52 protein-coding genes and 1 tRNA gene (1 of these 53 only partly in view) are annotated in these 56700 nt (G+C 65.6%); 27 read left to right on the top strand and 26 right to left on the bottom strand.

What is annotated here, in order from left to right; translation table 11 throughout:
- The 4 genes in view from NSE01_RS06450 to NSE01_RS06435 are tightly spaced (at most 24 nt apart) and all read left to right on the top strand, a layout consistent with a single transcriptional unit that may run on beyond the window.
- Nucleotides 1–1991, top strand: partial view of a cyclic nucleotide-binding domain-containing protein gene (locus NSE01_RS06450; RefSeq protein WP_246135078.1) — the 3' portion only. 538 nt of this gene lie to the left of the window's left edge; 1991 of the gene's 2529 nt are visible here — the last part of the coding sequence; the start codon falls outside the window, past its left edge; its stop codon occupies nt 1989–1991.
- A 3-nt stretch (nt 1992–1994) separates the two neighbouring features.
- Nucleotides 1995–2915: a hypothetical protein gene (locus NSE01_RS06445; protein WP_147158819.1), complete on the top strand. Its 921-nt coding sequence runs from the start codon at nt 1995–1997 to the stop codon at nt 2913–2915.
- Between the two features lie 8 nt (nt 2916–2923).
- On the top strand, nt 2924–4807 hold the full coding sequence (locus tag NSE01_RS06440; RefSeq protein ID WP_147158818.1) for a cytochrome c3 family protein: 1884 nt from the start codon (nt 2924–2926) through the stop codon (nt 4805–4807).
- Nucleotides 4808–4831: 24 nt separating this feature from the next.
- Nucleotides 4832–5680 (top strand): phosphodiesterase, encoded by an 849-nt coding sequence (locus NSE01_RS06435; RefSeq protein WP_147158817.1) that lies wholly within the window; start codon nt 4832–4834, stop codon nt 5678–5680.
- A 140-nt stretch (nt 5681–5820) separates the two neighbouring features.
- On the opposite strand, the gene rpoN is transcribed toward NSE01_RS06435, so the two are convergent.
- A complete protein-coding gene (rpoN, locus tag NSE01_RS06430) occupies nt 5821–7353 on the bottom strand; it encodes an RNA polymerase factor sigma-54 (protein WP_147158816.1) in 1533 nt (510 codons plus the stop codon).
- Nucleotides 7354–7397: 44 nt separating this feature from the next.
- On the bottom strand, nt 7398–8165 hold the full coding sequence (gene lptB, locus NSE01_RS06425) for an LPS export ABC transporter ATP-binding protein (protein ID WP_147158815.1): 768 nt from the start codon (nt 8163–8165) through the stop codon (nt 7398–7400).
- 186 nt (nt 8166–8351) lie between these two features.
- On the opposite strand from lptB, the gene NSE01_RS06420 reads away from it, so the two are divergent.
- On the top strand, nt 8352–8735 hold the full coding sequence (locus NSE01_RS06420; RefSeq protein ID WP_246135058.1) for a hypothetical protein: 384 nt from the start codon (nt 8352–8354) through the stop codon (nt 8733–8735).
- A gap of 68 nt (nt 8736–8803) precedes the next feature.
- Nucleotides 8804–10150: a TldD/PmbA family protein gene (locus tag NSE01_RS06415; RefSeq protein ID WP_147158814.1), complete on the top strand. Its 1347-nt coding sequence runs from the start codon at nt 8804–8806 to the stop codon at nt 10148–10150.
- 50 nt (nt 10151–10200) lie between these two features.
- Here the strand turns inward: NSE01_RS06415 and ppa are convergent, their stop codons facing one another.
- The 3 genes from ppa to NSE01_RS06400 all read right to left on the bottom strand — a co-directional run bounded on the left by ppa (nt 10201) and on the right by NSE01_RS06400 (nt 13525).
- Nucleotides 10201–10734, bottom strand: a complete 534-nt coding sequence (ppa, locus tag NSE01_RS06410) for an inorganic diphosphatase (RefSeq protein WP_147158813.1) — start codon at nt 10732–10734, stop codon at nt 10201–10203.
- A 108-nt stretch (nt 10735–10842) separates the two neighbouring features.
- Complete coding sequence (locus tag NSE01_RS06405) at nt 10843–11529, bottom strand: DUF1345 domain-containing protein (RefSeq protein WP_147158812.1); 687 nt, start codon at nt 11527–11529, stop codon at nt 10843–10845.
- Between the two features lies 1 nt (nt 11530).
- A complete protein-coding gene (locus NSE01_RS06400) occupies nt 11531–13525 on the bottom strand; it encodes a M61 family metallopeptidase (RefSeq protein WP_147158811.1) in 1995 nt (664 codons plus the stop codon).
- Nucleotides 13526–13643: 118 nt separating this feature from the next.
- On the opposite strand from NSE01_RS06400, the gene hisS reads away from it, so the two are divergent.
- Nucleotides 13644–14912, top strand: coding sequence for a histidine--tRNA ligase (gene hisS / locus NSE01_RS06395; protein WP_147158810.1), 1269 nt, complete (start codon nt 13644–13646; stop codon nt 14910–14912).
- Between the two features lie 41 nt (nt 14913–14953).
- Here hisS and NSE01_RS06390 read toward each other — a convergent pair whose 3' ends face one another.
- Nucleotides 14954–15334, bottom strand: coding sequence for a GIY-YIG nuclease family protein (locus tag NSE01_RS06390; RefSeq protein ID WP_147158809.1), 381 nt, complete (start codon nt 15332–15334; stop codon nt 14954–14956).
- A 23-nt stretch (nt 15335–15357) separates the two neighbouring features.
- Between NSE01_RS06390 and prfA the strand changes: the two genes are divergently transcribed.
- The 5 genes from prfA (at nt 15358) to metK (ending at nt 21312) form a co-directional block, all read left to right on the top strand.
- Nucleotides 15358–16428 carry a peptide chain release factor 1 gene (prfA, locus tag NSE01_RS06385; protein WP_147158808.1) on the top strand — a complete coding sequence of 357 codons (1071 nt, stop codon included), beginning with the start codon at nt 15358–15360 and terminating at the stop codon, nt 16426–16428.
- Between the two features lie 5 nt (nt 16429–16433).
- Nucleotides 16434–17264, top strand: a complete 831-nt coding sequence (prmC, locus tag NSE01_RS06380) for a peptide chain release factor N(5)-glutamine methyltransferase (protein ID WP_147158807.1) — start codon at nt 16434–16436, stop codon at nt 17262–17264.
- Nucleotides 17265–17549: 285 nt separating this feature from the next.
- A complete protein-coding gene (locus tag NSE01_RS06375) occupies nt 17550–18458 on the top strand; it encodes a DUF4167 domain-containing protein (RefSeq protein ID WP_147158806.1) in 909 nt (302 codons plus the stop codon).
- Between the two features lie 60 nt (nt 18459–18518).
- Nucleotides 18519–20063: an apolipoprotein N-acyltransferase gene (gene lnt / locus NSE01_RS06370; protein WP_147158805.1), complete on the top strand. Its 1545-nt coding sequence runs from the start codon at nt 18519–18521 to the stop codon at nt 20061–20063.
- 43 nt (nt 20064–20106) lie between these two features.
- A complete protein-coding gene (gene metK, locus NSE01_RS06365; RefSeq protein ID WP_147158804.1) occupies nt 20107–21312 on the top strand; it encodes a methionine adenosyltransferase in 1206 nt (401 codons plus the stop codon).
- 84 nt (nt 21313–21396) lie between these two features.
- Here metK and NSE01_RS06360 read toward each other — a convergent pair whose 3' ends face one another.
- Both NSE01_RS06360 and NSE01_RS06355 read right to left on the bottom strand, forming a co-directional pair.
- Nucleotides 21397–22698 (bottom strand): acyl-CoA dehydrogenase family protein, encoded by a 1302-nt coding sequence (locus NSE01_RS06360; protein ID WP_147158803.1) that lies wholly within the window; start codon nt 22696–22698, stop codon nt 21397–21399.
- A complete protein-coding gene (locus NSE01_RS06355; protein ID WP_170233777.1) occupies nt 22695–24044 on the bottom strand; it encodes a phosphotransferase in 1350 nt (449 codons plus the stop codon). The genes NSE01_RS06360 and NSE01_RS06355 overlap by 4 nt, the downstream gene beginning before the upstream one ends.
- 208 nt (nt 24045–24252) lie before the next feature.
- Here NSE01_RS06355 and NSE01_RS06350 point away from each other — a divergent pair, with 208 nt between their 5' ends.
- Complete coding sequence (locus tag NSE01_RS06350) at nt 24253–25230, top strand: serine hydrolase (protein ID WP_147158802.1); 978 nt, start codon at nt 24253–24255, stop codon at nt 25228–25230.
- 162 nt (nt 25231–25392) lie between these two features.
- On the opposite strand, the gene NSE01_RS06345 is transcribed toward NSE01_RS06350, so the two are convergent.
- Nucleotides 25393–25587 carry a hypothetical protein gene (locus tag NSE01_RS06345; protein ID WP_147158801.1) on the bottom strand — a complete coding sequence of 65 codons (195 nt, stop codon included), beginning with the start codon at nt 25585–25587 and terminating at the stop codon, nt 25393–25395.
- Between the two features lie 289 nt (nt 25588–25876).
- Between NSE01_RS06345 and polA the strand changes: the two genes are divergently transcribed.
- Entirely contained in the window at nt 25877–28729 is a 2853-nt protein-coding gene (gene polA, locus NSE01_RS06340) for a DNA polymerase I (RefSeq protein ID WP_147158800.1), read from the top strand.
- Between the two features lie 6 nt (nt 28730–28735).
- On the opposite strand, the gene NSE01_RS06335 is transcribed toward polA, so the two are convergent.
- Entirely contained in the window at nt 28736–29428 is a 693-nt protein-coding gene (locus NSE01_RS06335) for a hypothetical protein (RefSeq protein WP_147158799.1), read from the bottom strand.
- A 156-nt stretch (nt 29429–29584) separates the two neighbouring features.
- On the opposite strand from NSE01_RS06335, the gene NSE01_RS06330 reads away from it, so the two are divergent.
- The gene (locus NSE01_RS06330; RefSeq protein WP_147158798.1) at nt 29585–31093 is read left to right on the top strand and encodes a YifB family Mg chelatase-like AAA ATPase; all 1509 of its coding nucleotides are present in this window, start codon (nt 29585–29587) and stop codon (nt 31091–31093) included.
- 7 nt (nt 31094–31100) lie between these two features.
- On the opposite strand, the gene NSE01_RS06325 is transcribed toward NSE01_RS06330, so the two are convergent.
- The 3 genes from NSE01_RS06325 to NSE01_RS06315 all read right to left on the bottom strand — a co-directional run bounded on the left by NSE01_RS06325 (nt 31101) and on the right by NSE01_RS06315 (nt 35388).
- Nucleotides 31101–31844: a LytR/AlgR family response regulator transcription factor gene (locus tag NSE01_RS06325; protein WP_147158936.1), complete on the bottom strand. Its 744-nt coding sequence runs from the start codon at nt 31842–31844 to the stop codon at nt 31101–31103.
- Nucleotides 31845–31854: 10 nt separating this feature from the next.
- A complete protein-coding gene (locus NSE01_RS21945) occupies nt 31855–33786 on the bottom strand; it encodes a sensor histidine kinase (protein ID WP_371863203.1) in 1932 nt (643 codons plus the stop codon).
- Nucleotides 33787–33873: 87 nt separating this feature from the next.
- Nucleotides 33874–35388 (bottom strand): fumarate hydratase, encoded by a 1515-nt coding sequence (locus tag NSE01_RS06315; RefSeq protein WP_147158934.1) that lies wholly within the window; start codon nt 35386–35388, stop codon nt 33874–33876.
- A 240-nt stretch (nt 35389–35628) separates the two neighbouring features.
- Here NSE01_RS06315 and NSE01_RS06310 point away from each other — a divergent pair, with 240 nt between their 5' ends.
- The 5 genes from NSE01_RS06310 to NSE01_RS06290 all read left to right on the top strand — a co-directional run bounded on the left by NSE01_RS06310 (nt 35629) and on the right by NSE01_RS06290 (nt 39223).
- Nucleotides 35629–36231 (top strand): protein-L-isoaspartate O-methyltransferase family protein, encoded by a 603-nt coding sequence (locus NSE01_RS06310; protein WP_147158797.1) that lies wholly within the window; start codon nt 35629–35631, stop codon nt 36229–36231.
- Nucleotides 36232–36236: 5 nt separating this feature from the next.
- Complete coding sequence (locus NSE01_RS06305; RefSeq protein ID WP_147158796.1) at nt 36237–37703, top strand: TolC family outer membrane protein; 1467 nt, start codon at nt 36237–36239, stop codon at nt 37701–37703.
- 59 nt (nt 37704–37762) lie between these two features.
- Nucleotides 37763–38278 carry a DUF2497 domain-containing protein gene (locus tag NSE01_RS06300; RefSeq protein WP_147158795.1) on the top strand — a complete coding sequence of 172 codons (516 nt, stop codon included), beginning with the start codon at nt 37763–37765 and terminating at the stop codon, nt 38276–38278.
- 154 nt (nt 38279–38432) lie between these two features.
- The gene (locus NSE01_RS06295) at nt 38433–38861 is read left to right on the top strand and encodes an acyl-CoA thioesterase (RefSeq protein ID WP_147158794.1); all 429 of its coding nucleotides are present in this window, start codon (nt 38433–38435) and stop codon (nt 38859–38861) included.
- On the top strand, nt 38858–39223 hold the full coding sequence (locus NSE01_RS06290) for a (2Fe-2S) ferredoxin domain-containing protein (protein ID WP_147158933.1): 366 nt from the start codon (nt 38858–38860) through the stop codon (nt 39221–39223). Before NSE01_RS06295 ends, NSE01_RS06290 begins: the two co-directional genes overlap by 4 nt.
- Before the next feature lie 3 nt (nt 39224–39226).
- Here the strand turns inward: NSE01_RS06290 and NSE01_RS06285 are convergent, their stop codons facing one another.
- Nucleotides 39227–39538 (bottom strand): hypothetical protein, encoded by a 312-nt coding sequence (locus NSE01_RS06285; RefSeq protein ID WP_147158793.1) that lies wholly within the window; start codon nt 39536–39538, stop codon nt 39227–39229.
- Between the two features lie 141 nt (nt 39539–39679).
- Between NSE01_RS06285 and NSE01_RS06280 the strand changes: the two genes are divergently transcribed.
- Genes NSE01_RS06280 through xth form a run of 3 tightly spaced genes read left to right on the top strand, consistent with a single transcriptional unit; the run spans nt 39680 to nt 41283 of the window.
- The gene (locus NSE01_RS06280; protein WP_147158792.1) at nt 39680–40111 is read left to right on the top strand and encodes a CBS domain-containing protein; all 432 of its coding nucleotides are present in this window, start codon (nt 39680–39682) and stop codon (nt 40109–40111) included.
- 36 nt (nt 40112–40147) lie between these two features.
- Entirely contained in the window at nt 40148–40501 is a 354-nt protein-coding gene (locus NSE01_RS06275; protein WP_147158791.1) for a HesB/IscA family protein, read from the top strand.
- Between the two features lie 2 nt (nt 40502–40503).
- A complete protein-coding gene (gene xth / locus NSE01_RS06270; RefSeq protein ID WP_147158932.1) occupies nt 40504–41283 on the top strand; it encodes an exodeoxyribonuclease III in 780 nt (259 codons plus the stop codon).
- Between the two features lie 6 nt (nt 41284–41289).
- Here xth and NSE01_RS06265 read toward each other — a convergent pair whose 3' ends face one another.
- From NSE01_RS06265 to NSE01_RS06210, 12 genes are all read right to left on the bottom strand, one after another.
- Complete coding sequence (locus tag NSE01_RS06265; protein WP_246135057.1) at nt 41290–43134, bottom strand: hypothetical protein; 1845 nt, start codon at nt 43132–43134, stop codon at nt 41290–41292.
- On the bottom strand, nt 43134–43547 hold the full coding sequence (locus NSE01_RS06260) for a GtrA family protein (protein WP_246135056.1): 414 nt from the start codon (nt 43545–43547) through the stop codon (nt 43134–43136). The genes NSE01_RS06265 and NSE01_RS06260 overlap by 1 nt, the downstream gene beginning before the upstream one ends.
- A gap of 50 nt (nt 43548–43597) precedes the next feature.
- Nucleotides 43598–45211: an NAD(P)/FAD-dependent oxidoreductase gene (locus NSE01_RS06255; protein ID WP_147158790.1), complete on the bottom strand. Its 1614-nt coding sequence runs from the start codon at nt 45209–45211 to the stop codon at nt 43598–43600.
- A gap of 102 nt (nt 45212–45313) precedes the next feature.
- Nucleotides 45314–45952 (bottom strand): PilZ domain-containing protein, encoded by a 639-nt coding sequence (locus NSE01_RS06250; RefSeq protein WP_147158789.1) that lies wholly within the window; start codon nt 45950–45952, stop codon nt 45314–45316.
- A gap of 164 nt (nt 45953–46116) precedes the next feature.
- Nucleotides 46117–46995, bottom strand: a complete 879-nt coding sequence (locus tag NSE01_RS06245; RefSeq protein ID WP_147158788.1) for an FAD:protein FMN transferase — start codon at nt 46993–46995, stop codon at nt 46117–46119.
- Between the two features lie 14 nt (nt 46996–47009).
- Nucleotides 47010–48356 carry a DUF3570 domain-containing protein gene (locus NSE01_RS06240; RefSeq protein ID WP_170233776.1) on the bottom strand — a complete coding sequence of 449 codons (1347 nt, stop codon included), beginning with the start codon at nt 48354–48356 and terminating at the stop codon, nt 47010–47012.
- Nucleotides 48347–48577, bottom strand: coding sequence for a DUF4266 domain-containing protein (locus tag NSE01_RS06235; protein ID WP_147158786.1), 231 nt, complete (start codon nt 48575–48577; stop codon nt 48347–48349). Before NSE01_RS06235 ends, NSE01_RS06240 begins: the two co-directional genes overlap by 10 nt.
- 5 nt (nt 48578–48582) lie before the next feature.
- Nucleotides 48583–49056 (bottom strand): TlpA disulfide reductase family protein, encoded by a 474-nt coding sequence (locus NSE01_RS06230; RefSeq protein ID WP_147158785.1) that lies wholly within the window; start codon nt 49054–49056, stop codon nt 48583–48585.
- Between the two features lie 28 nt (nt 49057–49084).
- Nucleotides 49085–49873, bottom strand: coding sequence for a calcium-binding protein (locus NSE01_RS06225; RefSeq protein ID WP_147158784.1), 789 nt, complete (start codon nt 49871–49873; stop codon nt 49085–49087).
- Between the two features lie 149 nt (nt 49874–50022).
- Nucleotides 50023–50107 (bottom strand) — tRNA-Leu (locus NSE01_RS06220).
- A 130-nt stretch (nt 50108–50237) separates the two neighbouring features.
- Nucleotides 50238–50519 carry an integration host factor subunit beta gene (locus NSE01_RS06215; protein ID WP_072384737.1) on the bottom strand — a complete coding sequence of 94 codons (282 nt, stop codon included), beginning with the start codon at nt 50517–50519 and terminating at the stop codon, nt 50238–50240.
- Between the two features lie 179 nt (nt 50520–50698).
- Nucleotides 50699–51061 carry a GntR family transcriptional regulator gene (locus NSE01_RS06210; RefSeq protein WP_147158783.1) on the bottom strand — a complete coding sequence of 121 codons (363 nt, stop codon included), beginning with the start codon at nt 51059–51061 and terminating at the stop codon, nt 50699–50701.
- Between the two features lie 232 nt (nt 51062–51293).
- Here NSE01_RS06210 and NSE01_RS06205 point away from each other — a divergent pair, with 232 nt between their 5' ends.
- The 4 genes from NSE01_RS06205 to NSE01_RS06190 all read left to right on the top strand — a co-directional run bounded on the left by NSE01_RS06205 (nt 51294) and on the right by NSE01_RS06190 (nt 56593).
- On the top strand, nt 51294–53099 hold the full coding sequence (locus NSE01_RS06205; protein ID WP_147158782.1) for a peptide MFS transporter: 1806 nt from the start codon (nt 51294–51296) through the stop codon (nt 53097–53099).
- 77 nt (nt 53100–53176) lie between these two features.
- A complete protein-coding gene (locus NSE01_RS06200; protein ID WP_147158929.1) occupies nt 53177–54508 on the top strand; it encodes an amidohydrolase in 1332 nt (443 codons plus the stop codon).
- Nucleotides 54505–55851 carry an amidohydrolase family protein gene (locus NSE01_RS06195; protein WP_147158781.1) on the top strand — a complete coding sequence of 449 codons (1347 nt, stop codon included), beginning with the start codon at nt 54505–54507 and terminating at the stop codon, nt 55849–55851. Before NSE01_RS06200 ends, NSE01_RS06195 begins: the two co-directional genes overlap by 4 nt.
- Complete coding sequence (locus NSE01_RS06190; protein ID WP_147158780.1) at nt 55751–56593, top strand: NnrU family protein; 843 nt, start codon at nt 55751–55753, stop codon at nt 56591–56593. Before NSE01_RS06195 ends, NSE01_RS06190 begins: the two co-directional genes overlap by 101 nt.
- Nucleotides 56594–56700 lie beyond the last annotated feature (107 nt).

Here is a 56700-nt window from a genome sequence, read left to right as displayed (position 1 = left end):
GGATCGAGAACGCGCGCGGGCTTGCCGAGGACGCGGCGCAGGGCAACGTCGTCACGATCCTCAACCGCTCGCCGAAGTCCGCCAACGTGCGCGAGAGTTTCGCGACCGCCAAGGAACCCAACGCCAAGGCGCTGGTGGAGGACGATGCGGCGGGCAAGCTCACCATTCGCTACGAGACAGAGACGAAGTCGGTCGAACCCGGCTGGATCACGCTGAACACGCGCGACGGCGAGGAGCGGATCCGCTGCGACCGGATCATCGCGCGCATCGGCTCGGCCCCGCCGCGCGGCTTCGTCGAAGGCTGCGGCATCGAATTTGCGTCGAACGACCGCCTCGCCTTCCCGACGCTTTCGCCGCAGTTCGAATCGACCGCGCCGGGCATTTTCGTCATCGGCGCACTGGCGGGCTATCCGCTCATCAAGCACTGCATGAACCAGGGCTACGACGTCATCGAGTTCATCAACGGCAATGCGGACCTCAAGCCGGCGGACGAGCCGCTGCTCGAAGCCAAGTTCGCCGGTCTGCCCGGCAGGCGCAGCGTGGCCGAATGGCTCGAACTGCTGCGCACCAACATCGCCATCCTAAATGGCATGACCACACTGCAGCTGCGCGAGTTCATGCTCGATTCCGATGCTCGATTCTACAAGGCGGGTGAGACGATCTTCGAGAAGAATGATCCCGGCTCTTCACTCTTTGCCATCGCCGATGGCTCGGTTCACGTTCGGATCGATCCGAACGACCCGAGCAAGGTCGTGAGCATCGAGAAGGGTTCGATCTTCGGCGAAGTCGGCCTGATTTCCGGGCGGCGGCGCGGCGCGACTGTTGTGGCGGCGAGCGATTGCATCTGTGTCGAGATCAGCCGCAACGCCGCGCTCAAGCTGCAGAGCCAGGTGCCCAGCGCTCGCCGGACGATCGAGCGCATCTCGACCGAGCGGCAATTGCTGCAGATGTTCGGTTCGGGCCTGACACCGGACGATGTGCGCGAGGTGGTCGAAACCGCCAAGATCATGTCCGTCCGCGCGGGCGATGCGATCATTACCGAAGGCGCGGACGACAAGGACGTGTTCGTCATCCGCGTCGGCTCAATGATCGTGGAGAAGGTCGTCGGCGGAAAGCCGGTGTTCCTCTCCTACCTGCCGGCGGGTTCCTATGTCGGCGAAATGGCGCTGATCGATGGCGGGCAGCGCACCGCCACCGTGCGCGCGGCGATCAAGAGCGAGGTCATCAAGATCGACGGCGAGGCCTTCGCGCGCGTGCTCGCCGCCAAGCCCGCGCTGCTCGAACGCGCACGCAAGGACATGGAAGCGCGGCGCGCGACCAATGCTTTCGTCGAATCGAAGAAGGACGGCTTCTCCGGCGTCGTCGATCTCTATTCGGAGCAGGCCAAGTTCCTCGTTTCGCAGGGCCTTGGCGAGGCCACCGACGTCCTCCTTATCGACGAGCGGCTCTGCGTGGGCTGCGACAACTGCGAGAAGGCCTGCGCCGATAGCCATGACGGGCTTTCAAGGCTGGACCGTGAGGCGGGCAAGAGCTTCGCGCATCTCCACGTGCCTACCTCGTGCCGCCACTGCGAGCACCCGCACTGCATGGCCGATTGCCCGCCCAACGCGATCCACCGCGGGCCGGATGGCGAGGTCTTCATCAACGACACCTGCATCGGCTGCGGCAATTGCCAGCGCAATTGCCCCTATGGCGTGATCCGCATGGACAAGGTGCCGCCCAAGAAGCCGTCGCTGCTCTCATGGCTATTCTTCGGCAGCGGGCCGGGGCCGGGCGAGCCGCCCTACAAGTGGTCGAAGAAAAACACCAAGTACACCGGCGATCCGGTGCAGGACGACAAGCTCGACCGCAAGAAGGCGATCAAGTGCGACATGTGCGCCGGGATCGAAGGCGGGCCAAGCTGCGTGCGAGCCTGCCCGACGGGCGCGGCCATCCGCGTCTCGCCCGACGAGTTCCTGACCGTCGCCCGCCTCGAAAACGAAGGGGCCTGAGCCATGGCGACCACACCCGCCCAAACTCCGGCCCCTGCACCCGCGAAGCGCCGCACCGGCGCAACGCGCGAACGCCAGAGCACGCACGAGGGGTTCCTCGTCCACAAGAACGGCAAGTGGATCAAGATTTCGGCCGCGCTCGCGCTGGCGCTCACCGTGCTCTACATTTTCGTGCCGCTGCCACCGCACCACTTCGGCTCGAGCTGGCTGGGCTACACGCTGGGCACCGTGGGCGCGCTGCTGATCCTCTGGCTTACTGCGCTCGGCATGCGCAAACGCGCGATCACGCCGGGGCGCTGGTCCCTGAAGGCCTGGACGTCCGCGCATGTCTGGCTGGGCGTGCTGCTGATCGTGATCGGCACGCTCCATTCGGGCTTCGCCTTCGGATGGAACGTCCACACGCTCGCCTGGGCGCTGATGATGATCGTGATCATCTCCGGCATCTTCGGCGTCACCGCCTACGCCACCCTGCCCCGCGCGCTCTCTGCCAACCGCTATGACGCGGAAGGCGCGATCACCGAGAAACAGATGGTGGAAGCGTTGCGCTCGCTCGACCGCCAGCTGCATGATGCCGCCCAGCCGCTTGACCGCGAATGCGCGGTGTTGGTTGACCGCAGCCTCGAGCAAGACCCGTTCACCGGCTCGATCATCAACCGCCTCACCGGGCGCTACCCCGGCGATGCCACGCGCGAGGCGGCGAGCGAACTGAGGCGCCTGCGCGCGCACCGGCCGCGCATTGCCGATGATCCTCTGGACAAGGTTGATGCGCTGCTCACCCGCAAGGAAGCCATGCTCGCGCGCTTGCGCCGCCACCTCAGGATCAAGGGCTGGCTGCAAGCCTGGCTCTATGTCCATGTCCCCATGACTTTCGCGCTGATCGCCGCGCTATCCGCGCATATCGTCAGCGTCTTCTTCTACTGGTGAGCGCGCCCATGAGCTTTGTCGTCCGCCAGATCGCGCTCAAGTCCAGCGGGGAGGAGATCGTCCGCCGCACGGTCGTCGAGGAGCCGGTTCTCGTCATCGGCCGCGACGGGTCTTCGGGCATTCACCTGCCCGACCTTGCCGTAGATCCCCGCCACGCGCGGATCAGCGCGCTTGATGCCGATACCCTGCTGATCGAATCGATCGGCGAGCAGCCGTTCACCGTCAATGGCCGCTCGACCACTTCGAGCGAGCTGGAAATCACGACCGGCGCCGAACTCGCCTTCGGCGGCCACCGCATCACGCTGGCGCGCGAGGCGGAAAGCGGCCTCCCCGCTTTCACCGTGCGCCGGGTCGAGGCCGTTTCGGAAAGCGCCGAGGCCATCGACATCGGCAGTGCCTATACGCTGCAGAAGCTGCTGCCGGGCAAGCGGCTCTCCGCATGGGGCTTTGCCGCGCTGATGCTGCTGGCGTTCCTCGCGGTGCCGATCTGGTCTTGGGCGACATACCAACCGCTCGCGCTGCACAAGGATGCGCGGCGGCCTGCCGGCATTCACGGCGACACCGCTTGGTCCTCTGGCACTCTCAGCCTCGCGCACAAGAACCTCAATGGCGATTGCCAGGCCTGCCACGTGAAAGCCTTCGTTGCAGTGCGCGATAATGCCTGCATGACCTGCCACACGCAGGACGCGCACCAACACATCGCCGATGGCGCGCGGCTGCTGAAGGCGCGCGGCGAGCCGACCGGGTTCGCCGGGTTCCAGCGCGCGGTGGCGAGCGCTTTCAACAAACCGGCCGGCAGGTGTGTCGATTGTCACACCGAGCATGAGGGCGCGGGTGCTATGCCTGCCACCCAGCAGCAGTTCTGCACCACCTGCCACGATGGATTGAAGACGCGCTTGCCAGACACGAAGATCGCCGATGCCGCCGATTTCGGGACGGCCCATCCCCAGTTCCGGCCCATGCTCGTGGCCGGGATCGGCGGGGACGGCAAACCCATGTTCCAGCGCGCCGTGTGGCAGGACGGGATGAAGGAAAACACCGGGCTCAAGTTCACCCACGCCCAGCACCTCTCCAAGACCAACGGCATCGCGCAGATGGTGCACCGCCGTCCGGGCGAGTTTGCCGCCAGCGATTCGCTGAGCTGCAAGGACTGCCACCAGACGGACAGCGGCGGGGCGCGGTTCAAGCCGGTCGAGATGGAGAAAGCCTGCCAGTCCTGCCACTCGCTCACCTTCGACGAGATCGGCGGCACGTTCCGCACCTTGCGGCATGGCCAGCCGGAGCAGGTGGTCGCCGATCTGCGCGCGGCGTTCCGGGGCGGGATGCCGCCGCGTCCGACGAGCCTCTCGGGCATGGCGCGGCGCATTCCGGGTGCCGCAGCACAGCAGTCGACGGCAGCGGACTATGCCCGCGCGGTTCATTTCTATCCGATGCAGGCCGACGAGGCGGTGGCGCAGGTCTTCAGCAAGGGCGGCATGTGCTACGATTGCCATACCATCGGGCGGGGTGGCAGCGCTGCGACGGCGGGCTTCACAGTGCAGAAGGTCGCGCAGAACGGGCGCTACTACAACAAGGGCTGGTTCGATCATAAGGACCACCGCAAGTCTGAATGCGTGACTTGCCACATGAAGGCGAACACCTCGAACGATGCCAATGCCGTGCTTGTTCCCGGGATCGACGGCCAAGGCGGATGCCGTTCGTGCCACGTCGGCGAAGGCGGAGCGAAACTTGCCAGTGCGCACGTGAAGGAACCGGTCGCATCCGGCTGCGCGATGTGCCACGAATACCACATGGACAACGGCGCACCGTGGAAGCCGGCCGACAAGCGCAAGGGACCAGCCCTGCTCACTGCAGCATGGGACCGCCCTCGCCATCCGCCCACCCTGCGATAGCGCCGGAAGAACTGGGAACGCCGGATGCTGATCGCGCAGATCACCGATATCCACTTGGGCTTCGAACCCGACAGCCCCGGCGAGTTCAACCGCCAGCGGCTTGACCGGGTGGTGGCGGAGTTGCGGACCATGATTCCGCAGCCCGACATGCTGCTCGCCACCGGAGACCTCATCGACCGCGGGGATCGCGGCAGTTACGAACGATTGAGCGAAGCGCTCTCCGGCCTGCCGTTTCCGGTCTACTACGCGCTCGGCAACCACGACGAGCGCGCCAACTTCGCCGCCGTGTTTCCCGAGGCGCAGTTCAACAGCGGCTTCCTGCAATACGCCATCGAGACGCCGGCCATGCGCCTGCTCGTGCTCGATACCCTTGAGGAAGGCCGCCACGGCGGCGCCTTCTGCGAAGAGCGTGCGGCGTGGCTCACGGCCGAGCTCGATGCCAAGCCGGAGCGCCGGACGCTGATCGTCCAGCACCACCCGCCGATAGAAGTGGGCATCGCCTGGATGAACACCGATCCCGCCGAGCCGTGGACGATGCGGCTGGCGGAATGCCTGCGCGGGCGGACCAATGTGATCGGCCTTGTCTGCGGCCACATCCACCGCGCGGTGACCACGCATTGGGAAGACCTCGTCGTCGCGACCTGCCCCTCGACCGCGCCGCAGGTGGCGCTGGATCTGCGGCCTATCGATCCCGATGTGCCCGACCAGCGCCCGCTGATCGTCGCCGATCCGCCGGCTTATGCGCTGCACTGGTTCAACGGGCGCGAACTCGTCACCCACTGGCAGACCGCCGAGGATCACACCGTGCTCGCCCGCTATGACGCCAACCTGCAGGGCATGATCCAGCACATGCTGGCGGAACGGCCGGGCTGAGGGACGGGCAACCACCAAGGCCCACCCCGACCCGTTCACCCTGAGCTTGTCGAAGGGTGCTGGCGCGACCGTAGTGACCGATGCTTCGACAAGCTCAGCATGAGCGGTTGTGGGGCTATGTGCGGTTCAGGTCCGCGCGACTAACGAACCCCCGCGAGCGCCTTCTGCCGCCTGCGCTGCACCGAACTCCCCAGCCCGATCGCCTCGCGGTATTTCGCCACCGTCCGCCGCGCCAGATCGAAACCGCGCGCCTTCAGCAGGTCGACGAGGGTGTCGTCCGAAAGGACCGCCTTGGGGTCCTCCGCATCGATCAACTGGCGGATTGCCGCCTTCACCGCCTCGGCCGAAACCGCGCCATCGCCGTCCGCAGAGGCCACGCCCGAGGTGAAGAAGTACTTCAGCTCGAATGTCCCCCGCGCGCAGTGGAGGTACTTGTTGGACGTGACGCGGCTCACGGTCGATTCGTGCATCGAGATCGCCTCGGCCACCGTGCGCAGCGTCAGCGGCTTCAGGTGCGCCACGCCGAGCCGGAAGAAGCCTTCCTGCTGCTTCACGATTTCCGCCGCCACCTTGAGGATCGTCTTCTGCCGCTGGTCGAGCGCTTTCAGTAGCCAGTTGGCATCGGCCAACCGCTCGCCGAGCCACGCCTTGGCGTCCTTCGCCACGCAGGCATGGCGCATCTCCACATAATAGCGCCGGTTGACCACGAGGCGCGGCAAGGTCGCTGGATTGAGTGCGATATCCCAGCCCGGCGCGCCGTCATCACCGACCACGGCCTGCACGAGAATATCGGGCACCACCGCCTCGGCCGGACCGCTGCCGAAACGCAGGCCGGGCTTGGGATCATAGCTGCGCAGTTCGCGCAGCATGTCGGCGAAGTCCTCGTCATCGACCTGGCAGAGGCGCTTCAGCCGCGCGATCTCGCCGCGCGCGAGGAGGTCGAAATTGTCGATCAGCCGCGCCATGCAGGGGTCGTAGCGGTCCGCTTCGCGGGCCTGTAGCGCGATGCATTCCGACAGGTTCCGCGCCCCGACGCCCGTGGGATCGAGGGACTGCACAAGAGCAAGCGCGGATTGCATCGCGGCCAGCGGCAGGCCGAGCGCCTCGCGCGCCTCCTCCAGCGTGGTGGTGAGGTAGCCCGCCTCGTCGATGTGGTCGATCAGCCAGCGCGCGGCAAACAGCTGTACCGTGTCCGACGTCACCGCGCCGATCTGGGCATGGAGATGTTCGGCCAGTGTCTCGCTGGCTCCGCCGCGCTCGTTGATGTCAGGCGCTTCGCCCCCGGCGCTGCCGCCCGCGCCGAAATCGCCGAGGCTATCGGTAAAGTCGCTGCGCGCGCCGTCCCCGGTGTCGCGGTCCCGGTCGAGCGCGCTGGCGTCGATATCGAGCGGCCGGTCATCCGCCGCGCGGCCTTCGCTGACGAGCTGGTCCACCGGCGAGGATTCGAGCGTCGTGCGGCGCAGGCCATCCGGCTCGCCCTCGAACGCCGGATCAAGGCCGCCATCGGGCGCAGCTTCGCCCAGCTCGAGCAGCGGGTTGGCATCCAGCGCGTCGCCAATGAACGCCTCGATCTCGAGGTTCGACAACGCCAGCAGCTTGATTGCCTGCTGGAGCTGCGGGGTCATGACGAGGGATTGGCTCTGGCGGAGGTCGAGCCGTGGACCCAGCGCCATGATCCGCTATCCTCCCGTCTCGGGAAGCATCGCGCCCACGGCCATCACAGGGTGAAGCCCTCACCGAGATAGAGCCGCCGCACATTGGGATCGGCAACCAGCGCTTCCGGACTGCCGGCAAACAGCACCTGCCCGCCATAGATGATGCAGGCACGGTCGACGATATCGAGCGTCTCGCGCACGTTGTGATCGGTGATGAGCACGCCGATTCCGCGATTCTTGAGATCGATCACCAAGTGGCGGATGTCGCTGATGGAAAGCGGATCGATGCCCGCAAAGGGTTCGTCGAGCAGGATGATCGACGGATTGGCTGCCAGTGCGCGGGCAATTTCGCAGCGCCGCCGCTCACCGCCGGAAAGCGCCATCGCGGGCGAGGTGCGCAGGCGGGTGAGGCCGAATTCGTCGAGCAGCCGGTCAAGCCCCGCCGCGCGGGTCTCCTTGTCGGGTTCGACCAGTTCGAGCACCGTCATGATGTTCTGCTCGACCGTCATGCCGCGAAAGATCGAGGTTTCCTGCGGAAGATAGCCGAGGCCGAGGATCGCGCGGCGATACATCGGGAGGCGGGTGATATCGACCCCGTCGAGCAGGATGCGGCCCGAATCCGGCCGCACCAGCCCCATGATCGAATAGAAGCAGGTGGTCTTGCCCGCGCCGTTGGGGCCGAGCAGCCCCAGTACTTCACCCTTGCCGACCGACAGCGAGATGTCGGTCAGCACCGCCCGCTTGTCGTAGCTCTTGGCGATCGAGACCACTTCAAGCCCGCCCTGCGCCAGGGCGGCATGATTGGTCGCTGTGGCGGTCGTCTCTTCCATAATCGACTTGGTCCATAGCCCGGTCCGCGGCGCGGGCAAAGCCTGTCTGAGCGCCTTTGGCAGGATTTATGCATGTCTGGCGGCAGGATGCAGCGCGGCACGCCCCGCGTAATATTGCAGCGCTTGAAACATTACCAAATGCGTGTTCTATTCGCCGTGGAGAGGGACAAGACAGGGGCACCACCAATGCGCAAGGGAATTGCCGCGGGTATGGGTAGCGAAGGCAGGGCACTGCCGGGCCATGCGCTCGATTGGCGCAAGCGGATGAGCGACACGGTTGCCTACAGCCTGCTTGTCTACACCAGCCTCCAGATCTTCGTGACCTTGCGCACGCTCGAAGGCTCGGCCGGCTCGATGCTGCCGATGATTGCGCTGGTGGTGCTGGTTGCCGGCGTCATCCCGATGTTCCGCCATTTCGAACGACGCTGGGAAGCGCTGAGCGATCTTGAAGCCTCGGATCCCGCGCTGCGCAGCGATTTCCGCCGCGATCAGCTGGCCACCTGGTCGGTTGCGATTGGGCTGCCGTTCCTGCTCGCCGCAGTGTTCCGGCTGCTCGTTTCGCTGTTCTGATTGCCCACCGCGCCGCGGCGCCTATATGCAGAGCCTGAAGTCTACCCCCTGAAAGGCCTGCTTCCCCGATGCTTTCCCCCAAAGAGGCGCAGGAGCGCTGCCACGCGCTGATCGAACGCGCCCTCAAGGCCGGCGCCGAGGCCGGCGATGCCGTCTACATTGCCGATTCGTCCGAAGCCGTTTCCGTCCGCCTCGGCGCGCTTGAGGATATCGAGCGGTCCGAATCCGAACATATCGGGCTGCGCGTGTTTGTGGGCGGCGCATCAGCCTCGATCGGATCGACCGATCTGGGCGATGGCGCGCTCGACGAACTGGCCAGCCGTGCAGTGGACATGGCGCACGCCGCCCCTGCCGACAAGTTTGCCGGCCTCGCGCCTGCGGAACTGCTGATGCGCAGCGCTCCGCCGGAACTCGATCTTGTCGACGATCACGAGCCCGATCCGCAAACGCTGCGGCGCTGGGCAGAGGAAGCCGAAGATGCAGCCCGCGCCGTACCTGGCGTGACCAACAGCGAAGGCGGCAGCGCCAGCGCAGGGCGCGGCGTCGTTGCGCTCGCCACCAGCCACGGCTTCAGCGGGGCTTATGCCGCTACCAGCCACGGGCGCTCGGCCAGCGTACTTGCCGGCACCGACAGCGGCATGCAGCGCGATTATTCGTGGCGCAGCGCGCGCCACGCGTCCGATCTGCCTTCGCCCGCCGAGATCGGCCGCGAGGCCGGTGAACGCACCGTCGCACGCGTCAATCCGGGCCGGGTGAAGAGCGGGACTTATCCGATCGTATTCGACCCGCGCGTCGGCAGTTCGCTGATCGGCCATCTGCTCGGCGCAATGTCGGGCTCGGCCATCGCCCGCCGCGCCAGCTTCCTGCTGGAGAAGGATGGCGCGCAGATTTTCGAGTCCGCGATCACCATCAGCGAAGACCCGCTGCGCCGGCGCGGCCCCCGCTCGCGTCCGTTCGATGGCGAAGGCCTGCCCACGGGCACGCGCAATCTCGTCGAGAACGGCCGCCTGACCGGTTGGCTGATGGACTCGGCTGCAGCACGCCAGCTCGGCGCGGCACCTACCGGCCATGCCTCACGCGGGGGATCGGGCGCGCCGCACGTGACGGCGGGCAATCTCGTGCTCCAGCCGGGCGCGGTCAGCTGCACCGCCTTGCTCGCGGATATCAAGGACGGCATCTACCTTACCGAACTGATCGGACACGGCGTCAACGGCGTGACCGGCGACTACAGCCGCGGTGCTTCGGGCTTTCGCATCGTGAATGGCGAGATCGCCGGTCCGATTGCCGAGTTCACCGTGGCGGGGAACCTGATCGACATGTTCGCGCGGCTGGTGGCAGCAGACGATCTCGAAACCTGGCGCGGGATCGATGTCCCGACGCTCAGGATCGACGGTCTCAGCGTCGCGGGGGACTGAGCCCCCGCTTCAGGAAACCGCCCCGCTCAAGGTGAGCGGGGTCGGGAAACTTACTTCGCGGCCTGCGCGCGCTCAATCGCTTCGAGCGTGATGCGCTTGGCATCCTCGGCGCCGCCCCATTTGCCAACGCGGACCCACTTCTCGGCTTCGAGATCCTTGTAGTGGGTGAAGAAGTGCTCGATCTGCTGGAGCACGATCTCGGGCAGGTCGCTCTTCTCGGCAACGTCGCGGTAGTAGGGGAAGGTCTTGTCGTCGGGGACGCAGATCAGCTTCTCGTCGCCGCCATGCTCGTCTTCGAGGTTCAGCACGGCAATCGGGCGCACGCGGACAACCGCGCCGGGGACGAAGGGCGAGCGTGCGATCACCAGCGCGTCGAGCGGGTCGCCATCGGGCGAGAGCGTGTGCGGCACGAAGCCGTAGTTCGCGGGATAGCGCATCGGCGTGTGGAGGATGCGGTCCACGAACAGCGCGCCCGAAGCCTTGTCGAACTCGTACTTCACCGGCTCGCCGCCAACGGGCACCTCGATGATCACGTTGAGCGTTTCGGGCGGATTCTCGCCGGTGGGGATCATGTCGATGTTCATGGGACGCTTTCGCTGGGCCGCAGGGGCCGGTGAACCTTGCGCCCGCTCTCTAGCGTCGCCTTTTGTGCGTCGCAACATGAACGTGAGGGCGCGCGGCCTGTCCGGTGGCTAGATTCCGCCAATCCCGTTGATGGTGAAGGCAATCACCCCGATATTGAAAATGAACGCAGCGAACGAATGCGCGGTAACGACGCGGCGAATCGCACGGGAGGAAATCTCTACATCGGACGTCTGGAACGTCATCCCTAGCGTGAGCGAGAAATAGGCGAAGTCGAGGTAGTCGGGATGCCCGCTGCCCGGGAATTCGAGGCCTCCCGCATCTTCACCCGGAACCGCCCCGGCGCGGTAATACTCGTGGGCATAGTGAAGGGCATAGACCACGTTGGCGAACAGCCATGTGCACAGCAGCGTGGCGATCAGGCGCAGCAAGGCTCCGGGTTCGCCATGCTTGGCAGCCGGCAATTCGCCCGCAATCGCTGCCATCACCACCAGCGTGATGAGCGTGCTGACGGCGAGGACCACCGTGCGGTTGGCGTCGTTTTCCTCCGAGTGCCGCCGCATCGTGGCCATGTCGCATTCGCGCAGCAGCGGGAGGAGCGAGAGCAGGAAGCCCGTCACCGCGAAATCGAACCCGACGACCAGCGCATCGGCAAGATCGGCATAACCGGTTATCCAGCCGCGCGCCGCCGAGCCCGCGATCAGCAGCGCAAGGAACAGCACGAAGCGGGCGGGGGCAAAGCGCTGGCCGAACCGTAGTCCGGCCCGGCCTTCGCTGGACCCACCGCCGCTTGTCACCTTACTTCGCAGCCGGCTTCTTGAGTGCCGGAGCGCGCGGCGCCAGCAGCTTGTCGAGCCCGGTGGGCGCCGTGCCCGGAGCAGCGCGCTCCAGCCAGGGCCAGCGCAGACCGTCGTGATACTCGATCCGGATCGGACGGACCACGTCGTCGCGCTTCACGATGAGGTCGATCGGCGCGTTCGTGCCCTTGGCGGCGGTGATCGCGGCCTTGATCGCCTCCTGATCGTAGGTCTTTCCGTTGACCGAGATGACCTGCATCCCCGTCACCAGCCCTGCCTTGAACGCCGGGCTGTCCCAGCGGCTGCCGGTGATCTTGCCGTCATTGTCGATGGCAAGGCCGATCGAATGGTTGAGCGAGATGTACTTCGCCGCCGCCATGCGCGCCTTGTCATACGGATTGGGCTCTTCCTTCCACGCCAGTTTGTAGCCGCCGCGCTCGATCCCGCCGAGCGGCGAGGGCTGGCCCGGGGTCTGGATGCGGGTCTTGATGAAGCCGGCCCAATCATAGGGATAGACGGCGTTGAGCGTCTGGATCACGTCAGGCAGGTCATAGGTCAGCACGCCCCAATCGCCGTCCTTCACGCCGAAGAAGGCCTTGGCGAAGTCGTCCATGCCCTTCTTGCCGCCGGTGCCCTCGCGGATGATCGCTTCCGCCTCGAGCCAGATCAGCGCGCCTTCGGTGTAGTATTCCTCGTTCCGCGCGAGCGAGGAGAACGGCTTGGGCTTGCGGTTGGCGATGATCGGATCGTGCGTGGTATCCTCGACCGAACGCCATTCGCGCCCCGGATACTGGGTGAACGAACCGGCATAGTTGGCGAACTGGCCCAGCACCTGATCCTTGCTCTGCGTGCCCGAGCGCGCGGCGAGGACAAGGCCCCAGAACTGGTTCTGCCCTTCGTAGACCCACAGCAGGTTGTCCTGCATCGGCACGCGGTAGTCCGGCGTCCACAGCTTGGCCGGGCGGCGGAACTTGCCATCCCAGGAATGCGAGAACTCGTGCGCGATCACATTGCGGTCCCAATCGCCCGCAGCCCAGTCCACCAGCGTGCGCGGCTCGTACTGGTTCTCGCTCGAACGATGGTGCTCGAGGCCGATGCCGCCCATCCGGTCGGTCAGCGCGAGCAGCAGGTCGTAGTGATCGAAGTGCTTCGACCCATAGGCCAGCAGCGCCTCATCCACGAGGCTGCGATAGGTCGCAAGGTTCTCGGGCGCGATCTTCAGGAGCTCGGGCTTGTCCGCCACGATATCGAGGTAGACGCCCTTTCCGAGATCGTGGCGATCTGCATAGAGGCCCGCAAAGATCGGCGAATCGACCAGCGTCTCGTAGTCGGTCTCGCTCCAGGTCACGACATTGCCGCTGGCGGACTTGCCATCGAGCGCGGTGAACACCTGCCAGTTTGTCGGGACGGTGACTGTGGGCTTCACCTTGATCTGCCGCACGTAATGCCCCGCAGGATAGAGACTCATCTTCTCCCACTGCAGGTTGAGCATCTCGCGCGTCATCGTGATGCGCCCCTCGCTTTCGCGCAGCGGCGAGGTGTGGATGAACTTCGCCGTCACCTCACTCGCACCGGCGGGGAGGTCGACATGGAAAGCATTCACGTCGACCGGATCGCGCGTCCAGGTCAGCGGCTGGCCATTCACGAAGAAGCGCACGTCGACGAGTTCGGCGAGCGGGCCGTCGGGGCCGTGGTTGCCGGGCAGCCAGCGCGGATAGAGCAGCGTTACCTTGGAAAGCCCCGCAGGCAGCGGGATCGTCTCGGTCACCCGGTAGGCGCCGGTGGTGGTGTCGCTGGCATCGATCGCCAGCTGGATCGTGCCGGGCCAGGGCGTATCTTGCGGATCGGGGATGGTCTGCGCGATCGGCACCGCCATCGGGCGGCTGTTGGACGGCGGCTGAACCTGCGCCCAGAGCGGGCTGGCAGTGGCAAGCAGGGTTGCGGCGAAAGTCAGCAGGGCGACGGGGCGCATCGGGCGCTTCTTGGGAGTGATCATCGGTGCTTCATGGCGTGAAGCGTTCGCGACTGCAACCGACCACCTCTCCGGCCTCTGGGCGTGCAAAGGTGCAGACCCTTTCCCCGCGCCGACATTCCCGCTAATCGCGCGGGCAATCATGAGCAGCGACAAGAACAAGCCCGCCCCCACGACTCCGCAGGCCATCCGCGGCACGCAGGATATCTTCGGCCCCGATGCCGAGGCCTTCGCCTTCGTGGTGGAGACCTTCGAGCGCGTGCGCCGGCTCTACCGCTTCCGCCGCGCCGAAATGCCGGTGTTCGAAAAGACCGCCGTGTTCAGCCGCAGTCTGGGCGAGACGACCGACGTCGTTTCCAAGGAAATGTACAGCTTCGAGGATCGCGGCGGCGAATCGCTGACGCTCCGCCCCGAATTCACCGCCGGCATCGCGCGCGCCTATCTGACGAACGGCTGGCAGCAGCACGCGCCCTTGAAGCTCGCCACCCACGGGCCGCTCTTCCGCTATGAGCGCCCGCAGAAGGGCCGCTACCGCCAGTTCCATCAGATCGACGCCGAAATCATCGGCGCGGGCGAGCCGCAGGCGGATGTCGAACTGCTGGTGATGGCCGACCAGATCCTCAAGGAACTCGGCATTGCGGACGGCGTCACGCTCCAACTCAACACGCTCGGCGATGCCCCCAGCCGCGAAGCATGGCGCGCCGCACTGATCGACTACTTTCGTGCCGTGAAGGGCGAGCTTTCAGAGGACTCGCAGGAGCGCCTCGAAAAGAACCCGCTGCGCATCCTCGACAGCAAGGACCCGCGCGACAAGGTGTTCACCGCGGAAGCGCCGATGATCGACGCATTCCTTTCGGCCGAAGCGCAGGACTTCTTCGCCAAGGTCACCGGCGGGCTGGATGCGGTGGGCGTCGCCTGGACCCGCGCCCCGGCGCTGGTGCGCGGCCTCGACTACTACCGCCACACCGCGTTCGAGTTCGTGACCGACCGGCTCGGCGCACAGGGCACCGTGCTGGGCGGCGGGCGTTATGACGGGCTGATCGAGGCACTGGGCGGGCCGCACACGCCGGCTGTCGGCTGGGCCGCCGGGATCGAGCGGCTGGCGATGCTGGTTGGCGATAAGGGCGAGGCGAAGGCAGACGTCATCGTGGTCGCAGAACATGCCGAGCGGGAGATCGAAGCGGCTGCGTTGGTTGCACATTATCGGCGCTCTGGTTTTTCGGCTGAGGCTTACGTCTCGGGCAGTCCTCGCAAGCGCTATGACCGCGCGCGCAAAGCAGGGGCTGCCGTGCTGATCACCTTGGACCTGCGGGATGGGGACAAGACCCAGAAGCTGGCCGTTCTTGACGAAGGCTTTGCGCGCGAGGTCGAAGCAGTAGATCTGTTTTCGAACGTTCGAGTTATCGTGTGAGCACAGCCTTTGTCCTTTTAGTACGTCACCCTGAACTTGTTTCAGGGTCCATCTCTCCGCACGCGCGGAGCGAGGGGTGGAAAGCCAAGCCCCACCGCAAGGTCGCGCCACTCCGGGTTCACGCCGTTGATCAGATTGATCTTCCACTCTCGGCGCCAGTTCTTGAGCTGTTTCTCGCGGGAAATCGCGCGTTCCATATCGCCGAACATCTCGAAATGGACGAGCCGGTACACGGCGTAGCGCGAGGTGAAGCCGCGCGTCACGCCTTGCCAGTGCTGGCCGAGCCGCTTCATGAGGTTGGAGGTGACGCCGATGTAGGTCGTGCCGTAGTGCCCGCTGGCGAGGATATAGACGCAAGGGTTCTTCTCGGTCGGCATGGCGCAGGGCATGAAGCACGATGGATGCTGAAACAAGTTCAGCATGACAGGGTGTTTGGGGGGGCGCCGTGTCAGTAAGCGACCAGCGCCTTGCCCAGATCGCCGCCCGCTTCGCCGAACTCGAAGCGCGGCTCGCCTCGGGCACGCTTGAAGGCCCGGCGTTTGTGGCCGCGAGCCGCGATTACGCCGAGCTTGAACCGGTCGCCCGCGCTGCTGCGCATGTCAGCACGATGCGGAGCGAGTTGGCGGCACTTTCTGCCAGCAGCGATCCTGATCCCGAGATGCGCGCGCTGGCGGAGGAGGAAATCGCCCACCTCCGCGGCGAACTGCCCGAAGCCGAACGCATGCTCGCCATCGCCATGCTGCCGCGCGATTCCGCCGACAGCCGTCCGGCCATGCTCGAAATCCGCGCCGGTACTGGCGGCGACGAGGCCGCGCTGTTCGCTGCAGACCTCTACCGGATGTATGAGCGCTTCGCCGCCGAACAGGGCTGGCGGGTCGAGATGGTCTCGGCCAACGCGAACGAGATCGGGGGCTTCAAGGAAGTCGTCGCCAACGTCGCGGGCCAAGGCGTGTTCGCTAGGCTCAAGTACGAAAGCGGCGTCCACCGCGTGCAGCGCGTGCCCGTCACCGAAAGCGGCGGGCGCATCCACACCAGCGCCGCCACAGTCGCCGTGCTGCCAGAGCCGGATGAAGTCGATGTCGCGATCGAGGACAAGGACCTCAAGATCGATATCTACCGCGCATCGGGTGCGGGCGGCCAGCATGTGAACACCACGGATTCGGCGGTGCGGATCACGCACCTGCCCTCCGGGATCGTCGTCACCTGCCAGGACGAGCGCAGCCAGCACAAGAACAAGGCCAAGGCGATGCAGGTCCTGCGCGCGCGGCTTTACGAGAAGATGCGCGACGAAGCGCAGGGCGCGGAGGCTGAGGCGCGCAAGGCAATGGTCGGCTCGGGCGACCGCTCGGAACGCATCCGCACCTACAATTTCCCGCAAGGCCGCGTGACCGACCACCGCATCAATCTGACCCTGCACCGCCTGCCCGAAATCCTCGAAGGCCCCGGCCTTGGCGAACTGATCGACGCGCTCGCTGCCGAAGATCAAGTCAAGCGCCTCGCCGCGCTTGATGCCTGAAACGGATGCCTGACATCCGCGCCGCGCTGCGCGAGGCGGCGGAACGGCTCTCCGCCACCAGCGACACCGCGCGGCTCGATGCCGAACTGCTGATGGCCCATGCGCTGGGCGTCACGCGGACGGACGTTCTGCTGGGCCGGGTCGAGGGCGAGGTGCCGGCACCGTTTGAAGCCTTGCTGCAGCGGCGGCTGAACCACGAACCGGTTGCCTACATTCTCGGCACGCAGCCGTTCTACGGCCTCGATCTCGTCGTCAGTCCAGCCGTGCTGATCCCGCGCGGGGATAGCGAAACGGTGATCGAAGCAGCCCGGATAGCCCGCGACGGCCGGCCACCGGCGCGCATTCTCGACCTCGGCACCGGTTCGGGCGCGCTGCTGATCGCGGCGCTTTCGCTGTGGCCCGAAGCGGAGGGGATAGGCCTCGAGCGTTCGGACTCGGCGCGGGAAGTCGCCACCCGCAACGCGAACGCAAATGGCCTCGCGGCGCGTGCCCGGATCATCGCTGGCGACTGGACCCGGCCCGGGTGGACGGAAGCGCTTGGCCGGTTCGACCTGATCCTCGCCAATCCGCCCTATGTGGAAACGGACGCCGATCTGGCCCCTTCGGTGCGCGCGCATGAGCCCGCCGAGGCGCTCTTCGCCGGACCCGATGGCCTCGACGATTACCGCCTGCTGATCCCGGCCATGCCCGGCCTGTTGGCCCCCGGCGGCACCGCTCTGGTCGAGATCGGCGCGGCGCAGGGCGATGCGGTCTCGGCACTCGCACGGGATGCCGGACTTGCCGCCAAGGTCCACTTTGACCTCGCCGGAAGGCCTCGCTGCGTCGAAATGGCGTGATTTGGGTAAACATTTCGCTTGGCAAGGCGGCGGTGCGTCACTAATCAGGGCCGCAGGCAGGGCGACGGATGAAGGCTTCCCGTCCCGGCTTACTCCACCATTTGCATCGATCGCCGGCAAGGCAGGCTGGCAGCGCGCAGATGCTGGACACCGCGAATGGCAGCATTCGTGGTGGAGGATGCGCGGCAGCGGGGTCATGCAGTCTGGACCCAGGAGTTGCGCCACGTCAGGCCCACGTTGAAACGAACGGGGTCAAGGTTGCACCAAAACAGGAAAGTGCCTGACTTGAACAACAATCGTGGGAACAACCGCCGGCGCGGTCGCGGGAACAACAACCGCCCGCAGGGTGGCGGCCAGCAGCTTAACCGGATCGACAGCCGCGCGCGGGGCAATGCCCCCCAGATGCTCGAAAAGTATCGTAAGCTGGCGCAGGACGCGCACCTGAATGGCGATCGTGTCCAGGCCGAATACTATCTGCAGTTTGCGGATCACTACTTCCGCGTCATCGCCGACAGCCGCACGCGGGTCGACGAACAGCGCCAGCGCCCCAATGGCGAGCGCTGGAACGAGGGCGAAGGTGAAGACGACGGCACCGACTTCTCGATGGAAAGCGATTTCCCCGCCTTCGACCGCCCCCAGAGCCGTCGGGAAGAGGGCCGCCGGGAAGAGGGCCGCCGGGAGGAGAGCCGCGAACCGCGTGAGAACCAGCAGCGCGAAGGGCGCGAGCCGCGCGAGAACCGTGAGCCCCGCGACAATCGGGAGCCCCGCGAATACCGCGAACCGCGTGAGCAGCGCGAACCGCGCGAGAACCGCGAAAACCGTGAGCCGCGTGAGAACCAGCGCCCTCGTTTCGAGGCGGCACCCGTGGCAGAGGCCATGGTCCGCGCCGACGAGGGCGAGCCGATCGGCGATACCGGCGAGAATCCGTTCGTCCGCGATAGCCGGGCGCAGCGCGGATTGCGTCCGCGCACCGAGCGTCGTCCGCGCCGCGAGGCCGAAGAGGCTCCTGTCGCCGCGCTTGATCCGATGAGCCTGCCGCCCGCCATCGGCGTGCGCGCCGCGCCTGAACCGGAAGTGGTGGAGGAAACTCCAGCAACCGCAGCGCCTGCCGAAGCAGCCGACGCTGGGGCTCCGGCGCCCAAGCGCCGCGGCCGCCCGCGCAAGAACCCGCTGCCGGAAGCGGCGGAAGGCTGATCGCGGCCAATCGCAGCGCCTGAACGAGGCTGCCGCGTGGAGAAAACGGCAAACCGCTTGATGCCGCTCGCGCTGATTGGCGCGGGCGCGCTGGCGGCGACGGGTTTCCAGCCACTGGGGCTGTGGCCGTTGACGTTGGCTGCGCTGGCCTTCCTGATCGTCAGGATCGAGCAGGCCAGATCACCGCGCCGCGCCGCGCTGGCGGGCTGGCTGTTCGGCCTCGGCTTGTTCACGCTTGGCAACAACTGGATCGCGACGGCGTTCACCTATCAAGCGGCGATGCCCGCCTGGCTGGGGTGGATCGCGGTGGTGCTGCTGGCCATATACCTCGCGATCTATCCCGCGCTGGCCGCATTCCTGGCGGCGTGGCTGGCGCGGCGCTTCAGGGCGGCGTTGCTCCCGGCCTTTGCCGGCTTATGGATCGTCACGGAATATCTGCGCGCCACGTTGTTTACCGGCTTTGCGTGGAACCCGCTCGCGATGGTCGCGCTTGGCGGTTTCGGCAGACCAGGCCTTGCCGCCATCGCGGCGTGGACAGGCACCTACGCGCTCTCAGGCATCGTGGTGCTGCTCGCCGGTTTGTGGCTGCTGGCTTGGCACACGGCACGGGCAGGCCGATTGCACGCGGCGGCGATGACGGCAGCGCTCCCCGTCGCGCTCATTCTCCTGCCGTGGCATGGCAGAGGCGGGGAGGGTAAGCTCGCCTACACACTCGTCCAGCCCAACATCGGGCAGGATACGATCAATGATCCGAGCCTTTACGAAGGCCAGTTCCAGGGCATTGCGCGCCTGTCGCTCCCGCGCGCGCCGGGGTCGCCGCGGATCGTGCTGTGGCCCGAGGGCGGGCTGCCCGATTATCTGCGCTCCGGCTATCCGCAGTTCTTCTACAACGCCACGACCTATGCGGCGGATCCTGACCTCGCCCGCGCACGCATCGGGCGGGTCATCGGGCCCGGCAGCCTGCTGCTGACCGGCGCGACCGATCTCATCGTCGAGCACGGTGACGTGACTGCCGCGCGCAATGTGGTCACAGCGCTAGGCGCTGACGGCACGATCCGCGGCAGTTACGCCAAGGCCCACCTCGTGCCCTACGGCGAATATCTGCCAATGCGCGCGTGGCTTGCGCCGCTGGGCCTCTCGCGGCTGGTTTCGGGCAGCCTCGATTTCCTGCCGGGGCCGGGTCCGCAAACACTCGACATGGGCGTGCACGGCAAGGCCGGGGTGCAGATCTGCTACGAGATCATCTTCTCCGGCGAAGTAGCCGACCGCACACATCGGCCAGACTATATCTTCAATCCCTCGAACGATGGCTGGTTCGGCGCATGGGGGCCGCCTCAGCATCTTGCGCAGGCCCGCATGCGCGCGATCGAGGAAGGCCTGCCCGTGCTGCGCGCCACCACCACCGGAATCAGCGCAGTGATCGATGCCGATGGCGTTGTCCAGCAGTTCGTCCCGCGCCTCACCGCCGGGCGTCTCGATGGGTTGGTGCCCCCGGCCCATGCGCCGAGCCTGTTTGCCAGGCTGGGCAACCGGCTCGCCTTCGCCTGGGCGCTCCTGCTGCTGGGCGCGTCGCTCGTGGTTGCAAGGCGGCGCGGAGGTCGCTAGGGAAGTGACATAAAGAATTCTTTATATCATACAGGAAAGCCTCATGCGCACCGATTACCTGTTCACGTCCGAAAGCGTTTCCGAAGGCCACCCGGACAAGGTTGCCGATCAGATCAGCGACGGGATCGTGGACCTGTTCCTCTCGAAGGACCCCGAAGCGCGCATCGCCTGCGAGACGCTGACGACGACGCAACTGGTTGTGCTGGCAGGTGAAATCCGCTGCAAGGGTGTCTACGAGAACGACGAGTGGGCACCTGGCGCCAAGGAAGAGATCGAAGCGACCGTCCGCAACACCGTGAAGCGCATCGGGTATGAGCAGGCGGGCTTCCACTGGGAAACCTTCCGCTTCGAGAACAACCTCCACGGCCAGTCCGCGCACATTGCGCAAGGCGTCGATGCGGCGGACAACAAGGATGAAGGCGCCGGCGATCAGGGCATCATGTTCGGTTACGCCACCGACGAGACGCCCGACCTGATGCCGGCGACGCTCTACTACAGCCACAAGATCCTCGAGCGCATGGCCGCCGACCGCCATTCGGGCGCGGCGCCGTTCCTCGAGCCCGACGCCAAGAGCCAGGTCACGCTGCGCTACGAGGGCTCGCTCCCCGTCGCCGCAACTGCCGTGGTCGTCTCGACCCAGCATGCGCCGGGCTATGACGAGGGTGAGAAGGAAGCAGAACTTCACGCCTACGTGAAGCGCGTGGTTGCCGAGGTGATCCCGCCCGTGCTGCTGCGCGAGACCAAGTACTACATCAACCCGACCGGTTCATTCGAGATCGGCGGGCCCGACGGCGACGCGGGCCTCACTGGCCGCAAGATCATCGTCGATACGTACGGCGGTGCAGCCCCTCACGGCGGCGGCGCATTCTCGGGCAAGGATCCGACCAAGGTCGACCGCTCGGCAGCCTACATCACGCGCTACCTCGCCAAGAACGTGGTCGCCGCCGGCCTCGCCACGCGCTGCACGATCCAGATTGCCTATGCGATCGGCGTGTCGGAGCCGCTGTCGCTCTATGTCGATACGCACGATACCGGCACTGTCGGTGACGACAAGATCGAGCAGGCGATCCTCGCAATCACCCGTCTTGGCGGCCTGACCCCGCGCGCGATCCGCACGCACCTCGGCCTCAACAAGCCGATCTACCAGCCGACCGCGGCCTATGGCCACTTCGGCCGCAAGGCGGATGGTGATTTCTTCCCGTGGGAACGCCTCGACCTCGTCGACGATCTCAAGGCCGCGTTTGCCTGAACGAAAAAGGGTCCGGGCGCCGTTGCACCCGGACCCCTGAAATACGGAAGGCGCGAGGAGCTTTAGCCCCTCGCGCCTTTCCTTTTACCCGAACATCCCCTTCCTCGGCCCCAGATAGCCGAACAGGTACGCACCCACCTTGCGCATCTGGATTTCCTCCGCGCCTTCGGTGATGCGGTACCGGCGGTGGTGGCGGTAGATGTGCTCGAAAGGCTTGTGGCGCGAATAGCCGATGCCGCCGTGGACCTGCATGGCGCGGTCCGCCGCTTCGCAGACCAACCGGTTCGCCCAGTAATTGCACATCGAGACCTTGTCCGACAGCTCGCGCTCGATGCGCTTGTGGCCGCCTTCCTCGGCTTCGAGCCGGTCCATTTCCCACGCCGTCTTGCGGATCAGCAGGCGCAGCATTTCACACTGGGTGGCAAGCTCCACCAACGGGAACTGGATCGCCTGGTTGCGCGCCAGTTCCTCGCCGAACGGCTTGCGTTCGCGCGCATAGCGCACCGATTCCTCGATGCAGAACGTCGCAGCGCCGAGCGATGACGCCGCCTGCCGGATGCGGTTCTGATGGACGAAGCTCTGCGCGATGGCGAGGCCGCCGCCTTCCGGCCCGAGCATCGCGCTTTCCGGCACCCACACGTTGGTGAGCGAAAGACGCGGGTGATCCGTCGGCATGTTGAAGGTCCACAGGTATTCCTCGATCACCAAGCCCGGCGAGGGATTGGGCACGAGGAGGCAGGTGATCCCGCGTGCATCACCCGGCTCGCCCGCGGTGCGCGCGAAGACGGCGCAGTGGCTAGCGATGTGCATGCCAGTAATCCACATCTTCTCGCCGTCAATCCGCCAGCCCGGAACGCCGTCGCGTGTTTCGCGCACCGCGCGGGTTTCCATGTGCGTCGCGTCCGAGCCGTGGCGCGCTTCGGTCAGGCCGAAGGAGACGCGGCGGGTGCGCGCGAAACCGCCGAGGATGAATTCCTCCTGCTGTTCGGGCGTGCCGAAGTGCTCGAACATGTTCACGAACGGGAAGTTGCCGACGATCGAATGCTCGTTCTGCAGATCGTTGTGGAGGCCAAGGCCCTTCTGCGTGAAGTGATCGCGGATCACCGCCATCCAGAGGTTCTTGCCATCCTTGCCGCCGTACTTCTTCGGCGCGGAGAAGCGCCAGTGCCCGGCGGCATCGGCACGGCGGGTGGCCTCGATCAGCAGCGCTTCCCAGTCGTGGCGCGGCAGGCCCTGATCCTCGAAATTGGTGCGCGCCCATTCGCGGCGGTGGTCGAAGAAGCGGATGTTGTCATCCGCCTGTTCGAGCGGCTTGATCTCGGCATCGATGAAGGCGTCGAGCTCGGCGAGATAGTCGACAAGTTCCTGCGGCAGATCGAAGTTCATGTGGTGCTCTCCCAAATTCGGCGCGCTTCGGCGAGCGCAGGATATTTCGGCATGTCGGCGGCCAGCGTATCGAGCACGCGGCGGCGCAGGTTGGCGAGAAGGCCCGGCTCGGCCAGTGTGGTGCGGCCCGTCAAGATCGTCTCGCACAGCGCCTTGTCATGCGGGTTCGGGCGGCCCGCGAGTTCGCGGCGGACAATACCGAGCGCGTTTTGCGCAACGGCGAGTTCGAAGCGCTCACGCCCGGCGGCCATGTGCGGCTTGACGGTGGCCGCGAGCCATTCGGACACGGCAGTGAGGATTTCGGCAGCGCTCGGCTCACCCTCGGCGGTGGGCGGCGGCGAAACGGAGGGCGGAAGCGGGCGGCCACGTTCCGCCTCGGGCGCTTCGGTTTCGAGCAGCAGCAGCAGGTCGAGGTCCTGCTCAGCCGCGCGCCGCGCCACGACGACGCGTTCGAGCGAGCGATCCGCACCGCTGCGCCAGCCCTTGCCCATCGAAAGCGCGGAAAGCGCCCACCATACCGTGCGGTAGATAAGCCAGAAGCGGAAGCGGGCGGGATCGAATGCCACGCCGCCCGCCGCTTCGTAGGCGCGGGCAAGATCGTCGATCTGCCCGAGGCCGAAACCGCGCTTGTCGAGCCGGCCGAAGCGCCAGACGGTCATGCAGCCGAAGGCGAGGTCTTCGTGCGGATCACCGAGATGTGCGAGTTCCCAATCGAGCACGGCCGACAAGTGGCCGTTCTCCACCATCACGTTGCCGATGCGCAGATCACCGTGGAGCACCGTGGGCGCCGCCGGTGCTGGCAAGTTGGCGCGCAACCACGCGAGGCCAAGCGCGATCGGAGGCCGATCACCGCCCGCCTCCGCGAACTGCGCGGCGAGGGCCTCCACCCCGGCGGCGGGTTCGAGCACCGGGAGGAAGGGTAGCGCGGCGGGATCGAGCGCATGAACCTTGGCCATCGCAGCGGCAATTTCTTCGAGTAGCGCGGGCGGGGACGAAAGCGCGTTCTCGGGATCGGGCGAGCCCGGCACGCAGCGCATGATGAAACCGAGACCGATATCGTCTGCCGGTGTCAGCTCGGCCACCACTTCGGGCGCGGGAACGCCGCCTGCCTGCGCGCAGCGGATCACGGCGGCTTCCCTCGCCATGTCGAGCGCGCGGCCAGCCACCCATTCGGCTGAGGGCGCACGGCGCAGCACGAAGGGTTCCCCGCCGATCTCGAATCGCCAGCTCTGCATGTTGGCGCCGCCGGAAAGGCGCAGCAATCCGGTCGCCGGACCGGTCCAGCCGGCACGCGCCATCACCCGCTGAAGGCCATCGGCCAGAGCTTGTTGGGACTCTGCCGTCATCCGCTCCTCTCGCCCGCTCTGCATCGGGCTATTCGCTTTGCGCTTGGTTGCACCACTATCATTAATCGCGCGGTTAATGTCTAGCGTCCGGTTTGGCGCGCCAGTCCGCGCGGAACGTGCGACCACCTGCGAGAACAGTGCTTGCCGGGGAATCACAACAGGTTACGGTGCTAATTAATCCTAAACGGGTTGTCGGCTAAGGGGGATCATGGCTTCCGGCTTCAAGACGATGAGCAAATGGGCCGCGGTTGCGCTGTGGTGCGCCGCGCCGCTTGCGCTCGTGTCCACCCCGGCCGCGGCGCGCCCCGGCACCAGCCTTCAGTCCGCACGCGATGCGGCGATCGAGAGCCAGGTCTCTGCGATCGTGGCGCAAGGGCGCGGCCGCATCGGCGTTGCGGCTGTCGATCTCGATGGCGGCGGCCAGATCATGATCAACGGCGATATGCCGTTTCCGATGGCGAGCACGGCCAAGATTGCCGTTGCCGCCACCTATCTTTCCGGCGTGGAGCAGGGCCGCCTGCGGCTCGACCAGCAGTTCCCGATGATGATGCCGGTGGCCGAATCCGCTGAAGCGCGGGGGTCCGTTGCCGCCGTGCGTCCAGGCGTGGTGATGACAGCGCAGAGCCTGATGGAGCGTTCCATCACGCGCAGCGACAACCACGCAACCGATGGTCTGATTGCGGCGGTCGGCGGGATCGGCGCGGTGAACACGTGGCTCAGCCGTACCGGCATCAGCGGCCAGCACCTCGATCACACAATGGCAACGCTGGTGCGCGATGATGGCCGGGTCAATCCGGCCACGACGATCGACACGCGCACAAGCAGCACACCGCGCGCGATGGTCCAGTTGCTGGCGGCGATTGACCGGGGCAACGCCCTCAGCCCGGAAAGCCGTGCGGTGCTGCTCGATACGATGACCCGCACCAGCACCGGCAGGAACCGTATCCGCAGCGGGCTGCCCGAAGGAGTGGTCTTCGCACACAAGACAGGGACGCTTTCAGGCGTGACCGACGATGTGGGTATCGTTCGTCTGCCCGATGGCCGGCATCTTGCCATCGCGATTTTCGTGACTGGTCCGGAAGGCCATACGGCCCACGCCGGCATGATCGCGCAGATCGCGCGCGTGCTCTACGACGGCTACAGTCAGGCCCCGCTGCCAAGCAGCTTCGAGACCGCGCGCCGCTGATTTCCCGACAAGCTGACTAACCGCCGCGTCTTTAGCGCGTCGCCCTTCGCCGTGCGCGGCATCCGTGCCGAGACAGCAAAAAGCAGGATAGCCAAAAGAGAAGGGGCGCGATCACCGAAGTGACCACGCCCCTCTATCTCTATCAAACCCTTGCGGGGTTGATTACATCTTGGCGGCTTCGCTCGAAGCGTCAGCAGCCGGAGCCGAAGCGTCTTCCGACGGAGCAGCCGAAGCGTCCATGGCGGCGTCAGTCGATTCCATAGCGGCTTCGGTGGCGGGGGCTTCAGGAGCCTTTTCCGAGCAACCGGCGAGAGCGAAGGCAGTGCCGGCGACAGCGGCGAGGAGGAGCTTGCGCATGCGTTACAATCCCTGGATTGAAGTGGATCGCGCCGGGCCCGCAGCCCGCCGCAAAGCCTACTCTGGCGGTAGACTTCTCGCCCCAATTAATCGGCAATTCACCTGCTTGCAAGTCTTAGGAGCAGCAAAGCCGTCACAGAGAGCTTAAATTTTTGAAATATAACATTTTTTGCAGGGGCACAACGAGCCGCAAGAGTGGATTTGGGCACAATGAATCGCCCCGGCATTGCTGCAGCGCCATAACATCGGGTGCTTTCGCTGGCGGGGCCTAGGCGCTACCACAGCACGCATGGATACTTCCGCAGACGTCACCGCACCGCTCGATTCAGCCCCGCGTCACCTCTATCTGATCGACGGTTCGGCCTATATCTTCCGCGCCTATCATCGCCTGCCGCCGCTCACCAATCCGGCGGGCGTGCCGGTCGGTGCGGTCTATGGCTACACCACGATGTTGTGGAAGCTGGCCGAAGATCTGCACAAGGCCGATGGACCGACCCACCTCGCGGTGATCCTCGACAAGGGCTCGATCACCTTCCGCAACGATCTCTATGAACATTACAAGGCGAACCGTCCGCCGCCACCCGAAGATCTCGTGCCGCAGTTTCCGCTGATACGCGATGCCACGCGCGCCTTCAGCCTGCCGTGCATCGAGGAAGCGGGGCTGGAGGCGGACGACCTAATCGCCTCTTACGCACTTGCTGCGGCGGAGCGCGGCTGGAACGTCACCATCGTCTCGTCGGACAAGGATCTGATGCAGCTTGTCGGCCGTCCGCATGACGGTGGCGGCTATATCGACATGCTCGATACGATGAAGAACCAGCGGATCGACCTTCCTGAAGTGATGGAAAAGTTCGGCGTCGAACCCGAGCGCGTGGGCGATGTGCTCGCGCTGATGGGCGATGCAGTGGACAACGTGCCCGGCATTCGCGGCATCGGGCCAAAGACGGCGACCAAGCTGATCCAGGAGCATGGCACTCTGGAAGGCGCGCTCGCCGCCGCCCCCGCCATGAAGCCCGGAAAGCTGCGTGACAGCCTGATCGAGCAAGCCGAGATGGCGCGGCTTTCGCGCCAGCTTGTGGCGCTCAAGGACGATTGCCCGCTGCCGCTGCCGCTCGATTCGTTCGAACTGACCGCGATCCCGCCTGAACCACTCGCCGCGTTCCTTGCCGAACACGGCTTCACCAGCCTGCTCCGCAAGCTGGGAACTGCACCGGCGGAAGCACCCGCTGCGGGCGGGGTGTCGGCCTCGGCCCCGGTCGGTGCAGCGGAAACGCGCCAGAGCCTGCCCGAGTGGCCGGCGATCGATACGGGCGGTTACCGCTGCCTGCAAACGCTGGACGATATCGCAGCTTGGGTCGCCCGCGCACAGGCCGCGCGCCTCGTGGCGGTCGATACCGAAACCAGCGCGCTCGATGCGATGCAGGCGGATCTCGTCGGCGTCAGCCTCGCGCTCGGGCCGGGCGATGCCTGCTACATCCCGCTCGGCCATCGCGGCAGCGACATGTTTGCCGAAGCACCGGTGCAGGCCCCGCGCGAGGCCGCGCTGGCGCTCCTGAAGCCGCTGCTGGAAAGCGACGCGGTCCTCAAGATCGGGCAGAACATCAAGTACGATCTCAACGTGCTCGCCCGCTACGGGATCATGGTTTCACCGATAGACGATACGATGGTGATGAGCTTCTGCCTCGATGCGGGCCGCAGCGAAGCGGGGGTGGGCGGCCACGGCATGGACGAACTGGCCAAGCGCCTGCTGGGCCACACCACGATTGCCTTCAAGGACGTATGCGGCACCGGCAAGAAGGCGATCTCGTTCGCCGAAGTGCCGCTGGCGGACGCGACACGCTATGCCGCAGAGGACGCCGAAGTGACGTGGCGGCTCCACCGCCTGCTCAGCCCCCGCCTTGCCGAAGAAGGGGGCACGCGCATCTATGAACGCGTAGATCGGCCGCTGGTGCCGGTGGTCGCGAGCATGGAGAGGCACGGTATCCGCGTCGACCGGGAGCGGCTCGCGGGCTTGTCTGCACAGTTCGCCGAGACCATCGCGGGCCTCGAAACGGTGATCCACGAAAAGGCTGGCCAACCTTTCACCATCGGCAGCCCCAAGCAATTGGGCGAGATCCTGTTCGACAAGCTCGGTTACAAGGGCGGCAAGAAAGGCAAGACCGGGCAGTACTCGACCGACCAGTCGGTGCTCGAAGGCCTTGCCGCGCAAGGGGCGGAAGTCGCGACGCTGGTGCTCGAATGGCGCCAGCTTTCAAAGCTCAAGTCGACCTATACCGATGCGCTGCAAGCCGCGATCAACCCCGCGACGGGCCGTGTTCACACCAGCTACAGCCTTGTCGGCGCGCAGACTGGGCGGCTTTCTTCCAATGATCCCAACCTGCAGAACATCCCGATCCGCACCGAAATCGGCCGCCAGATCCGCGAGGCTTTCGTGGCCGAACCCGGCAACGTGCTGCTGGCGGCAGACTACAGCCAGATCGAACTGCGCCTCGCCGCGCATATGGCCGATGTCCCCGCGCTCAGGGAAGCCTTCGCTGCGGGCGAGGACATCCACGCACGCACCGCGCGGGAACTGTTCGGCACGGTCGACCGCGACACCCGCGGGCGGGCCAAGACGATCAACTTCGCCATCCTCTACGGCATCAGCCGCTGGGGTCTTGCCGGCCGTCTCGGGGTGAGCGCCGACGAAGCGCAGGCGATGATCGACCGCTATTTCGAGCGCTTCCCGGGCATCCAGCGCTATATCCACGAGACGCTGGAGAACGTTCGGGCGCAGGGCTATTCGGAGACGCTGTTCGGCCGCAAGACGTGGTTCCCGCGCATCAACTCGAAGAATCAGGCAGAGCGACAGGGCAGCGAGCGCGCCGCGATCAATGCGCCGATTCAGGGCACCAGCGCTGATATCATCAAGCGCGCGATGGCGCGGATGAACCCCGCCCTTGCCGCGGCCGGGCTCGGCCATGTGCGGATGCTGCTGCAGGTGCACGACGAACTGGTGTTCGAACTGCCCGAAGGCGATGTCGCCGCCGCCCGCGCTGTGATCGAAGCGGTAATGGCAGGCGCGGCAGAGCCGGCGATACAGCTCACGGTGCCGCTAGGCGTTGAGATCGGGACCGGCCCAAGCTGGGGCGCGGCGCACTAGGGCGCGCTACTCGACCTTCACGAACGGCCTGATATCCTTGGTGTGCAGCCAGAGCATCTGCTCGTTGGGCACCGAATTGGTCAGCGCATAGAGCTGCTCGGCATCGTCTTCGCTGAGGCCCATTTCGCGGTAGTAATCGAGGTAGGTCTTGTTCGGGCCGGCATCGGGGGCGAAGTCGTCGGGCTGGTGGCCGTCCTCGTCCTTCCATGCATGGACGCCGAATTCGGCATCGGGCGCAGCGTGGCGGACTGTGCCGGCGAGGAAGATCTCGAACCCGCCCGAGCGCACCGAACCGCCGGATGGCACATCGGTGCCGATGCCATGGCGGCGGATCAGCCTTCCCAGCGTGAGATTGGCACCGTCGTCAGAAGTGCCGGGGCAATCGACCAGTTCGAGCATGCGAATGCCCGGATGGGCCTGAAGCATTTCGCGAAACTCGGAGGGAGAATTGTCGTCGATTTCGCCAACCAGCGCGGCATGCGCGCTGTCCACTACGGCAAAGGGGCCGAATCGCGGCAGTCCTGCAATCGCTTTGGCGATCCGTTGGCTGCGCGGCTCTTCAACCACGGCGCGGGTGGTGGTCACCTCCGTCCAGGTGGTGCCGTGCGAATCGACCCAGGTACGCGTTGCCGACTGCTGCGCGGCAACGGGTGCTGCGGCGGCAATGCTCATCAGCAAGGCGCAGGCGAGTCGGGTCATGGAACTCGTATACTCTGCCCTTGCTTGCCGATTTTCCAGCAAAACGCGGTAAACTACGCTTAAGACCTTTTGGCTCCGATTTGGCGAGACCACGGTCCTGCCCCTATCCGCCACCCGTGCCCGTCCTTAGTCTGGCCCGCTGAGTTAGGGGTCGGTATGGTCGCGCTGGTATCCACGGTTGCCTATCTGGGGCTGGAGGCGCGTGCTGTCGAAGTACAGTGCCAGATTGCGCCCGGCCTGCCCGCGTTCCGGGTCGTCGGCCTGCCGGACAAGGCCGTGGGCGAGAGCCGCGAGCGCGTGCATTCCGCCCTCGCCGCGCTGGGCCTGGCGCTGCCGCCAAAGCGGATCACGGTCAACCTCTCCCCGGCGGACTTGCCCAAGGAAGGCTCGCACTATGATCTTCCCATCGCGCTCGCGCTGCTGGCGGCAATGGGCGTGGTCGATCTCGAGGCGATCGCCGATTTTGTCGCGGTGGGCGAACTGGCGCTCGATGGCCGTGTGATCGCGAGCCCCGGAGTGCTGCTCGCCGCGCTCCATGCCAGCGGCATCGAGAAGGGCCTGATCTGCCCCGCAGCCCAAGGTGCGGAAGCGCGTTGGGCGAGCGGGGTGGAAATCGTCGCGGCGCCCGATCTCATCAGCCTGCTCAACCACCTCAAGGGCACGCTGCGCCTCCCCGTGCCAGAGCCGGGCGAGGTCGATGCGCCGGAGCGGCGTGCCGACCTCAGGCAGGTCAAAGGGCAGGAAACGGCCAAGCGGGCGCTGGAGATCGCAGCCGCCGGCGGGCACAACCTGCTGATGATCGGGCCGCCCGGTGCCGGCAAATCGCTGATGGCTTCGTGCCTGCCCGGGATCCTGCCAGAACTGACCCCATCGGAAGCGCTGGAAGCTTCGCTGGTCGCATCGGTTGCGGGGCTGCTGGAGGAAGGCCGCATCAGCCGCGCGCGGCCGTTCCGCACGCCGCACCATTCCGCATCGATGGCAGCGCTGACGGGTGGCGGGCTGAAAGTGCGGCCCGGCGAGGTCAGCCTCGCCCACCTCGGCGTGCTGTTCCTCGATGAACTGCCCGAATTCCAGCGCGCCGTGCTCGATTCGCTGCGCCAGCCGCTGGAGACGGGGGAAGTCACCGTCGCCCGCGCCAATGCGCACGTGACCTTTCCTGCGCGGGTGCAACTGATCGCCGCAATGAACCCCTGCCGCTGCGGCTACCTTGGCGATCCGGCGCTCGGATGCAGCCGCGCGCCGCGCTGTGCGGGGGACTACCAGTCCAAGGTCTCCGGTCCGCTGCTTGACCGCATCGACCTCCATGTCGAAGTCGATCCCGTCTCTGCCGCAGACCTTGCCCTGCCGCCCCCAGCAGAAGGATCGGACGCCGTCGCCGCGCGGGTGGCGGCGGCGCGGCGGGTGCAGACAGCACGGCTTGAAGGCAGCGGGCGGCGCACCAATGCCGAACTCGAAGGCGATTTACTGGAGCGCTTCGCGACGCCGGACGAACCCGGACGCAAGCTTCTGGCGCAAGCAGCCGAAGCCATGCGCCTCTCTGCGCGCAGCTATACCCGTATGCTGCGCGTGGCGCGGACCATTGCGGATCTGGCGGGGGCCGAGACCATCGGCCGCGTCCATGTGGCCGAGGCGCTGAGCTATCGGCGGATTGCGCCGAGAGCCTGACGAGGGCCTAGCGCCCCGCCATCGCCTTCGCCTTGGCGAGGTAGGTCCGCCCGATCCGCAGCAATTCGCCATCAACCAGCTGCGCCGACCACACGCCCAGCCCATCATGCTTGAGCCCGGCAATCCGATCCCGCCGCACGATTGTGGAACGGTGGAGGCGAATGAAGCGTTCGGGATCGAGCCTGTCTTCGAGGCGCTGGATGGTGTGGAGCAACAGGTAGCTCCGCCCTCCCCCATCCTTCTGGCCGACATGGAGGCGCACATAGTCACGCTCGGCGTCGATTCGGTCGATATCACCCGCCGCGATGCGGATCAGTTCGCTGCGGTGGGGGACCCAGAACTCCTCGATCCACGGGCTTTCAACTGGCTCCGCCTCTACCGGCGGCACAGTGTCGCGGCGAGCCAGAGCCCGGTCTACAGCGCGTTCGAGGCGGTCCTGCGCGACGGGCTTGAGGACATAGTCCACTGCGTCACAATCGAAGGCTTCCACCGCGAAGTGATCGTGCGCGGTCACGAAGATAACCGCCGGTCGCGGCGAGATACGCGCAAGGCCGCGCGCGACGCCGAGGCCATCGACTTCGGGCATCGTCATGTCGAGCAGCACGAGTTCGGGCGAAAGCGCCTCGCACAGCCGCAGCGCCGCAGCACCGTCGCTGGCGGTGCCGACGACATGCAGCGCCGGTATGCGGGCGCAGAGGATCTGCATGCGCTCCACCGCAAGCGGTTCATCATCGACGATCAAAGTACGCATCATCCCACCTTCATTCGCAACCCGACCGTACCAGCGGGATCGTCAGCACCGTGGCATAGCCGCCCGCAGGAAGCGCCCCGCTTTCCACCCGCGCCTCATCGCCGAAACGTGCAGCGAGGCGGTTGCGCACGTTTTCGAGGCCGATCCCGGTGCTGCCGCTCGCGCCGCCCTTGCCGGGGCCATCATCGGTAACGGTCAGCACCAGCTTTCCGCCGGCTTCCTGCGCCGCGATCCGGATGGTGACGGGGCGGATGCTGGCAGAAACGCCGTACTTGATCGAGTTCTCGACCAGCGGCTGCAGGATCATGCCCGGCACGCAGGCGTTTTCAAGTCCTTGCGGGACATCGAACTCGCAGACCAGCCGCTCCGGAAAGCGCACCGCCTCGATCTCCAGATAGTGACGCTGAAGCGCGATCTCGTCGACCAGCGGCACGTCCGAAGTGGGATCACCGGCGAGGCTGTGGCGGTAGAAGCTGGAGATCGTCTGGATCATCTTCTCCGCCTGCTCGGTGCGGCCGACCATCACGAGCGCGGACAGCGAATTCAGCGTGTTGAACAGGAAGTGCGGATTGACCTGATAGCGCAAGCTGCGCAGCTCGGCCGCCTTGGCCGCGCGCTTGTATTCGCCCTCTCGCCGTTCGGAAGCGCGCGCCATCTCCGCATTGCCGAGCGCGATGTAGAGACCGGCCCAGGCGATCAGCAGGAAATAGCGACCGAGCGCAACATCGGTGAGCTGCTTCCACAGGCCTTCGTCTTCAATCATCTTGCTGATGATCGCGGTGTGGATCTGAGTGTCACCATCGGTTGCGGCTGGCGCAGGGGCAGGCGCGGCGCTTGCCGTGGGCGACGGTGACGGCGCCGGAACGGGCGCAGACTTCGCCGCCGGACGCGCCGCGGCATGCTGCACCGGGCGAGGTTTGGCGGGCCGTGCCTTGTGGACCTTGGCGCTATGCGCACGCACTTCCTTGACCGCGTCACCGACTGGGCCAGCGGGCGCGGCAGGCACGTCCTTTTCGGATACGAGGCCGGCATCGGCAAGGCTGCGCAAAACGTTCCAGCGCACCGCATCAATATTGGCGAGCCGCGCTTGTGCAGCGGAAAGGCGTTCTGCACTGGCCCGGTCCATCTCGCGCTGCGCCTGTGCGACTTCACGCTGAGCCTGGGCGAGCTCGGCTGCAATTTCGTCGGCCTGATCGGCGTCAGTGGGGATTCGGCGATCGCCCACGCGTACTTCCGCGGTGCCGTCGCTGCGGCGGATGATGGACACGCCGCCGGGTGCCGTAATCACCGCTGCTTCGTTGCCGGGATCGCTGCTTTCCTGATCGTCGCCAGGGTCCGGGGGAGGCGGCGCAAATTTCGCACCGCGCGGCGGGGCTGGCGGCGCAGGCGGTGCGGGTGGTTCGGGCGCCGGCGGAGGCATCGGGATCGCCTGAGGCGGATCTGCGACGTCGATGAGCACATTGCCCGACACATCATGGCGCACGCGCACCGAGGGCAGCGGGGTATCGGACGGCAAGACCCCCGGCATCGAACCCTGCCGGGCGCGGATTGCGCGGGCAGCCGCTTCGGCTTGCGCCTGCGCTGCCTTGGCCTCGCGCTCGATCATTTTCTTCTCGACCGGGGCAAAGCACTGCTGGTTGATCGCGGCGAGCGCCAGTGCGGCGGGAAGCATGATGACCAGCGCCGCGCCGATCCGCGCGCCGTTGCTGCGGCCATCGAAGCGTCGCAGCACGGGCCACGCGAGCAGCGTGACGGCAATGCCAGCGAGGGTGACGACCGCGCGGCGCCACAGCAGCTCATTGAACTCGCCGATATCGACGACGATCCCGCGCAAGGTAATCAGCAGGAAGTACGTCAGCCACAGCGCCGCCGCAGACAGCAGCACGGCCCGCGCGGGAACGTGCGGTCGTTCAGCAGCAGTATCGACGGGAAGCGTGGCCATTCTACCGCTTCTACCTCCGACCGCCCGGCAATAGCCAGCCGGGCGGTCGAGGCGAGTCAGCGGTTCGTCGGAGCGGCGTCATCCGGATCAGGCCGGCAGCAGCCCCTCATCGGCGATCTTCTTTTTCCACACGAGCGGGGCAAGCTGATGGACATTCTGCCCGCTCGAATCGACCGCGACCGTCACCGGCATGTCCTCGACGGTGAATTCGTAGATCGCCTCCATGCCGAGATCGGCAAAGCCGACGACCTTGGACTGCTTGATCGCCCGCGAAACGAGATAGGCTGCGCCGCCGACCGCCATGAGATAGGCCGATTTGTGCTTTGCGATCGATTCGGTCGCCGCCGGGCCGCGCTCCGCCTTGCCGACCGAGGCGAGCAGGCCGAGGTTCAGCATGGTGTCGGAGAACTTGTCCATGCGCGTGGCGGTGGTCGGGCCGGCCGGGCCGACGACTTCCTCGCGCACCGGATCGACCGGGCCGACGTAGTAGATCACGCGGCCCTTGAAATTGACGGGCAGTTCCTCGCCCTTCGCCAGCATGTCGGCAATGCGCTTGTGCGCGGCATCGCGGCCCGTCAGCATCTTGCCGTTGAGGAGCAGGCGGTCGCCCTGCTTCCAGCTCTGCACCTCTTCCGCCGTCAGCGTATCGAGGTTGACGCGCTTGGCCGCCGCATCGGGCGTCCAGTGCACATCGGGCCATTCATCGAGCTTGGGCGCCTCGAGGAAGGCCGGGCCCGAACCATCCAGCGTGAAATGCGCGTGGCGCGTGGCGGCGCAATTGGGGATCATCGCAACGGGCTTGCCCGCCGCATGGCAGGGCGCGTCCATGATCTTCACATCGAGAATCGTCGAAAGCCCGCCAAGGCCCTGCGCGCCAATGCCGAGCGCGTTCACCTTGTCGAAGATTTCGATGCGCAGCGCCTCGATATCGTTCTGAGGCCCGCGCTGCTTGAGCTGCGCCATGTCGATCGGTTCCATCAGGGCCTGCTTGGCGAGCAGCATGCAGTGCTCCGCCGTGCCGCCGATGCCGATGCCGAGCATGCCCGGCGGGCACCAGCCTGCGCCCATCTGCGGGAGCATCTCGATCACCCAATCGACGATCGAATCGCTGGGATTCATCATCTTGAACTTGGACTTGTTCTCGCTGCCGCCGCCCTTGGCCGCCACATCGACCGAGACCTTGTTGCCCTTCACCATCTCGACATGAAGGACGCAGGGAGTGTTGTCGCGCGTGTTGCGGCGGGTGAAGGCGGGGTCCGCCAGCACCGAAGCGCGCAGCTTGTTTTCGGGATCGAGGTAGGCCCGGCGCACGCCTTCATCGACGACGTCCTGCAGGCTCTTGTCGCTTTCAAGGCGGCAGTCCTGGCCCCACTTGATGAAGACGTTGACGATGCCGGTGTCCTGGCAGATCGGGCGGTGCCCTTCGGCGCACATGCGGCTGTTCGTCAGGATCTGCGCGATCGCGTCCTTCGCGGCCGGGCCGACTTCGGCCTTGTAGGCCTCACCCAGCGCGCGGATGTAGTCCATCGGGTGGAAGTAGCTGATGTATTGCAGCGCATCGGCCACGCTTTCGATGAGGTCTTCCTCGCGGATCGTTGTCATCGTCGGTGTCATCCCTGGCATGGCTGCTTCCTTCCGCTGGGTTTGCGTCCCGCGCTTGCGCGGGGGCAATCGATGAACCGCCGTTTAGCCATCGACCAGCGTCATGCAAAGCGCTTGGCGCGCCGGGGACGATATTCTAAGGGCTTGGTTGGATTTGGCCGCAGAGCAAGGTGCGGCCCTTGGTCTGGATTGCTGCGGCCCCACCGGTCACGCCATCCGGCCCCGCAAGTGAGGGAATTCATGACGATAGTGGAAGAGCGCGCGAACGTGGCAGAGTCCGGCAGCGAGGCACGCCGCGCGATGATCGACAGCCAGCTGCGCGTGAGCGGCGTCAACGATCCGGCCATTCTCGCCGCGTTCATGGCCGTCCCGCGTGAGGATTTCGTCCCCGAAGCACGCCGCGCGGTCGCTTATGCCGATCGCGCCGTGGCGCTGGGCGAAGGCGCAGTGCTCTCGCCCGCGCTGACCTACGGACAGATGCTGACCGCAGCCGAACCGACCGCAGACGACAGCGTGCTCGTGATCGGCAATCCGGGCGGCTATCTTGCCGCCCTTTCGGAAAAGCTGGCCGGCAAGGTCACGCTGGTTGCGGCGACGGGTGACTGGGCCAATGCGGGCGAACATTCGCTGGTGCTGGTCGATGGCGCGATCGAGGACATGCCTGCCGCGCTCGCCAATGTCGTCTCCGCAGACGGGCGGCTCGTCACCGGCGTGGTCGAACGCGGCGTCACCCGCCTTGCGCTGGGCCGCAAGGTCGCCGGCTCGCTGGCCATGACAGTGCTGGCGGAGGCCGACTTCGCGGCAATCGCGGCCTTTGCCGCCCCGCGCAAGTGGAGCTTCTGAACCCCATGATCCGCGCCATCCGCGCTACTCCCGCGCTCTCGGCGCTTGCCTTGGCACTTGCCGTTGCCGCCGCTCCCGCGCAGGCAGACGACCTGCAAGGCGCGCTTGCTGCGGCTTATGCCGGCAACCCAGACCTCAACGCTGCGCGCGCGAACCTGCGCGCGACCGATGAAAGCGTGCCCATCGCCCGCGCACCGGGCCTGCCCAGCCTGAACGGCACCATCAACTACACCGAATTCCTCAAGCAGGGCCCGAACAGCTTCATCGCGCCGCAGCGCCTGATGACGATCGATCCGCAGCTCACCGTGCCAATCTATTCGGGCGGCTCGGTGCGCAATTCGCTCGCAGCGGCGAAGATCCGCGTCGAGGCCGGGGAAGCCAGCCTGCGCGGGACCGAGGCCGGCGTGTTCAGCCAGGTCGTCGCGGCCTACATGGACGTGATCCGCGATAGTGCGACCGTGGGGCTCAACCGCAACAACGTGCAGGTGCTCGAGGTCAACCTCAAGGCGACGACCGACCGCTTCGACATCGGCGATGTGACGCGCACCGACGTGGCGCAGTCGAACTCGCGCCTTGCCCTCGCCCGCGCTGATCTGCGCAGCGCCGAAGCCGCGTTGGTCGCCAGCCGCGAGCGCTATGTGCAGGTCGTGGGCAAGGTGCCGGATGATCTCCAGCCGCCGCCGCCACTGGCGGGCCTGCCAGGCTCGCCCGAAGAAGCGGTGCAGACCGCGCTCGACAACAATCCCGACCTCGAGGCCGCGCACCAGCGCAGCAAGGCCGCCGGTTATGACGCGAAAGCCGCGGGCGCAGGCCGCCTGCCGACGGTCTCGCTCTATACCTCGGGCGACTACTCGACCTACTTCAACTCGCTCGGCGGCGGTGCAGTCGGTGGGAACTTCGTGCAGAGCCAGACGACGGCACAGGCCGGCGCGCGCATCTCGATTCCGTTGTTCCAGGGCGGGCTCCCCGCCGCGCGCCAGCGCCAGGCCCAGGCCACCGCCACCGCCGTGCAGGAGCAGGAAATCGGCGCCGAGCGTCAGGTCATCGCCAATGTCCGCTCGGCCTTTACCCAGTGGCGCGCAGCGAACGACGTCATCACGCTGAACCAGACTGCGGTCGATGCGGCGGCGCTGAGCCTTCAGGGCGTTCGCGCGGAAAACACCGTGGGCAACCGCACAATTCTCAACATCCTCGATGCCGAGCAGGAACTGCTGCGCGCGCAAGTCGGGCTCGTGGCGGCGCGGCGCAATGCCTATGTCGCGGCGTTCAACCTGCTCGCGGCGATGGGCAAGGCGCAGGCCGCCGATCTCGGCTTCGATCCGGCCACGCTCTACGATCCCGAAGTCAACTATCGCCGCGTGCGCGGCCGCGTGTTCGACTGGTCGCTGGATTCCCCGACTCCGCCCAAGGCCACCCGGACGGTTGACACTCCCGCTCAAACTGCAACAATTTCTGCACAATCTGTCCCTTGATGGTACAGGCGAGTGGGGTGGCCGAGTGATTCGGCCCGAGTGACTGTGTGGGGTTGGGTATGCGTCAGGCTTCGGAACCTTCGGTCGAGGAAATCCTCGAATCGATCAAGAAGGTGATTGCGCGCGACAATCGCGCGGATGCCGCGCGTGAGCGCAGCCGTCGCGATGCCGCCGCAGAACTATCCCCCGCGCCCCGCGTTTCCGCCCGTCCGGCCCTGCGCAGCGAAGGCCGCCCGGCCTCGTTTCCGGCTGATGTGCTCGATCTGAGCGAAGTGGCCGCGCAGATCCTCAGCGAAGACCGCGACGCTGCCCTGCAGCCGGACGAGGATGAAGACGCCCCGCTGCTGGCAGATGAGACCACGGCTTCGATGCGCGATTCGCTGGCTGCGCTGGCGATGCTTTCTGCGCCCGGCGCCAGCCCTCAGATCGTCCGCTCGGGCGAGACTTCGCTCGAAGGCATGGTGCGCGAGATGCTGCGCCCGGCGCTTTCCGAATGGCTCGACAAGAACCTGCCGCCGCTGGTCGAGAAGCTCGTCGCAGCAGAAATTGCGCGGATCGTCGGCAAGAAGGGCTGAGCTCTCTTTGCTGTTTCGGCCTAGCCGAAACAGGTCGGCCCCAGCCCACTCCCCCACCCGGCCACCCGACGGAATTGTATGCTGTGGGTGGCCGGACGGGGGAGCGGGCTGGTGCCGCCTTCCGCGCAAGCGGAAATGAGTCTAGGGCGCGTGCATGGCCAGACCTGATCCCGCGCTGCTCGATCCCACGCGCTACCCCTTCGGCAATGCCGTCACCACGCGCTTTGCCGATCTCGATCCCAACGGGCACATCAACAACGTGGCAATGGCCGCGGTGTTCGAGGATGCACGGCTGCGCTTCATCACGGCTGTCGGCATGCCGAAGAACACCCATGGTGCGCGCTTCATGGTCGCCAATGTCACCATCGATTACCTGGCGCAGGCCTACTATCCCGCCGGCCTCGAATGCCGCGTCGGCGCGCTGCCCGGCGGGCGCAGCAGCTGGAGCCTCAGGCAACTCCTCCTGCAGGATGGCCGTCCGGTGGCGACTGCCCATGTCACGATCGTGTTCACCGATGGCGAGCGTCCGCAGCCGATTGACCCTGCCCTTCGCGAAAGGCTGGACACGTGGCTGATCAAATGAAGCCGGACGAAATCACCCTTGCGCGGCAGGCCGTCGCAGGCCTCGGCGGCTTCGCGCCGCAGCGGCATATCCTGCTTTGCGCTGGGCCGGACAAGGACAAGTGCGCCCCGCGCGAGGCGGGCGACGAAGCCTGGAACTTCCTCAAGAAGCGGCTGGGCGAACTCAAGCTGGGCGGGCCGCAGGGCGTGCTGCGCAACAAGGTGGGCTGCCTGCGTGTCTGCGCCGCCGGGCCGGTCGCGCTCGTTTATCCTGACAACGTCTGGTATCATTCCTGCACGCCCGACGTGCTGGAACGGATCATTCAGGAGCACGTGATCGGCGGGGTTCCGGTCGAGGACTACCGCCTCACCCCGCCAGACTGATCCTCATTTCCACCAAGAATCGACGTGCTGCTCGAGGCCATTATCGACAGCTTCGTCGTGCCCGGTGCCGCTGGAGAGGAAAACGAGGCCCATCAGCGCGGACATCAGCATCATCGTCAGGCCAATGCCGAGCATCGCCGCGATATAGAGATGGATCGAGACCAGACCGACCGATGCGTAGAGATACCAGGCGGCGGCGGCCATCACCACGAGCGTGAGCAGGCCCATCCAGCGCATGACCTGGAAGTAGCGCCCCCACGCGAATTCCGCGTAGTCAGGATCATCGAGCGGCGAAGGGCGAACGGGCTTGGCCATGCCCGTTTCCATGCGCTGCCCGTCTTGCCAAGGCAACTGCTTTCCCCGCCTGCCCTTTGGTGGCATTATCAGCGAATCGGCAAGCATTGGAACGACTTGCCGGAAAAGTGGGATCTCCCCGGGTGGGGGAAGGAGGATACCATGTCGATCGCGTTGATGATCGCCGGCCGTGCGGGAGAGGTATGGCACTGCCATGCCGACGACCTTGTGGCGGACGCAGTTGAAACTCTTGCCACGCGCCGGATCGGGGCTTTGCCGGTTACCGATGCCGGGAGCGAAGTGGCCGGAATATTTTCAGAACGCGATGTGCTCTACGCGCTCAAGACCCACGGTGCCGCCGCGCTGCAGATGCGCGTGCGCGATGTGATGACCGCGCCGGTGATCTCGGTGAGCCCGGACCAGAGCGCGCTTGAAGCGCTCGCGCTGATGACGCGGCGGCGTATTCGCCATCTGCCGGTGATCGACAAGGGCAAGATGGTCGGCTTCGTCTCGATCGGCGACCTCGTGAAGTTCCGGATCGACCGCATCGAAGCTGAAGCAGAAGCGCTTCGGGAATATATCCAGACGGCATGACTTGAGCGGGCCGCCCAGGCGGCCTATCTTGGAGACATGACCACGACGCTCTCCGAACCGGCGCTTGCCGGTGTCACGCTCGCCCCCAGCGCGGCTGCGCGCGTCGCCGCGATTGCCGCCAAGCAAAACCGTCCTGCCGTGCTGCGTCTTGCAGTCGAAGGCGGCGGTTGCTCGGGCTTTCAATACAAGTTCGAGATGGGCGGTGAGCCGGAGGCAGACGACCTCGTGGCGGAAACCGACGGCGTGCGACTGCTGGTGGATGCGATGAGCCTCGATCTCATCGCCGGCGCCACGGTTGAGTACATCGAATCACTCGGCGGCGCGGCCTTCCGCGTCACCAACCCGCAGGCAACGTCGGGCTGCGGCTGCGGCGCGAGCTTTTCGGTGTGACGATCAAGGTCGCTTCCTTCAACATCAACGGGATCAAGGCGCGGCTCCCCCGGCTGCTGGAATGGCTCGAGGAAACCCGCCCATCCGTGGCTTGCCTGCAGGAAATCAAGACGCAGGACGCGGATTTCCCCGCCGCCGAGTTCGAGAAGATCGGTTATCACGCGATCTGGCACGGGCAGAAGGGCTTCAACGGCGTCGCCATCCTTGCGGACGGAACCACGCCGGTCGAAGTGCAACGCGGGCTCGCCGGAGAGCCGGAGGACGAGCATTCGCGTTACCTCGAGGCCGATGTCTTTGGCCTGCGCGTGGTCTGCATCTATCTCCCCAACGGCAATCCGCAGCCGGGGCCAAAGTTCGATTACAAGCTGCGCTGGATGGAGCGACTGCGCCGCCGCATGGCCGAGATCGCGGCAGAAGAAGTCCCCGCGCTCGTCATCGGGGACTACAACGTGATCCCGGAAGACAAGGACGTGTGGGACGTCCGCGCGATGGCCAGCGATGCGCTGATGCAGCCCGAATCACGCGATGCCTACCGCCGACTGCTCAACGACGGCTGGACCGACGCGCTCGATCTGCACCATCCGCGCGGCGGGCTGTGGACGTTCTGGGACTATCAGGCGGGCGCCTGGCAGCGCGATCACGGCTTTCGCATCGATTACGCGCTGCTTTCTCCCGAACTGGCGGACCGGATGGTCGGTGCCGGGGTCGACAAGGCCTATCGCGGGCGCGAAAAGGCGAGCGACCACGCTCCGATCTGGGTTACCTTGCGCGAACCGGCCTGAAGGGCTTCAGTTCACCACCCGCCAGAACTTGATGTGCGAGCCCGGCGCAATATCGACGGGCTGCAACCAGACTGGCGGTCGATCCCTGAGCAGATCAGCCATGAGTCCCTGCGGCGCACGCGCGGCATAGACCGAAGGCTCGTAGATATCCGGGCAGACGGCGACGAGGCTGGCATGCCGCTTGCGGATCAGGGCATGGGCCTCATCAGGCGAGGCCATGAAGGCGGCAATCACATCGTGCATCCCGGCCGCACCGCGGTGGTGCCCTGTCGCGATCACGCGGTCGTGCGACTTCACGATAAGATCCGGCCCGATATCGAGAGGCGCGAAGATATCGACAGCTGGCAACTGGTTGAGCGCACGGCCTGCCACGTCATACCGGCACTTGGAGATGCCGAGCGACCCGAGCGTAACACCGCCTACCGACTTTTCGAGGTGGCCGCTGGATGCCTTGGCCATCAAGGGCGCGGCCGCACTCATTGCGACGACCACCGGCAGCCCGGGCGCCAGGAGGGAAATCACGATCGCATAGCCACCGAGACGGGGCAGGATCGGCACCGAGCGCAAGTGATAGACTCCGCGCATGATGAGCGCTGCGGCCGGGACGGCGGCAAAGACAAGGGCAGTGGCCGAAGCACGCGCGACGGCGAGGCCGATCAGCCATGCCCCTGCAAGGAGCAGCATGTGATCGAGCCAGAGCAGACGCGTACGGGCATCGCCAGCTTCGCGCCACAGGCGGTAGACGCCGTAGAGCCCGACGAGCGGCCCCGCCGCGATCGCTGCCGCCATCGGGGCGGCGGTGTGCCAGAAGGGCATGCCTTCAGCCACCGAATCGTACCAATAGCGCTTCACCAGCGGATCGAGCATGACGAACGCGCCGCCGCGGCATTCCGGCGCCACGCCGAACATGATCGCTGCGGCCCCCAGCCCCATCACGCCCAGCGCACCGAGCTGGCCGACCAGCGTGCGCGGTGCAGCGAAATGCAGCACCGCAGCGCCGGTCGCGACCCAGCCGAGCAGCGCCAGATGGACCGGCGAGATCGCATCGCAATGGGTTACGAGGTCATAGGTTCCGCGCGTGCCGAGGAAGATCGCCGCGCTGCCCAGTGCCAGCGTGCCCGCAGAAGCAGCGAACCAATCAAACCGGCTTTGCGGTGCGCGCAGTCCGCGCAAGGCGCAGATGCCGAGGAACAGCGCCGTCAGCGGCAGCCCCTCGATCGAGATGGCGAGAAGCGCCGCGAGTGACAGGCCGATCACGATGCCGCCCTGACGCGCATTACGGGCATGAAGGCCGCTCAGTGCCGTCAATGCCAGCACGATCTGCCAGCCGTGATGATCGATGCGCATCGGGGTAAACTGGCACAGAACCGCGGGCGAGAGGCCGATCATCAGGCCGGACAGCGCCACGACTTCATCATTGAACCAGCGCGCTGCCAGTCGCCCGAGCAGCGTCATGGCGCAGAGCAAAGTCAGCAGCGGCACGATAATCACCGTTGCCGTTTCGGCCATTGCGGTGCCGAGCAGCGGGCGCAGCAGCAGGATCATGCCCGCGATAGGCACATCGACCAGTCGCGACCAATGCATGGCGACGCCTTCGGGCGCGGCGATGCGATACTGGTGCACATCGAACCACGATTGCCCGGCGAGCAGATCGCGGACCTGCAGCAGGCGAAGCGCATCATCAGGATCGCCGAAGCGCATCATCGTGATGAGGTTGAGGTTGATGACGATCATCGTCACCGACAGCAGCGCCCAGGTAATCAGCACGCGCAGCTGCGGTCCCTTGGCAGGATCAGTGACGGAGTTGGATTGCGGCCGGGCGGCATCACCCTCGGCGTAGAGCGTCGCCATCAGCGGAACACCACGCGCTTGCGCAGCAACCAGGTCACCGTGAAGCTCACGACAATGGCGCAGAGCTTGGCAATGCTGGGATCGAGCCCGGCCGCGCTGGCCCCGCCAACGATCATGGTCGTGACGGCAAGGCCGATCAGGGCCGAAACAACGAACATCGCCTTCTGCCGCGTCCGCGCGATCCCGCCGGCCGCAACCTGATCCGCAAAGACCTTGCGGCTGGAGAGGACCCAGTGAACCGCGATGCCGATCGAATAACCGATGGCCGATGCTGTTACCGGAGTCATTCCGGCGGAAAGCAGCGCCCGGAACGTGCCCATGTCCACCGCCAGTGCGCCAACGCTGGCAAGGATATAGCGCGCCAGCACGAGTTGGCGGAGGCGGTTGAGCGGAGCGATATCGAGCACGGTCACGGTGCAATCCTGTTCAGCGCGGCATCACGGATAAGCGAGGACGATAGCGATCAGGCCGCAGCGCGATCCGTGTCGGTGGCCGCCTCGGACCCGGTGATCCGCGTCGGCACTTCGCGCAGCGAGTTCAGTGCAGCGGCCTGGTCCTCGGTCACGGTGCGCGCCGGGATGCTGCTCTGCGCACCCTCGTCGCCAGCCTCGTGATACTCGGCATCCTCGTTCACGCACCAGATGTCGTACACGCGGTGGCCGGCGATGATGTTCTCGACCGTGAGCATCGCGGTCATCATCGCGTGGTCCTGGTTGTTGTAGCGGTGCATACCGTTGCGGCCAACGAGGTGCAGCGTGGGGTGGCTGGCTTCCAGTTCCTCGCGCATCGCGGCAACATTGGCGGCATATTCGTCGTCGTAGACCGGGTAGGCCTTTTCCTGACGGACCACTGCGCCGCCGATCACCTTGGCGGGATCGACGAGGCCGAGGATGTCCATTTCCTTCGTCGCGAGCTTGATCAGGTCTTCGTCGCTCGAAGCCCAGAGGTCATCGCCCTCGAAGCAGAAGTATTCGAGGCCGACGCAGGCCACGCTTTCGTCGGGCACCATTTCCGGCGACCACGAGCGGAAGTTCTGGACGCGGCCGACACGGACCTTGCTGTCGTGGATGTAGATCCAGTTGTCCGGGAACAGGTCCTCGCTCTGGATCTTGAGCGCCACGGTCAGGAAGTCGCGGTACTTGAGGCGGCTTGCCTCCAGCGTCGTCGCCGGCAGCGGATGCAGGCGGGCCGCGAGTTCGCGCATCGGCGCAGAGCTGATCGCGTGCTTGGCGCGGATCACCGTCTCGCCGCCGTCTTCGGCGCGGGTCGCCGAAAGGCGCCAGCCGCCCTGACCGTCGCTCGCCAGCTGCTTCATCGAGTGACCCATGAGGACGTGGCTGCCAGCGGCGACGACCTTGTCGCGCGCGGCTTCCCACATCATGCCCGGGCCCTGACGCGGATAGCGGAAGGTCTCGAGCAGGGTCTTGGTCTGCATGCCGTCGTTCGGGCGCTTGTTGAGCCCGAGGCTGCGCTTGAGGCCATCGAGCACCGCAGCGCCGAGCGAGAGGCCCTTGATGCGCTGCGCGGCCCAGTCGGCGCTCATTTCGTTGCAGGGCATGCCCCACACCTTCTCGGTGTAGGTCTTGAAGAAGATCGAATAGAGCTTCTTGCCGAACTGATTGCTGGTCCAGTCCTCGAAGCTCTTCACTTCCTTGATCGGGAACAGCTTCGTCCAAGCATAGCTCGCCATGCAGGTGGTGGAGCGCCAGATACCAAGGTTGTTGAGCGCTTCGAAGGCGCGCAGCGGATACGAGTAGAACTTACCCTCGTAGTAGATGCGGCTCATGCGCGGGCGCTGGATGAAATCGTCCGGCAGGATCTCGTTCCACAGATCGACAACCTGCTGCGACTTCGAGAAGAAGCGGTGGCCACCGATATCGAAGCGGTAACCCTCGTGCTCGACCGTGCGGCTGATGCCGCCGACGTAGCGCGTGTCCTTCTCGATGATCGCGACCTTGAGGCCCTTCTTGGAAAGCAGGTAGCCGGCAGTCAGCCCCGCAGGTCCTGCGCCGATGATCGCCACATCGACCTGGACCTCGCTGCTATCCCCCTGCAGACCCGTGAAACCGTTACCCATCGCTAGCTCCCGCTCAAGCGTTCATGCCTTGGCAACGGAAGTGAACGAAAATGGCTAAGAGACAGTTAACAATCCGCGCGGGTTCCGCGAAACCCGCGCCTGTCAGGCTTCGCCGGCAGAAGGCTGATCGCCGCGAGACCTGGCGTGCTCTTCGAGAGCTTCCGCGAACTGCAGCGGCGCGGAAATTCGGGCCAGTTCTTCAAGCCGGAAGGTGTGTTCGAAGATCAGGCCATAGCGCGGATGGCTGCGCCAGCGGACCTTGGCATAGAGCGGCTGCGTAACCCCGGTTTCGAGGCGGACCAGCTCATTCATCAGGAGCCACTTTTCCGAATCGATGCAGGCGCCTTGCTGCGACAGATTGTGGAACGAGACGGGGATTGCCTCACCGCCCGAATGGAGCACGCCGCTGAGGACGATCTGCAGCCGGATCTGCCGCTTGGGGAATGCGCCCCGCGATTCGTCGAGCAGCCGTTCGACATCGATTTCCTGCGGGAAGCGCAGCCCGGCATAGTCATCCGCCTGCCAGACCAGCTCGACGGGATAACGGTCCCCGGTCATCAGTTCCACGGCAAGATCGCGCGCATGCGGCAGGGGCGAAAACAGGCGGATCTTCAGCCCGGACACCGACGCGTCGCGGATAATGCAGAGAAACTCGCGCCCATCGGCAATGATCTTGGCGGTGCGAATCAGCAGGGCATAGCGCGGTGCGGAGCGAAGCTCCGAACCGGGGGGCGCACCCATCTGATTCTGTCGGGAGCTTCCCGGCAGTTGCTGTTCCTGTGCCAAGCCTCGTTTCCCCTTGCGCATCCAACCGGAGCCTTCCGGAAGATGCACGTTCCGCTGTGCAAGAGGGCTTCTAACTCACTGATGATTGACATGTTGTTACTCGGGGTAAGTAAGCGCGGTTACCAGAGCACCCAGGCTTCTGCTTTCTCCGCCTTGAGAAATACTTCCGCCTCCGGCCCCAGCAACATGGCAAGGGTGGACAGCGTGCCGGCCTGGACACAAGTCCGCGCCGCCACGGTGACCGAGCGCGGCGGATTCTCCACCGGCCAACCGGTGCGCGGATCGAGGATGTGACTGTAACGCTTGCCCGCCTTCAGCAGGAAGCGCTTGGCATCCCCGCTCGTCGCGATTGCACCTTCGCCGATCTGCAAGAGACCGCCCGCGGACTTGGCCGGGTCGAGCGCTTCGATCGCCACCGCCCAAGGGCCGCCGCTCTTTCCCCGCGTGGTGCGCAGATCGCCCCCGAAATTGATGAGGGCGGGGCATTCGCTCGCCGCCATGATGGCCATGGCAGCCCGATCGACCGCGTATTCCTTGCAGATTCCGCCGAGATCGAGCTCCATCCCAAGTGGTAAGGTCAGCCGCGGCCGTTCCCAACTCACCTTGTTCCAGCCGACGAACGGCATCAGCGCGGCGATCTGCTCAGGCTCAGGCACCCGGTCCGATCCATCGAAAGTCCATGCGCCTCGCAACACGCCAGAGCTTACATCGAAGCGCCCTTCGCTCAAGGCATGCACCTGCGCGGCGTAATCGATGAGGCCAGCGGCTTCTTCATCGAGCTCGACCGGCTTGCCGCCGGCATTGTTGATCGCCCAGACCACCCCGGTCGGCTTGTAGCGCGTGTACTTTTCCTCGATCCGCCGGGCCTCTGCTTCACCGATCCGGCCGAGTTCCGCAGCAAGCCGGCTGTCGCGGGTTTCCACCTGCACCTCGCAGGGCGTGCCCATCGCGGTGAAGCGATGCTTGTGGACCCCTGCCGGTTTCACTGTTTTCGCCATTGCCGGTCCTGCGCCTAGTGCCAGGTATAGCGCAGCCCGCTGATCACGCTCGTCGACCGGGTTCCGGCAAACAGATCGGTCCGCGCCAGCACGCCCGGGGCGGATCGATCAAAGCGCAGCCCGCGCTGCACGTAGCGCTCTACCAAGCCATAGATTTCAAGGCGCGGGGTAAGCTGCGCACCGGCCTTGAGCGAGACGGTCCAGGCGCGAAAACGGGAGAGGCGGCTGTCGGCACTGAGGTAGCGCGGGGTGGGCTCATCGACGCGCAGGTAGGGTGCAAAGAAACGCGCGGCGGTCTGGTGGTAGTATCTCAGCCCGGGCTCGAGATAGGCCGCCCTCCCCACCGGCAAGTGCTCGGAGAACGACCAGGTCAGGGCTGTGATGCCCCAGCTGTCATGATACCAACGCACCGAGGCATCGGTGACCGACGAGCCGAGCGCGAACTTTGTCGCCCCGTAGATGCTGCTGCGTCGGCGGACACCCGGCCGCTCTTCGTAGATGGTGTAGAATGGATCGCCCGTATCGCCGTCTACCAGCGTGAACAGCTTGTAGGGATCGGTGTGATAGCCTCGGCTGATGCCGTAGCTGTAGTTGAGCTGCACGAGCCAGTCCGGGCTGAGAATCTGGGTGATCCCGGCGACCAGGCTGGCAACGCGCTTCACGCGTGAGCGCCCGGCAATCTGATCGCCCATGAAGGACTGGGCGCGCGGAATTCCGGTAAAGGGCCGCACGGTATCGTGCTCAAAGTTGAAGCCCACCGAGAGCGTGGTGTTCTTGTTCCACAGATCCTTGGCAAGCGAAGCGCGCGTCGACCAGGATGTGAAATCGGTCTCGAACGAGGCCGCCCCGCCCACGCTCAGCTTGAAGCCATCGGCAAGCGGCAGGGTTACGCCGAGGTCATAGGCCTCGCGATGATCCTTGAAGCCCTTGTCCACCGGCAGTTGGCCAGGCGGAACGGTATAGCGGCCCGAAGCGCCGGTCTGCGTATCGGGATTGGTTCCGAGCCCGCCGCCAATGGCTGTCTTGCTGGGCGGATAGAAGCTCTGCGCATAGCGCGACCGGATTCCGCCGTTGGGTGTCGCGCCGGTGAGCGCATCATACGTGAGCCGGCCCGAGACAACTGCGCCGCCCGGGGCATTCCACGTGATCGTGGATGCGGCCTCCACCGCACGGACGCGGTCATCGTCTTCCTGGTAGATCAGCACCGCGGTATCGGCGACCATCGTGCCCGGTTCGCTCGCGGTGCGATCGTAGGCATTGGCGGCGGCCCCTTCGGACTGGGCAGCGGCGGGTGGAGATCCCAGCAGCGCCCCCGCCAGCACGCCGAGCGTTGCCGTCAGCCCGCGGCCGCTCAGTTGCACCCGCAGCCTCCACCATCGAAGCTGCGTCCGCCGGAGGCCGCTTCCTTGCTGAAATAGGTGTGCTCGTCGAAGGCAATGACCGAGGGATCACGGCCAAGCTGCATCGACCTGCGTGCCAGCACATCACGCTGCCACGGCTTTGCGCCGATCTGGACGCCGCCGTGCGCGCACGCTCCGAGCAAGGGCAGCAGGGCGAGGATCAGCAGGCTGGAACGGCGCATGAGGTTCAAGCCTCACCGACGAGCTGGGCGACATGGCCTTCGTATTCACGCACCTTGCCGGGGAAGAAACCCTTGTGGCTGAAGCGCAGGCCGCCCTTGCGGTCGAACACCAGCGACGTGGGCATATCCGCCACCTGCCATGCCTGCGCCAGATCGCCTGTTGCATCGTAGATGACCGGCAGGCTGGAACGCATCTGCCGCAGAAACGCGTCGGCTGCCACGCGCTGGCGATCCACATTGATGGTCACAACGGCGAGGTCGCCTGCCGGATATCGAGCGGCCAGCTGCTGCATGAACGGGAAGGCGAGCTTGCACGGCCCGCACCACGAGGCCCAGAAGTCGACATAGACGACCTTGCCCCGATAGCGGCCAAGATCGAGCATGGCCGCCGCTTTGGCCGGCGCGCAGATGCCCGCAAGGGCCGAGCCGGCAAGGCCGCCCAGCACGGTGCGCCGCGAAACCTCTCCTTGTGCCATCATCGATCCCGAGCGCCCCCCGCGCGGACCATCACAGGACGAAATCAGCGGATGTCAGCGTGTGGATGCCGAGCAGCTTTATGCAGAAGTCCGCCGTCGTATCCCCGTTGACGTTGCCATAGATGTAGGTGTTGCCGCCGACGACATCGTAGCGCAGCTCGCGCCCCGTCTGGATGTGAAAGCGGTTGTGGCCGATGAACACGAAGGCCTGATCGCCGGGCTGGTTGTAAGGCGTTGCAGTGCTCACTGCGTCAACGAGGCTGAGGTCGATCTTGTCGCCCGGCGTGAAATCGACGATCACGTCTGCGCCGGTCGAGGTCTTGCTCGAAAAGTCGCCGTCAGCAAACACGAACCGGTCGTTGCCCGTCCCACCCGTCATCGTATCCATGCCGGTGCCGCCGATCAGCTGATCCGCGCCTGCACCCCCGTTCAGGATATCGTTGCCGCCAAGCCCCTTGAGGATATTGTTCCCGCTGTTGCCGGTCAGCGTGTTGGCAAGCGCGTTGCCCGTCCCGTTGATCGCGGCCGTGCCCGTCTGCAACAGGTTCTCGACAAAGGCGCCAAGCGTGAAGCTTACGCTCGCCTTGACGAGATCGATCCCCTCACCGGTCAGCTCGATTGCCTTGTCGTTCACGGAATCGACGATGTAGGTGTCGTCGCCGGCCCCGCCGTACATGGTGTCATCACCGGTGCCGCCATCGAGCAGGTCGTTGCCGCCAAGCCCCTTGAGGATATCCGAACCGGCAAGCCCCGTGATTTCGTCGGCACCTGCCGTCCCGTTCAACGTATCGGCGTTGATCGAACCCTTGATGATCCCCATGGTCGGCCTCCCTGCAGCTCGCTGCCGGTGTGGGCGGCCCACGTTAACCCGCGGGCAATAAGTATTCTTACCTATCGCTAACCAGTTTTATCTGCGGCGGAGGGAGATGAAGGCACGGCAAGGCGAACCATCAAGCCTGATGCGCGCACTGGTACGGACGGCGGGACTCGAACCCGCACGAGCTGAGCTCAAGGGATTTTAAGTCCCCTGCGTCTACCATTCCGCCACGTCCGCACATGATGGATAAGCCCAGTGCGATGGCACAGTGCGGCGGGCACGGCAACGGGCTGCGCAGCCAAAGCGCAGCACAAGACCGATCGGGGAAACGGAGGCCGCTGGATCAATCCGCGCGGCCTGCCTTCCGCTATTCGGCGTTCAGGCGAACCCGCATGTCCTTGCCGGGCTTGAAGTAGGGCACGCGCTTGCCCGGAACTTCGACGGAATCGCCGGTCCTGGGGTTGCGCCCCTTGCGAGCGTCGCGCTCACGCGTCGAAAACGCGCCGAAGCCGCGCAGTTCGACCCGGCCACCTTCGGCAAGGCGTTTGGCAATCTCGTCGAAAAAGACGTCGACTACGCGCTCGATCTCTTCGCCGCGCATGCCTGGGCTTTGTTTGGCAAGCGCCTGCAACAATTCGGATCGGATCATCCGCATCCCCCCTACTTAACTGCCGCAAACAACGGGTGCCCTTTGGGCTTGATCCGCGTCCCCGACATCACTCCTTCCGGGCGAGTCCCGGTCCGCTGGAGTGGGGCGATAGTGCCAGACCATCGGCGGTGCGGCAACTTATCAATCGTTAAATGGCAAGGGATTAGCGCACGACCCGCTCAGGCACGCTCAGGTGCGCCCAGAAGTTGCGCGGGATCGAGATGGAGGCGCCGCATGCGCGCCCTGATTTCGGGCCATTCATGGCGCAGAAACGCCTCGCGCTCCCGCGCGCGCAGCGCCTCGGCCGCGCCGGGAGCGACGAACATGCCGACACCGCGCTGGACTTGCACGAGCCCCTCGGTCTGAAACTGCTGGTAGGCCTTCGCGACCGTGAGCGGATTGGCCGCTTCGGCCGCAGCATAGGCCCGCACCGAAGGCAGCATGGCTCCTTCCGCGAAGGTCCCGTCCAGAATGGCCGCCGCAATCTGGTCGCGCAGCTTGAGATAGACGGGCCGTCCAGCGGATGGGCTTGATGAACTCATGGGTGATATGGTGCCATAATACAGCGAGACGCGCAATCGGGCGCAAGAAAATTTCACCGTCGCAGGGGTTTTAGGCAGTGCCGGAACAAGCATGGCGCCGGCCGCGCACGAAACCGCCTTGGCACCTGAAAAGCCTAGGAAAATGCCGATAACTGCCTTCCCAAGGCGCGGTTAGACGCTAATCATGACGACAAATGCCGCACAACGTGCGCGAGGGGAGCCTTTTTACACCATGACTGATCCGCTTGGAGCAACCGTCGACACCGTGCCGACCCAGGGCGCCCGCGATGCCAGCTGGTTTGGCCACCCGGCCCAGCTGGCCCGGCTGTTTACGACCGAGGCGATGGAGCGGTTTGGCTACTACGGCATGCGCGCGCTGCTCACGCTGTACCTCGCGCAGCATTTCCTGTTCAGCGATACGACGACGACCGGGCTCTACGGCGGCTTTACCGCGCTGGTTTACCTGACTCCGCTGATCGGCGGCATGATGGCAGACCGCTTCCTCGGCTCGAAGCGCTCCGTGAAATTCGGCGCGATCCTGATGAGCCTCGGCTATGCGGTGCTCTGCTTCTCGAGCACAGGCGGCGCGGCCAAGCCCTATGCCACAATCGAAGGCACGCGGTACGAAGTGACCGTCGAAGGAAGCGGCGAAGCGCGCAAGCAATACGTTACCGACCAGGGCGCCACGCTGCGCATCAAGGGCAACGAGGACAAGACCGTCTCGCTGCTGCGCGAGGACGGCAGCGAAGCACGCCGCGTCCCGGCGGGTGGGTTCGAAGCTGGCGGGGAGCGCAATCCGCTCTACACCTTCCTTCTCATTGTGGGCCTCTCCTTCGTGACCGTCGGCAATGGTTTCTTCAAACCGAACATCTCGACCATCGTCGGCGAGCTTTATGAGCAGGGCGATCGGCGCCGCGATGCGGGTTTCACCATCTTCTACATGGGCATCAACCTCGGCTCGCTGTTCTCGCAGATCCTCTGCCCGCTGCTTGCGGTCGGCATGGGTTCGTGGGGCGGGCTCGGCTGGTGGGCGGGCTTCGCTCTCGCCGCCGCCGGCATGGCGGTCTCGTGGCTGCTGTTCCAGTTCGATGGCGGCAAGCTCAACGGCTACGGCGAGCGGCCGGCCGGCGCGAACCCCTCGCGCGACATGCTTGTCTACATTGGCGCGATCATGGCGATCCCCCTCGCCTATCTGCTCTTCGCCAATCTCATGGCCTATGTGAAGCCGCCAGCGGGCAGCGGCCTGATCGGCTACATCATGAGCCTGCCGATCATGGGCAAGATCATGTTCGGCACGTTCCTGGTCGCGATTCCCGGCATCCTGCTGTGGTCATGGCGCAACGGCGACAAGCGCGAGTTCGAAATGATGGTTGCGGCCATCGTCCTCATCACCTTCAACACCGTGTTCTGGACCCTGTTCGAACAGGCCGGCTCCTCACTCACGCTGTTCGCGGATCGCAACACCGACATGAGCGTGTTCGGCCTGTTCTCGATCACCGCCGGGCAGACGCAGTTCTTTAATGCGTTCTTCATCGTCCTGTTCGCCCCGCTGTTCTCGATCCTGTGGGGCGCGCTCGCCAAGCGCGGCATGGAGCCTGGCATCCCGGTCAAGTTCGGCATCGCATTGGTCGGCGTGGGCGCGGGCTTCCTGTTCCTTGTCTGGGGCGCGCAGTTTGCCGGTGCCAACTACAAGGTCGGCCTGTGGTGGCTCGCCGGGCTCTACATGATCCACTCGATGGCAGAGCTGTGCATCTCCCCGGTCGGCCTCTCGATGGTCACCAAGCTTTCGATCGCGCGGATCGTCGGCCTGATGATGGGCACCTGGTTCCTCTCGATCGCGGTCGCGCAGTATGTCGCTGGCGTTGTTGCACAATTCGCCAGCGTGGAGACGGTCGGCGGCGAAGTCACCAACCTCAAGGTGAGCCTCGACACTTATGTCGGCGTGTTCCAGACGATTGGTGAAGTCTCGGCAGTCATCGGCCTGATCCTGCTGGCGCTTTCGGTTCCGCTGAAGCGGCTGATGCATGGTGTGAAGTGACGGATATGCGCACGATACGAACAATGGGCCGCACGGCGGCGCATGTGCTGGCTGGCCTTGCCCTGCTCGCCTCGCCCATGGCGGGCATGGCAGAGACCAAGTCCGCTCCAGCCGCCGCGCCGATGTGGCAGAAAAACCCTTACCCTTCGACCTACAAGCCCTATCCGGGCGAACCGACAGCGATTGTCGGCGCAACTGTGTTCGATGGCACCGGCGGCGAAATTCCCAATGGCACCGTGCTGCTGCAAGGCGGCAAGGTGGTGGGCGTGGGCGATGCGCGGCTCGCCGTGCCCGATGGCTACCGCCGCATCGATGGCACCGGCAAGTTCGTCACCCCCGGTGTGATCGACATTCACAGCCACCTTGGCGTTTACGGCAGCCCCGCTGTCCAGGCACATTCCGACGGCAACGAGGCAACTTCGCCGACGACGCCGCAAGTCTGGGCCGAACACAGCGTCTGGCCGCAGGACCCCGGCTTTTCCCGCGCGCTGACCAACGGCGGCGTGACCACGATGCAGATCCTGCCCGGCTCGGCCAATCTCATCGGCGGGCGCTCGGTGGTGCTCAAGAACGTCTATGCGCGCACTGCGCAGGCGATGAAGTTCCCCGGCGCGCCCTATGGCATGAAGATGGCTTGCGGCGAGAATCCCAAGCGCGTCTATGGCGGGAAGGGCCAGATGCCCTCCACCCGCATGGGCAATCTCGCGGTCGACCGACAGGCGTGGATCAAGGCGGCCGAATACCGCAAGAAGCGCGCAGAGGGCAAACTGACCGAGCGCGACCTTGCCATGGACACCATGGCCGATGTGCTCGACGGCAAGATTCTGGTCCAGAACCACTGCTACCGTGCCGACGAAATGGCGCAGGTCATCGATATGTCCAAGGAATTCGGCTACAAGGTGTCTGCCTTCCACCACGCCGTGGAGGCCTACAAGATCGCCGATCTCCTGCGCGACAATGGCATTTGCGCCGCGATCTGGGCGGACTGGTGGGGCTTCAAGATGGAAGCCTTCGACGCCATCCCCGAAAATGCCGCACTGCTCGCCGACGCGGGGGCCTGCGTGATCATCCATTCGGACGATGCCAACGGGATCCAGCGGCTCAATCAGGAAGCCGCCAAGGCGCGCGCGGCGGGCAAGCGGATGGGCATCATCATACCAGATGGCGAAGTGATCCGCTGGATCACGCTCAACCCTGCCCGGGCGCTAGGCATCGACAAGCAGACAGGCAGCCTTGCGCAAGGCAAGATGGGCGATGTCGTGCTGTGGAATGGCAATCCGCTCTCTGTCTATTCGCGGCCTGAAAAGGTCTGGATCGACGGTGCTCTGCTTTATGATATGGCCGATCCGAAGCGGCGGCCGGTCAGCGATTTCGAACTGGGCCTGCCGGGTGAAGGAGACGTGAAATGAAGCGTCCTTCGCTGCTGCTTGGCGCGCTGCTCCTTGCCGGCACCGCCCTTCCAGCCCGAGCTGCCGAGGCATCCGCCACCCTTCCCTCCGGCGATTTCGCGGTGACGGGCGCCACGATCGCCATCGGTGACGGCAGCGCCCCGATCCCCGGCGGGACGGTACTGGTTCGCGGCGGCAAGATCGTCGCCGCCGGAAAAGACGTCTCTGTCCCCGCCGGTGTTCCGGTGATCGACGGCACCGGCAAGTGGGTCACACCGGGACTCGTGACCGCGATGACCGACCTTGGCCTCGTCGATGTCGGCGCGGTTGACGAGAGCAACGACAGTTCTGCGGGCACTGCGCGGTTTTCTGCCGGGCTCGATGTGTCGCTGGCGATCGATTCCGATGCGCCGCCGGTTGCGGTCAGCCGCGCGAGCGGGATCACCCGGGCGGGCGTGGCACCGATTGCCGCGAACGCGATTTTCGCGGGGCAGGGCGCCGTGATCGATCTGGCTCAGGACGGGCCGGGCATCATGCAGCCACGCGCGTTCCAGCTTGTCGAACTTGGCGAACGCGGTGCAGATCTCGCTGGTGGCAGCCGTGTCGCAGCGCAGGCACTGCTGCGCAATGCGCTGCGTGAAGCGCGCGATCTGGCCCAGCGCAAGCCGGGCAAGGCCGCGGGTCAGGACGCACCGGGGCAGCCGACCGACGCATTGCTGACCCGCGTCGATGCAGCCGCGCTGATCCCGGTGGTGATGGGCAAGCAGCCGCTTTTCGTCCATGTCGAGCGCGCGGCGGACATCCGCGGCGTGCTGGCGCTCGGGAAGGAATTTCCAGCCCTACGACTGGTGATCGTCGGTGCGGGCGAAGGCTGGCGCGTAGCGGGCGAGATCGCCGCGGCGAAGGTGCCGGTGCTCGCTAGCGCACTGGCGGATCTGCCCGGCAGCTTCGAGACGCTGGCAGCAACCCAGTCAAACGTCGGACGGATGACAGCGGCCGGGGTCAAGGTTGCGCTTGGCGGCTTCTATGATCTCGATCAGCCGCGCTATGCTGCGCAGTTCGCCGGCAATCTCGTCGGCCTCTCGCGCGTGCCGGGAGCAGCCGGATTGAACTGGGGGCAGGCGCTGGCTTCGATCACATCGATCCCCGCCGAGATCCTTGGCGAAGGCGCTAAGTTCGGCAGTCTCAAGCCTGGTCTTTCAGCAGACGTCGTAATTTGGGACGGTGATCCTCTGGAGGTAGCGTCCGCTCCGATTACAATATATGTCGACGGTAAGTTGCAATCATTGGTTAACCATCAGTCACGTCTTCGCCAAAGGTATCGCCATCCGGGAGAAGGGGCTCTGCCCAAGGCTTACGAATGATCATGTGAAGCCATCGCATGATGGGGCAATAACGATAAGCACGGAAGGACCGAACCGTGGATACAGCAACCGTGATGCTCACCTTGGGCATGGCCGCATTTGTCGGAACACACCTGCTTATGTCCCAAACTGGCGAGCCGGGATGGTTCGCCAGTTTGGGCAAGGCGGCTTTCTTGTCATCTACTCATTGGTGTCCATCGTTGCGTTCAGCGCTGCGGTGATTGCCTTCGGCAAGGCGCCCGCAACTCCGCAATTGTGGGACGGGCAGTCCGTCGTGCCGTGGACGCTCGCATCATTGCTCACGCTGGTAGCCTCGGCGCTGTTCCTCGCCTCGATTGCCGGCAATCCGGCCCTGCCGGGAACAGATGTGTCAGGCCTCTCGACAAGAATACCGAATGGTGTGTTCAAGGTGACCCGGCATCCGATGATGTCGGCCTTCACGCTCTGGGGCCTGGCTCATATCCTTGTGGCACCAAGCGCCCGGACGGCCATTCTGGCCGGCGGTGTGATTGCACTCGCAGTCATCGGTTCCCGCGGACAGGACGCGAAGAAGGCTGTACTTCATGGCGCAGACTGGAAAGTCTGGATGAAGCGCACCTCATTCCTGCCAGATCCGGCCGCTTTCGGCCATCTTGGGCTCTATTGGGTGGCTGCGGTTCCCGTGTGGATCTTGCTGACCTGGCTACACCTCAAGATCGCGTTGATCCCGGCAGGTCTCTGGGTCTGGTTTGAACAATACTGAAACAACAAGCAGCGCGGGCCTCTAAGCCCGCGCTTCCTGCACGCCTGCGCTGTTGTGGCGGAGAGCTTTCAGCACGGTATCGACGATCTGCGGGGCGTTGAGGCCAG

Origin of the sequence: Novosphingobium sediminis, from assembly GCF_007991615.1 — a bacterium.
Taxonomy (GTDB): Bacteria; Pseudomonadota; Alphaproteobacteria; order Sphingomonadales; family Sphingomonadaceae; genus Novosphingobium; species Novosphingobium sediminis.
Note: the sequence above shows the minus strand (reverse complement) of the source record. Positions and strands in the feature narration are given on the sequence as shown.

Excerpts from the sequence above, each read along its gene's own strand:
- NSE01_RS06445 (WP_147158819.1), top strand. The coding sequence starts at position 1,995 with ATGGCGACCACACCCGCCCAAACTCCGGCCCCTGCACCCGCGAAGCGC.
- NSE01_RS06440 (WP_147158818.1), top strand. The coding sequence starts at position 2,924 with ATGAGCTTTGTCGTCCGCCAGATCGCGCTCAAGTCCAGCGGGGAGGAG.
- NSE01_RS06435 (WP_147158817.1), top strand. The coding sequence starts at position 4,832 with ATGCTGATCGCGCAGATCACCGATATCCACTTGGGCTTCGAACCCGAC.
- rpoN (WP_147158816.1), bottom strand. The coding sequence starts at position 7,353 with ATGGCGCTGGGTCCACGGCTCGACCTCCGCCAGAGCCAATCCCTCGTC.
- lptB (WP_147158815.1), bottom strand. The coding sequence starts at position 8,165 with ATGGAAGAGACGACCGCCACAGCGACCAATCATGCCGCCCTGGCGCAG.
- NSE01_RS06420 (WP_246135058.1), top strand. The coding sequence starts at position 8,352 with ATGCGCAAGGGAATTGCCGCGGGTATGGGTAGCGAAGGCAGGGCACTG.
- NSE01_RS06415 (WP_147158814.1), top strand. The coding sequence starts at position 8,804 with ATGCTTTCCCCCAAAGAGGCGCAGGAGCGCTGCCACGCGCTGATCGAA.
- ppa (WP_147158813.1), bottom strand. The coding sequence starts at position 10,734 with ATGAACATCGACATGATCCCCACCGGCGAGAATCCGCCCGAAACGCTC.
- NSE01_RS06400 (WP_147158811.1), bottom strand. The coding sequence starts at position 13,525 with ATGATCACTCCCAAGAAGCGCCCGATGCGCCCCGTCGCCCTGCTGACT.
- hisS (WP_147158810.1), top strand. The coding sequence starts at position 13,644 with ATGAGCAGCGACAAGAACAAGCCCGCCCCCACGACTCCGCAGGCCATC.
- NSE01_RS06390 (WP_147158809.1), bottom strand. The coding sequence starts at position 15,334 with ATGCTGAACTTGTTTCAGCATCCATCGTGCTTCATGCCCTGCGCCATG.
- prmC (WP_147158807.1), top strand. The coding sequence starts at position 16,434 with ATGCCTGACATCCGCGCCGCGCTGCGCGAGGCGGCGGAACGGCTCTCC.
- lnt (WP_147158805.1), top strand. The coding sequence starts at position 18,519 with ATGCCGCTCGCGCTGATTGGCGCGGGCGCGCTGGCGGCGACGGGTTTC.
- metK (WP_147158804.1), top strand. The coding sequence starts at position 20,107 with ATGCGCACCGATTACCTGTTCACGTCCGAAAGCGTTTCCGAAGGCCAC.
- NSE01_RS06360 (WP_147158803.1), bottom strand. The coding sequence starts at position 22,698 with ATGAACTTCGATCTGCCGCAGGAACTTGTCGACTATCTCGCCGAGCTC.
- NSE01_RS06355 (WP_170233777.1), bottom strand. The coding sequence starts at position 24,044 with ATGACGGCAGAGTCCCAACAAGCTCTGGCCGATGGCCTTCAGCGGGTG.
- NSE01_RS06350 (WP_147158802.1), top strand. The coding sequence starts at position 24,253 with ATGGCTTCCGGCTTCAAGACGATGAGCAAATGGGCCGCGGTTGCGCTG.
- NSE01_RS06345 (WP_147158801.1), bottom strand. The coding sequence starts at position 25,587 with ATGCGCAAGCTCCTCCTCGCCGCTGTCGCCGGCACTGCCTTCGCTCTC.
- polA (WP_147158800.1), top strand. The coding sequence starts at position 25,877 with ATGGATACTTCCGCAGACGTCACCGCACCGCTCGATTCAGCCCCGCGT.
- NSE01_RS06335 (WP_147158799.1), bottom strand. The coding sequence starts at position 29,428 with ATGACCCGACTCGCCTGCGCCTTGCTGATGAGCATTGCCGCCGCAGCA.
- NSE01_RS06330 (WP_147158798.1), top strand. The coding sequence starts at position 29,585 with ATGGTCGCGCTGGTATCCACGGTTGCCTATCTGGGGCTGGAGGCGCGT.
- NSE01_RS06325 (WP_147158936.1), bottom strand. The coding sequence starts at position 31,844 with ATGCGTACTTTGATCGTCGATGATGAACCGCTTGCGGTGGAGCGCATG.
- NSE01_RS21945 (WP_371863203.1), bottom strand. The coding sequence starts at position 33,786 with ATGGCCACGCTTCCCGTCGATACTGCTGCTGAACGACCGCACGTTCCC.
- NSE01_RS06315 (WP_147158934.1), bottom strand. The coding sequence starts at position 35,388 with ATGACAACGATCCGCGAGGAAGACCTCATCGAAAGCGTGGCCGATGCG.
- NSE01_RS06310 (WP_147158797.1), top strand. The coding sequence starts at position 35,629 with ATGACGATAGTGGAAGAGCGCGCGAACGTGGCAGAGTCCGGCAGCGAG.
- NSE01_RS06305 (WP_147158796.1), top strand. The coding sequence starts at position 36,237 with ATGATCCGCGCCATCCGCGCTACTCCCGCGCTCTCGGCGCTTGCCTTG.
- NSE01_RS06300 (WP_147158795.1), top strand. The coding sequence starts at position 37,763 with ATGCGTCAGGCTTCGGAACCTTCGGTCGAGGAAATCCTCGAATCGATC.
- NSE01_RS06295 (WP_147158794.1), top strand. The coding sequence starts at position 38,433 with ATGGCCAGACCTGATCCCGCGCTGCTCGATCCCACGCGCTACCCCTTC.
- NSE01_RS06290 (WP_147158933.1), top strand. The coding sequence starts at position 38,858 with ATGAAGCCGGACGAAATCACCCTTGCGCGGCAGGCCGTCGCAGGCCTC.
- NSE01_RS06285 (WP_147158793.1), bottom strand. The coding sequence starts at position 39,538 with ATGGCCAAGCCCGTTCGCCCTTCGCCGCTCGATGATCCTGACTACGCG.
- NSE01_RS06280 (WP_147158792.1), top strand. The coding sequence starts at position 39,680 with ATGTCGATCGCGTTGATGATCGCCGGCCGTGCGGGAGAGGTATGGCAC.
- NSE01_RS06275 (WP_147158791.1), top strand. The coding sequence starts at position 40,148 with ATGACCACGACGCTCTCCGAACCGGCGCTTGCCGGTGTCACGCTCGCC.
- NSE01_RS06265 (WP_246135057.1), bottom strand. The coding sequence starts at position 43,134 with ATGGCGACGCTCTACGCCGAGGGTGATGCCGCCCGGCCGCAATCCAAC.
- NSE01_RS06255 (WP_147158790.1), bottom strand. The coding sequence starts at position 45,211 with ATGGGTAACGGTTTCACGGGTCTGCAGGGGGATAGCAGCGAGGTCCAG.
- NSE01_RS06250 (WP_147158789.1), bottom strand. The coding sequence starts at position 45,952 with ATGGGTGCGCCCCCCGGTTCGGAGCTTCGCTCCGCACCGCGCTATGCC.
- NSE01_RS06245 (WP_147158788.1), bottom strand. The coding sequence starts at position 46,995 with ATGGCGAAAACAGTGAAACCGGCAGGGGTCCACAAGCATCGCTTCACC.
- NSE01_RS06235 (WP_147158786.1), bottom strand. The coding sequence starts at position 48,577 with ATGCGCCGTTCCAGCCTGCTGATCCTCGCCCTGCTGCCCTTGCTCGGA.
- NSE01_RS06230 (WP_147158785.1), bottom strand. The coding sequence starts at position 49,056 with ATGATGGCACAAGGAGAGGTTTCGCGGCGCACCGTGCTGGGCGGCCTT.
- NSE01_RS06225 (WP_147158784.1), bottom strand. The coding sequence starts at position 49,873 with ATGGGGATCATCAAGGGTTCGATCAACGCCGATACGTTGAACGGGACG.
- NSE01_RS06215 (WP_072384737.1), bottom strand. The coding sequence starts at position 50,519 with ATGATCCGATCCGAATTGTTGCAGGCGCTTGCCAAACAAAGCCCAGGC.
- NSE01_RS06210 (WP_147158783.1), bottom strand. The coding sequence starts at position 51,061 with ATGAGTTCATCAAGCCCATCCGCTGGACGGCCCGTCTATCTCAAGCTG.
- NSE01_RS06205 (WP_147158782.1), top strand. The coding sequence starts at position 51,294 with ATGACTGATCCGCTTGGAGCAACCGTCGACACCGTGCCGACCCAGGGC.
- NSE01_RS06200 (WP_147158929.1), top strand. The coding sequence starts at position 53,177 with ATGGCGGGCATGGCAGAGACCAAGTCCGCTCCAGCCGCCGCGCCGATG.
- NSE01_RS06195 (WP_147158781.1), top strand. The coding sequence starts at position 54,505 with ATGAAGCGTCCTTCGCTGCTGCTTGGCGCGCTGCTCCTTGCCGGCACC.
- NSE01_RS06190 (WP_147158780.1), top strand. The coding sequence starts at position 55,751 with ATGTCGACGGTAAGTTGCAATCATTGGTTAACCATCAGTCACGTCTTC.